We start from the raw sequence: 57671 nt of genomic DNA on the forward strand, positions 1-57671 counted from the left end.
CGGCGCCTGGCCCCGCAGCACCCCGCGCGGGTTCGCACCACCTGCGTGCGTAAGACCGCTTCACAGACAGCGCCGTCACGCCTGCCCTCGGGTGGACCTGGGGCGCCGCACCGCGGCGGGAGCTTTCGTGATGGCCGAAGAGTGTCGATCATGCTGTGCTCAGGGGTGAGTTTCCGGGCTGATGACGTGGCGGGTTGCCCAGCTGAACCAGCGGTCGGTCAGCGCTAGACCGGCCACTCCTGATGCGGTGCCAGCTTGGACACAGACGGACGAACGAGGCTGGCGAAGGACAACCCGGTAATGCCCTCGGTTTCTCGGCCATGTGCAGTGCGGATCGTGCCGTTGCGATGGCGTTCGGTGCCAGCCGGTAGTACCGGCGTCGGGGCGTTGCGGTTGGATCAGCACGGAGTCGTCGCCTCAACGGCGTCCGTGCTGATCTGACCTGGCCCCAGGCGTGCGGGTCACACGCCCCGCAGCGGCGGGTAGGGGTCGCCCGCCCGGTGCTGGGACTTGTTGGCGTCCCTGGCTTCCTGGAGCTGGTCCTCCAGGGTCACGATGCGGCAGGCCGCGTCCAGTCCGGTGCCCTGGTCCACCAGTTCCCGGACGCGGGCGGCCAAGCGCAGTTGGTAGCGGGAGTACCGCCGATGTCCACCGGTCGAGCGCTGCGGCTCGATCAGCTTCGCTTCACCGAGGCTGCGCAGGAACCCGGCGGAGGTGTTGAGCATCTCCGCCGCTCGGCCCATGGTGTAGGCCGGGTAGTGGTCGTCGTCGAACCTGTCGGTCGCGGCCGTCTGCTCCGGGACCTGGTCTTCACCGTTTTCTTCTGGGGTCATCGAACCTCCGCATCACGAGGGGCCCCGGCGCAGTAGCGCCGGGGCCCCGGGGTTGTTGGGTTTCACTGTCCACCTAGCCGACCGTGAGATCGGCTTCCTCTGTCCGCGTGACCCGCACTAGAAGCGGGCACTGCGGGGATCGCGTGTGCGTAACCGAAGACCACCTTCCAATCCGATGGAACCGCGGCACCTGCTCGGCGGAGTTCAGCCGAAAACAGGCGATCCGATGGCGTGCAACCCTTCCCTTCTCCTCTGATCACCAATTCGTGCATTCTCACGCGACGGTCGGCACCGGTCCTGATGCACATGCCGGAATCACCTCACCGACCATCCTTGACCACCTGCCTGGAGCCCCTTCGACCGATCGGCTCCGGCACACCTGGCCGTCCTGCGCCAACTGTCGTTCACCTGCGGTCGTGCGCTTGCTGTTCCACTCGGCCGCCGGCGCTACTCCCGCCGGCAACCCCTGGTCCACTGCCGCGAAGCCCCTTCTCTGCCTGGCTCCAGCATGTCCGACCGTCTTGCCTTGACCTCACGGGTAGTTCGTCATCTCCCGTGCCACTGACTTTCTCTCTTCTAACGAGGAGAACACTACACACAGCCGCCAGTGAATGTCTACCTCCGCCAGCGCAGATTTACCCGTTCGAGTGGCGCAGCAGTTCTCACCTGCGGCGATGCGGGCGCTCGGCTCGTCGCGTCATGACGCCGACCGCGAGGTCGCGGTCGGCGGCGGGTCAGCCGCTGTCGTTGTGCAACCTTCATCGGGGTGCAGTTCCGAACTGGCTGATCGACCCGACATCGAACCTCGCGCGATCGTTGACCCGACATGGCCGGCCAGTGGTGCGGATCGACGACCGGCCGGGTAGCTGGGTGTGCCGGGTTCGACAACATGAGCCCGGTAGGGCCCGAACGTGGCCTGGTCAGGCTCGACGTTCGCGTTGAACAGCCAGCGCTGGCGGTCGGTCTGATTACTGGTAGAAGGGCGTGGTGCGAGCCCATATGGGCACCGCGGGTCCGCAGGGCTCGCACCACCGCTCGCCACCCGAGGGCCGGCGCGGTGCCGCACCCGATCCAACCTCGCACCTGCCGGCGCGCAATGCCCGCCAGTACGCCGAACGGGGCTAGTGGCCCGTCTCGGAGGGTTCACCCGGTAATCGATCGGTTGGGCTGATCGGCGAGGCTGGTCCCGCATGTCGCGTGCGGGAGGTGGCTGTGGCTCGTCGTCCGAGCGTGTTCGTCAGGCCGTCATCGATGGAAGAGGGTCGGAAACTGCAGCGGATCACCAGATGGAGCGGCGGGCGGAGTCGGATGATCGTTGAGGCGATCCGTGCGCGGATCTGCATGATCGCCCGGGCTAAGCCCGCCGACTGGGGCATCAGCGCGTTCTCCACCTGGTCACTGGCGAAGCTGCGCGACCATCTGCTCGACCGCGGCACCGTCGCCGCGGTCAGTCGGGAAACGCTGCGCCGCATCCTGCGCGACGCCGGTGTCTCCTGGCAGGTCACCACCATCTGGAAAGCGTCCACCGACCCGGACTTCCTCGTGAAGATGCACCGCATTCTCGACCTCTACGATCATCCGCCCTGCGACGGGCGGGTGATCTGCGTCGACGGGTTCGTGCGCCACGAGGCGCTGAGTGACCGAGCGAGGTGAAGGGACCTCGCTGCTGGGCTGTCGCAGCAGCCTGGGCGAAGCTGAGGGCAGCCTGATCCAGGGGACGCTGGTGAGGGTGGGAAGCAGCCCTGACAACGACGGGACGAGTTGGAACCGCCAGACGGCTCGGGTCCGGCAAGCAAGACAAGTAAGGTGTAACGAGAGTGAACCAGTGCTAAAGCCTTGTCATCGACGCACCGGCTCCAACCTGGTGGATGCGGGCCGGGACGCAGCGCATGACCGCCATGGATGGTCAACTCCGGAGCCAGTTGAATTCGCTGGTGAGGAGGCCACGTCGAATGTCTGCGGCGTAGATGTGGCGATGCTGCCGGGGCACCAGACTGGACACCTCCCTTGTCGATCGGTCACACAGTGAGCGTGGGAACCGCTCGCGGTCGCCCTTCCGACTGGCCTGCCAGGTCAGTCACGGGCAGACAACACCCGACGGCGCCACTCCCGCCTCGGCCAGCGGTCCCCGATCGACTACAAGAAAAGCCTGCTGCCAACACCGCTAGGCGACCCACGCCGCATAACCCCGCGTCCAGCAGCCGAGGTGAAGTCCCGCTCCGGGCTACCCCCTCGAACGGATCCGGATGACTTCAGCCTGCGGGTCTCCGAGCTTGTTGTACAGCGTGAGCGCGGCACGCCAGTGCTCGGTGGCCGCTTCCGCGTGGCCGGTGTGGTCGAGGACGGCTCCGAGGCGCTCGTGGGCTATCGCTTCGCCGTGCCAGTACTCGACGGTGCGGTGGATGGCGAGTGCCTCCTCGGCATATGCGATCGCTTGGTCAAACTGGCCGAGGCTGTCGTGGACCAAGCTGAGGTCGTTCAGCGTGTTGCCGACGTTTCGCTGGTCCCCGTGGTCACGGCGGATCTCGAGTGCTCGGTGCAGCTTGGGCAGCGCCTGGTCGAACTCGCCGAGACTGTGGTGCGCCCGCGCCAGCAGGTTCAAAGCCGTCGCTTCACCCCAGGCGTCGCTTTCCTCGAGGTGGATCGTCAGGGATTCATGGAGCGTGGCGACGGCTTCGGCATTCCGGCCAAGTAGGTTGTAGACACCGCCGATGTCGCGCAGGGCCCATGCTTCGCCCCATCGAACCCCGGTCTCGCGCCAACCGGCGAGCGCCAATTGGAAGTACTTCAGTGCGGTCTCGTACTGCCGCAGTTCGCGGTGGGCGAGCGCGATGCTGTTCTGCAGCCACGCCTCGGCAAGCCGATCGTCGTCGTGCCGCGCCGACGCCAAGCCGACTTGATGGGTGGTCACCCAGTCGGCCAGTGGCCTGCGGACAAGGCAGAACGCGAACAGCGCGACAGGCATCTGCCAGGCGAGGGTGTGCTCGCCCATTTCGGCTGCCTGGCGGATCGCGGCCACCAGGTTCGCCTGCTCGGAGCCACACCAGTGGAGGGCCGTCAGCCGGTCGGGAAAGGCTGGCGCGGGAGCGATGGGCTCGGGAATGCTGATCGGGATACGAGAGAAATGCGGAGTGATGACCTGGGCTGCGGCCTCGCTGGAGTACGCATACCAGGTGAAAAGGCGATGCAACGCGGCCTGGTGGTCTGTTTCGGACTCTTCGTACTCGGCGCACTGCGCGGCGTAGACACGCAACAGGTCATGAAAACGAAAGCGGTACGGGCCGTTGACCTGCAGTAGATGTGCGCCCACCAACTTGTCTAACAGCCGCCGGGCTTTCAGCGCCGTGACCCCGGCCAGCACAGCTGCGGCGGCACTACTGATGTCCGGGCCGCTGACCAGGCCCAGCAACCGGAACATACGCGCGGCATCCGGCTGGAGTGAATGGTAGGACCAGGAGAACACGGCGCGCACATTCGTGAACTCGTCGTCCCCTGTGTCAAGCGCGTTAAGTCGCTCACGCTCTTCAGCGAGCTCTTCGACAAGGTCGGCGACCGTGAGATGAGGGCTTGCCACTAGGCGTTCCGCCGCAACCCGCAAGGCCAGTGGCAGGTGGTCGCAGTATCCGGCCAGCTTGGCGGTGCTGGTGGGATCGTCGCGGACACGGTCACCGACGACCTGTTCGAGCAGTTCGATCGCACGTTCCGGCGACAGGATGTCCAACGGCATGCGGTGTGCTCCTTCTTTGATCATCAGCCCAGTCAGGTGGCTGCGACTGGTGACCACTACTCGACAGGTCGGCGAGCCAGGCAACAACGGACGAATCTGCTCGGCCGTCGCGGCATTGTCCAGTACTACCAGGATCCGCCGGCCATGCAGCATGGAGCGGTAGAGGGCAGCCTTGGCGTCCAGTGCAACCGGAAGCCGCTCCCCGGCCACACCGAGCGCGCGCAGCACATGGTCGAGCCCTTCGGAAGCGCTGAGCGAACGTTCCACGTGGTAGCCCCGCAGGTCGAGGTAAAGGTCGCCGTCCGGAAACCGTTCCCGCACCTGATGCGCCCAATGCGCCGCGAGTGTCGTCTTGCCCACCCCGCCAGTCCCCGCGATCACTTCAGCCGGTGCCGCGCGGTCATGTGGCGTGTCAAGCCAGACATGCAAACGCGCTATGTGTTTCTCCCGATCGACGAAGTGCCTGACATCAGGCGGCAACTGTCTCGGAACCGGCAGCTCACTACCAGCAATGTGATGTATGTGCAAGCCGCCAGTGATGTCACGAGCCTGCACGACATTGGTGGCAGAACCGGGTAACTCGTTGTGCGTATCGCCCTTGCCCACATTGGCCTTCCTGGTCAACATCAGGAAACAAAGAAGGTGCAACCTCCAAACCTACCGACCCCCAAACATCCCTGTCACCAACTTGGCGAAGAAGCCCTCCAGTTACCTCATACGTCCACCCCGCTACTCCAAACGCCGGACCAGAAGGCCGAGGAACATAAGAAAATGACGAGATGAGGACTACGCTGGTCGAGCAAACGTAACCACGCCGGTTGATGCAACAACCGCAAAGTAGAATGTAGACGCCGGCCATGCACCACATGGGTCAATACCACTAACTTAAGTGATGTTTTCGCAGGTCAATGCCGATATTGCATGTTGAAAGGTTGCTGGCAGACCGGCTGCCGGTCCGCCAGTTGCACCCACATGACCTGGGCGTTCATCCAGCGCTAGCCAACGCGGTCCTACTTGGACGATCCGGTTACGGTAGTTTGCGGCACATCGCCTGCTGTGACTGACGTGTCTGACCAGTAAGATCAGTAAAACTGCAGTCCAGAGGGATGGTTGATCTTTACTTGCCCCTGGCGGCACAGATGGGCTGCCCGTACGAGAGCAAAGCGCCAGTCCAAGTGTCATCCTTTCGGTTGGTCGTCGCAGATGTGCGGAGACGTCGACCTGCTGCTCGTTACAGTCGAGCGGATGACCAAGCACGCGGTGGTGGCGGCCTTGATCGCTGCGGTCGTCACGTCGGGGCTCGCGATCGCCGTCAACCTCGCCACGGACCTCAAGGACAGCGCGTGGGCCTGGGTCGCGGTCGGCTTGCTCACGGTGCTCAGCGCAGTGGCGACGCTCCGCCTCACCTCGTCCTCCGGTGAGCCGGCCCGGATCGACCTCGACCGTGTGGCACACGACCTCGCCGAGCGTTCGAAGGACGCGTGGGACCGAGCGCTGCGCCACCGCGGTGTGCGGCGCGACCGGCTGATCGAGGTGCCCTGGGACACGATCTCGGTGAATCGGCGGCTCGAGGAGACGCTCCTGCCCTGGGGTGGCTCGGACGAAGACGTGGCGGGCGTGGCCGCGGTGCTGCTGAGGCGACGGGCGTGCCTGCTCGTCGCAGGGCCTGCCGGTGCGGGCAAGTCGTCGCTGGCCCGGCGGCTCGCGATCGCCTGCGTCACGCAACGCGATGAGCGCGACCCGGTGCCAATCCTGGTGCTCGTTCCGACCTGGACGCTGGGGGAGTCGATCCCGCGGTGGCTGGAGCGGCAGCTGGTCGCCGCCGACCCCGGCCTCGCCCGACGGAGATCCACCGCACGGGATCTGGTCGAGCAGCACCGCGTCTTCCCGGTGCTTGACGGCCTCGACGAGCTGCCGGCGCGATCCAGGGCGGTCTTCGTCGAAGCACTGGCCGACTGGCTGCCAGACGACGCGCCCCTCGTGGTGACGTGCCGGGCGGACGACGCGGACCAGCCGCACGACGCGGACGACCTCCCGATCGACGCGGTGCTCGTGCTGCGCCCGATCGATCGGGACGAGATGGCAGGGGTGGTGGCGAGGTCGTCTCGGACCGGGTGCGCCGCCGCGTGGACCACGTTGTTGGACACCCCGCACGTGGCGGAGGCGCTCTCCCGACCACTCATGCTTTCCTTGGCGGTCGAGGGGTACCGCGACCGCGATCCCGCCGAGCTGGGACGGCTGCCTGACCGGGCGGCGGTGGAAGACCGCCTCCTCGGCGCGTTCCTGCGCACCGTGGCGCGCAGGCGCGGCAACGTGCCGGACCCGACCGTGCGTGACCACTCCGCTGACCGCACGTCGCGTCGGCTTACCTTCCTGGCGCGGCACCTCGACCGGCTCGGCACGACCGACCTGCGCTGGTGGGAACTGAGGTCTGCGGTGCCGCGCGGTCGCTTCATGATCGCCGTGTTCGTCGCGGTCGGACTCGTGGTGGCGGCGGTGGCAACCGCCTGGGTGGGACCCGGTCAGGCCGCGTTGATGGGCTTGGCAGGCGGTGGGCTGGCGTGGCTGGAACTCGATCGTCTCCGCCCGCCGCTGCTGCCCCAACGGCTCGGGCGGGTGGACCTCCGCGACGCGGCCCGGTCGCTTCGACCGGGCCTGTGGCGGCGGTTCGCGACAGGCGCACTCATCGGGGCGTCGCTGCCCTGGCCGTTGGGCGCGGCCACGTGGCTGACGTGGCAGCTCTCACCGGGGTTCACCCGTCAAGCGCTCGGTGGTGGCGGCATTTTCCCGAACCTGCTCGTTGCCGATCCGATCTTCCTGCTGGTGTCCATGAGCACGGTTCTCGGTGTCGCCGTGGGTGGGTTCTTCGCCTTCCGACTGGCCGAGGACCCCGAACTCCTGCTGTTCAAGGAGAACGTGCTCGGCAGGGTGGAGCCCCTGACCTCGCCGAACCAGCCGGTGGAACTCGGCCTGGGAGCGGGCCCGCGGCACACGCTGGGGCAGGATCGGGCCTGGTCGCTGCTGCTCCTCGGCACAGCGGTGGCGGTGCCGACCCTCCTCGTCCTGATCATGACCGCCGCTCCCGCGAACGCCCGCGAGGGGTTCGGGCCCATTGGGTGGGTGCAGGACAACCCGCAGTCGTCGACCCTGTTGTTGATCACCGCCTACGCGCTGGACGTGTGCTACCGCTCCGAGTGGGTGTGGTTCGTCGGTGCACGCGCCGTGCTCGCCATCCGCGGCGAGATGCCGTTCCGGTTCGTGCGCTTCCTGGACGAGATGGAATCGTGGGACGTGCTGCGCAGGGAGAGCGACGCGCACCGGTTCCGACACGACCTCCTGCGGACCTGGTTGCTCAAGCAGGCAGCGAAGGACCGCTTCCGCACGCTCGACCCGCGCCCGCAGCGCCTTCTGCGCTTGCTCGCACAGCACCCCGGCTCCGACTTCGACACGAAACTCGCCGCCACCCTGGCCGGCATAACACCGGCCAGGGTGGCCAAGGATCTCGCCCCGGCCCGCCAGGCCCACCTGCTGCTGGCCGGTGACGCCCGTTATCAGTGGACCTCCGGCAGCCGCGCGGCAGTACTCGAACTCGCGGACCCGTGCCGGGACACCGTCACCGCGCGTCGCGTCCGCGACCACTACCGGGATCTGCTCGTGCCGAACCCGCGCGAGGAACCGGTCTCCGGGCGACTCGCGCTGCGCCTCGACGAACAGGGGCAGGCGGCCCTCCGGTTGGAGGTGGACAACGTCTTGGCGTGCGTCCGCGACGCTGCCGCTGACGGGGACTTCGCGTACGTGGCCGAAGTGTCCGTGCTCGTCCTGCCTTACCTGGCCGAGTGGAACCTGGCCTCGGCCGGGCTCCACCTGCTCGACGACGTCCTGGCGCGCGATCTCCCGGAAGCGGTCGAACTCCCGCTACGCCTGATGTCTGCCTCGTTCGACCTGCGGTCGGACGAGGTGGACCGCGTGCTCGCGCTCGCCCGGCGGCTCGGCCACCGCGACCACGAGGCCGCCGCGCTGTGTCTGGCTGCCACGCTGGAACCCGGCGGCAGCCACCTGGAGCGGGCTCTCCACCTGGCACAGGGGACAGGCCTCCACGCCACCGTCGTGCTCGCGCAAGCCGGTGCGGCGTACGGAGCGGACGACCCGGCCGCAGCGCGGAAGCTCTATGCCCGTGCCAGGATCCTCGCGCTGCGCGGCGGCGGGCGTGCCGAGCTGGCCGCTGCATTGAAGGGTGGCGGCTGGTGTGTCCTGGTGTTGGGTGATCCGCGCCGAGCCCTGTCCTACCTGAGACCGGCGCTCCGCGTCCAAGCCGGCCTCGGTGCCACCCTGTCGATGGCATCGACGGCCTTCGCCGCGGCCGACGCCTGCTGGCAGTTGGCCCGCTACCGCACCATGGAGTTCTACGGGGGCAAGGCGCACCGCGCCGCCGAATCGATCGCCGAACCAACGCTGGCGGGTGCCGGCCGTTATGCGCAGGGAAAAGCGGTTCTGGCACAAGGCAGGGCTATGGACGCGGTGACCCACCTGCTCGAAGCGCACCGGTACCGCACCGTCAAAGGCGCGGTCGTCTCAGCCGCCGTCGTACTCCTCGACCTTGTTAAGGCGCTCGTCCAGGTCGGGCATGACCTGGCAGCGCAGGGGAAGGACGGCAGATGGGCGTTGGACGAGGCCCGGAAGCGGCTCATCGAGGCCAAGGACGTGTTCGCTGAAGCGGGTGACACCGAGCAGGAGGAGATCGCCGCCCAGGAGTTGGCTGTGCTGATGGACGAGGTAGGCCTGTGGGCGTGACGCACTACTCTGCCTCGCAGCCGCGTGGTATTCCGGCTGGTGGGCAATAAGATCGTCGATGAACTCGGGCGATACCTGCCACACGACGATCTTGAGACCCTGTGCCGCTCGAGAAAATCATCGCTACTGGTCAAGTGGCATATCTGTACTCGTTGACGAGTCCGCCCAGGATGCGGGTACAGAACAGTCTGTGGGTGTCGCGGTGGGGTCGCGCAGCGGGGTGCTGTTGGGCATCGGGTGGTAGTTGGTCGCGGGCCTCTACTGCTTGCCCGGTAGGGCGATCGGCAGGCGTGGGTTACCCCGGCCTTGACGAGTTCGGTCAGCATCGGGTCGAGTGCGCTTATGGCGAGGGGCAGGTGGCCTTCGCCTGCGAGAAGATGGACCCTGGCTCTGAGAACGGTGTGGGTCAGTCCTTCGCTGTGGATGAAGGGGATGAATCGGTCTTCGCTGCCGCGCCAGACGCTGGCTCGACTGCATTCCGCGAGCCAACCACTAGCTCGTCCGTCGAGTCTGATGTGTCCACCCTGTATTGCATCGAGGCCTCGGTGAATGCTGCCAATGGAACTGGTTCGGTGGGTAGTATAGAATTTGTATGCGAAATTGCCCACGATGACAGCATTGGTCGTTGGGACCTGCGACGGCTTCAGGTAGATGATCGTATGGTTTTTCCGGAAAGTTGAGCGCAAGTGAAGAGATCCAGTGTGAAATTGGTGTCGCTGTGTCAGTGAGGTCAATATTGAACATGCAAAGAACGACCGGCGCAGGGATCTGTGAGATTTGTAGACAGGCTGTAGTCGATGTGAATCGAGTCGCTTGGCTGGATCTGGATTATTTGAATGCCTCGCTGAGGTTATCTTGCTCGGTAGGTTGGTTGACCATGTGGCGTAGTCTGCAGTATCATTTATCCCATGGACACCCGCTCTATGCAGGTATGCCACGTTAGAGCAGACGAGTCCCCCCTCGGTCACTCAAACGCGGGACGTATCCCGTATATCATGCAGTCTCGTACAGCCTCACCTCGTGAGCGGGCGGTACCTCGGAGTACGGGACGCATCCCGTGATGTGACCGTCCGATCCGGGCGGTCACGTACGTGAGCACTCACATCATTCCGGGAATCGCCCTCGCGGCATCCCCGCTTCCGCGCGATCCCGAGAATCGTTCCCGCCCCGATTCCGGGAATTCCCCGACCACCGCGTCCCCGCGACGTCGGGAATTGGATCTCCGTCGCACCGAGGCACCGGAGTTCGGCGAACTGCCCGCCGTCCGCCGGCGTCACCTGCGCCGCTACGGCATCGCCGTGTTCGACGGCGACGGCCGCATCACCGACCAGCCACTGTTCGCCCTACTCGGGTTCACCGCGGGCCTGCGCGTGGAGATCGGCATCACCGACGGGCACGCCCTGGTCGTGCGCGCCAATCCCGAGGGCGGATCGGTGCTCACCCGGCGGAGCATGGTGCTGGTGCCCGCGAAGGTGCGCCGCTGGTGCGGTTTCGGACCCCGCGAACAAGTCCTCCTCGTCGCCGTCCCCCACGAGTCGGCGTTGATCATCCACGGGCTGGAGAAACTCGACCACGCCCTGCCCCGGCCTCGAGCGCTGGTCGCGGCGATGCATCCGCTGGGCGGGGCCGTCCCGAGTGCGCAGTCTGCGGCGGGCCGGGGAGCGGGCGGGGGAGCGCGCGGTGTGGCAGGGCGCACCGGGGGAGCGGACGCCGGGCCGGGACATGGGGGTGTCCGGTGAGCGGGAACGGGCCGAATCCGGGCGACGTGGCGATCGTGCTGCGGATGATGGAGACCTTCGACCTGCGCCTCGAGGACCTCGTGGCGGGCGCGGTGGCGCGGGTTGTGCCGACGTTTGCGGAGGTGGATCCGCTGGTGCGGGAGTGGGTGCCGGGCCCGTCGCGGCGGATCTACGGCACCTACTGGGACCGGATCGTCACGTGGTGGGGGGAGCGGCGGCTGGACGAGCCGACGGTGGTGGAGGTGCAGGAGTTGATCGAGCACGTGCGGGAGACCGCGGTGGTGCGGCGGTCGAGCAACGGCGGCAAGGGCGCGGCGCTGCACGCCTATTACGCGTTGGCGTGCGTGTATCGCTACGCCGTGGAGGTGGACATCCTCACGGCACGGCAGACCCTCCGACGATGCCACCAGGCCCAGTGACACCACCCCCCCGGATCATGGGTTCGACTGGGGGCGTCAGTCATGCCGGACCTGGCGACCACGACTCCTTGTCAGGAGCCACGAAAACGGTAACGGGGGCCGAGGTTCACCGCCCGCCCGTCGACCCGCACGGTCACCTCGCCGAGCAGACCGAACTTCACCCCCATGGCCGACTCCCTACCCATCCATGGATAGCGGTTTGACCTGCGTGATGCAGGAATCTGGCAACCAGTTCACACGATCGGCCGTCCACTCTTCTCATCGAGGCGGGAAGCACGACCACCCGCTTGTCACATCGGATCCAAGGGCGTAATGCCTGAGTTCCAACGGGAAGGCGGTAGGACGAGGACCAAGACTGGCAGGCTGCGCCTGCGGCGACGTCATTCGACGTCGTGGCTGCGGCCTGCACCTACGAGGCCGTCCGGAACTCCGTCGTCAGAAGCTGCTCGGCACACAGCACCCGGTGGTGCCGACCAAGACCACGGGTCAGTACATGACCGGACCGGCCCCTGCGGGCTGGTTCACCTGGACCAACTCAACGGGGCCGCGTCAGGGTCACCGCTGTCGGCGCGGCCATGTTCGTGATCACCAACGCTGCAAGCTACGTACCACCACCGAAAAAATCGGTGGGTCGAAAGGCCTGACAGTGGTCAGCGAACATCATTCACCATTATCTCATCTTCACGAGGGGTGCTCTGGTGAATCGATCTTCAGTCGATCACCAATAAGATCATTTTAGTCAAGTTTTTGGTGTTAATAATTCAGTAGCTATGGCGACTTTTAAGTTTTCCGATGAGCGCAGCGCTGATGCTGACGCCAGCCGAAGTGAAGAACCGTCAACTCGCACATGCTCGCGGGGCTGATCAATTACCTGAATGATCAGTGCCGGGTAAACTCGGCTGATCGCCTGGTGTTTCCGGTAAGAATCGACGGGCACCCGTCGGGGTGTCTCCATATAGTTTCCAGGGAGCCTATGATGAATGGATCAAGGAAAAACCGCACATGGAGTGCATTTGCCCTGATCGTGGCGCTTGGCGCGGCGCTGCTCGCCGGTGCTCCGGCATGGGCAACGGGCATGACTTCGCCGGAGATCGCCATGTCCCACAACGGAGTGGGGCAGTCAAGCGGCCCATTCGCCGCTCCGAGGAGTTTCGTCGCGGGGTTGGGCTGGAACGCCTGCTCACCCGGAGAATTGTGTCTGTTCGTAGAAGTCGACGGTGGAGGAGGGGGGTTCGCCTGGGCTGCCAACGGGGCCACCAGTGACTTCCGGACTCTTGTGTGCCGATCCGGTCAAGGCTGCTATCCTGGAACCTTCGACAACGAGGCAAGTTCGTGGTGGAACCGTACTGGCCAGACCTTCTGCGTCTCGGATGGCTACAACGGCGGAAATCCCGACAACACCATGCCGCCCGGCACTCGGGGCAACTTCACCACCACCGGCTGGAACGACCGTCCGTCGTCGCTCGGATACCTGGGTTGCCCCTAGGTCCAATACCAGTGACTTAAGGGTTGCTGTCCGTTCGTCTGACGGACGCGGGTACAGGAGTCGACGGCGCGATCGGCAAGGATCAATCCCGAAAGCCAGGGGTCTCGGTGCATCACGCACCGAGACCCCTTCGTGATGAGGAGGCGATTTCGCTGACCTCCCTCGAAGACTGCGAAACGTGAGCACGAAGCCCCAGTCGGTCTAACCCGAGGGGCAGGCAGCGGAGATGCTGGCGGCCGGGTCCACTGCGCCTGGTATCGAGATCGAGCCGTTACTCCGGTCATCCGCCACCATCGAGATCGACACCCGGAAACTACTCGCCGAAGTGATGGACCAACCGGCGGCGCTCGCCGGTCCACCGCCATCCCGTCGCTGGCCGTTCAGATCACGCTATGCGGCTGTCGTACCAGTAGGGCTTTGTTAGGTTCGCCGCCCAGTTCCTTCGCGACGCCGAGGAGAACGGCGACTAGTTCGACCCAGACGAGGCCCGTCGCAAGGCCGTGCGCCTGCTCAGCGAAATGGTCGGCGCACTGATGCTCTCCCGAGCCGTGCACCACGTCGAGCCCGAACTCTCCGACGAGATCCTGCGGGCCAGCCACAGCAACGCTGTCGACTGAGCACTCGGGAGTAGCCGCAGGACCTCTGCGTCCAGGGCGTGGGTGAGCTTCTGTCGTGCTTGCCTGGTCGTGATCGCAAAATCCACGTCGTCGGGTACGGCGCAAAATCCACGTCGTCGGGTACGGCGGCGTCACGACAGCGGTTCCGGTCCTGTGAGGTTGTCCCCGAAGTCCAGACACCAGACTTATGACACGAGGGCGAGACCTCGACGATGGCCAACGCGGACTTCGTGCGGGGTGCGGTAGTCGAGTGTCGAATGTAGACGGTCGTGGTTGTAGTAACCAAGGTAGGCGAAAACGTCCCGCCGGGCGTCCTCCGGGGTGTCCCAAACGGTTGTGCCGATCTCGAGATCTGGCCGCGTGGCGGCGCGCGAGCAGGTTTCGGTGCCAGCGCAGCACCGTTTCCGGACGTACTGGCAGTTGAAGCTGACGATGGGCTGTCAGGGGGAGCCGGTGCAGCAGTGCCGCGAGGAACATTCGATCGGCGGGGAAGAGCCGTAGTTGAGTCTTGCCCAGTTGGCGTTCCAGGACGGTGATCTGGTGCCGTAGCACCAGGATCTCCACGTCCTTGTCGCGGTCGCTCATGTGCAGCAGGCGCAGTAGGGCGAACGCGTTGGTCACGTTCAGGTAGGCCAGCCGAAGCAGCATGGCTGGTCATCATGCCTGCTTATCGGCAGCAGCGTGATCACGACTGCATCCGCGCATGGGTCTCTGTGAACCCTCTGCCACCTGCATGGATGAGGTTTTCAGCAGGTACAACGCTGGGGAGGGGCGCGATTCCTGGCCTTGGCGATGTGCGCGGGGTTGCACCTTCCGCAGCGGCATGTGGTCCAGTGGACCCACATCCCGATCCTCCAAGGAAAGGTCCCCGCTCGTGCACCCGTCCTTCATGCCACCCCGCCAGGTCAAGATCGGTGACGCGGCGGCCTTCGCCGGCAGCACGCCGCGGGCGATTCGCCACTACCACGAGATCGGCCTGCTCCCCGAGCCCGAGCGGGGCGGTGACGACCGCCGCCGCTACGGGTACGAGGACATGATCCGCCTGCTCTGGATTCGCAAGATGGCCGACGCCGGGATCGCCCTGGGCGACATCCGTGACGCCTTCACCACCGGCACGGCTCCCGACGGCGCGGACAGCGAAGACGGCATCACGGGAACCCTGAAGCGGTTGGAGGAAAACCTCGCCGAGCAGGAGGCGGAAGTGCGGCGGCAACGGACCGCCGTGCGGCGGATGCGCGCCGAAGGCAGCCGGATGGGCCTGCTCTCCGACTTCGTCACCCAACGCCTCACCGGCCTGCCCGAAGGCTCCCTGCGCCAAGCGGACCTGGACACCCTGCTGGTCACCGAGCGGATGCTCGGCCCGCTCGGCGCGGCCTTCCAAGCCACCCGCTTCATCGCCCTTGCCACGCATCCCGCTCTGCGGGCGGAATCCGACCGCATCGACGGCGCCGAGGCGGCACTCGACGACAGCGTCGCCGTCGACGATCCACGGGTGGCTCACGTGGCCGCCGAGCGGCACGCCTTCGAGAACACCCTGATGGCCGTCATCGAGGAGACCGGCCTGGACAAGGACGACGATGCCCTCCTCGACGCCTGGGACACCCTGCACCCCGCTACCGCCGATGATGAGGCGGACCTCGGCTCTTGCAGGCGGGAAGCTGGTTCCATGAGCTTGGCCGAAGCCAATAGCAAGATGCCCTACGACTTCTCTCCGGCCCGCCAGCGCTGCGTGGAACTGTACTTCGAGCTGCTCGCCCAAGACTCACTCACTACCTAAAACACAGTCTGAGCTTGTCGTTCAAGCAGTTCAGCGTGGTTTGGCGCCCTTCTTGTGATTGGCCGGTCGTGTGTGGGCCTGCTCGGTGGCCAGGACGAGTCCGGCGTCGAAGCCTTGCGCGACAACACGATTCCTCGAACCGAGTGGGCGACCTGGTCCAGTCGGATGGGTTTTGGTGTCGTTGTCAGACGTGCGGTCTTCGTGTGGATGTTGCGGAACCCGCGCCGGCCTCGTGCCGGGGTCAACCTGGCCGGTTCGGTGGGGCGTTCCCACGGACGTGGCGTTGACACCGGAGCACCACAACCAGACCGGTTTGTTCACCCTGCCGCTGGGCAGGTGTCCGACCCGCAGCAGGAGAACGGTGCCCTCGATGATCGGCAGTGGTCCCGCGTGGTTGGCCCAGGCACAGCGGCTGGTCAGTCTGGGGTGCGGGCGGTTCCAGGCCTGGACGGTCGCCGTCCCGTAGCGGCGGGTATCGGTGCTGGTCACTACGTGTTCCTCGCCCCAGGTGGCGGGGTCGCCGAAGGCGGACGGCCACCGTGTTCGACCACGACGCGCGCAAGCGCGCCACCCCGGTGCAGTTGGTCGACGACTACCACGGCGGCCAGTACCTGGTCTACGACTGCGACCGTTTGCTGCGCATCAGGGTAGGCTACATCCGCGGCGACAACGCCGTGCTCAGTGGACTGTTCTTCGACCCAACCGGTCGCTAGCTGGAGAATTGACCTGTGCGTCGTGGCCAGGGCAGCGGAATTCGCCTTGGTGAAGGTGCACAACTCCCTGGAGATTGTTGAGACATCCTGGCCAAGCTGGCGGCCAATCGCGCTCTCTGAGAGCTCAAGCGCACAGCAGCGCGCTGTCCTCACAGTCGACGCCTCCGACTGCTCTCTGGCAGCCTCGACGACCTCATGTCGCTGAGAACGTGGCTCACGGGGGCCGCCGAAGCGCTCAAGGTCTCCGCGTGTTCGAGTCTGCGTGGAGCAGTCCCTCGACGAACAATATCAAGGTATTGAATGATAGGGTCGTCTCACATATCGACTTGCGGGAGGCGACCTTGCTGTCCGACACTCACCCCAACGCCGTGTGGCTGGCCGACATGTACCGAGGCGGCGCGGTGATCACTGCCGACTCAAGCCTCGGCGAGGACGAGCGGGTCCGGCTGCTGAACGAGCACACGGCCGAGGTGATGAAGAAGATGTCTCCGGACCTGGTGATCCACACTGGTGGCGTGCGCTTGGCGGCGACCGGTGGGATGGAGTTCCTGCGCAGGTACATGAAGCGGCGGGCGAGTCTCGCCGATGCCAGTGTCGAGCCCGTCCAGTTCGACCAGATCCTCGCGGATGACTACTACGGCATAGTCCACGGCACGTTCCGCACGTCGCGCGGTGACTGGACGTGGACTCGTGTCGGCATGGGGGCGTGGCGCTTCAAGGACGGCCTGGCCGTTGAGCACTGGGAGCTCTCGGACGGCCCGACGTGGGACGAGTTCTTCCTCGCTGGTGATCCGGAGTCGTTCACGGGTTCAGCGCAGGAGTTCTGGACAAGCGGGTCCTGAACCGCCCGGCACCTGCTGGGACGCCTTGCGGTCGGACATCGGGAAGACTACGGTCGGTTAGTGATAGATGTGTCTCATTTGAGAATGAGGTTCTGCTGTGTACATAGTCGCACCGACCGACAGGGTGTCCATCGCGCCGAGTTGGCCTCGAACGCCGGCGGCGGAGATCCGTCGGCTGGGAGAAGTGGCGGCCGCGAACGTCGGCGACGCGTTGCAGCGGATGACGGTGATGGACGGCGGTATCCGGCTGCTCGCCGGGCGCGCCCCGCTGCTGGGCAACGCTCTCACGGTCGACGTCCGATCAGGGGACAACCTGGCCATTCATCGTGCGCTCGACGACGCCGCGCCTGGTGACGTCCTGGTCGTCAACGGACACGGTGACCTGACCCGTGCGCTCGTCGGCGACCTGATCGGCGAGATCATGGTGAATGGTGGTGTTGTCGGCGCTGTGATCGACGGCGCGGTTCGCGACGTTCAGTCGCTCTCGGAGATGGGGCTGGTCGTATACGCGCGGGCGGTCACCCCCGCGGGTCCCTTCAAGGATGGTCCCGGCTCCATCGGTGGGCCGGTTGCGGTCGGCGGCGTCGTGGTGGAAGCGGGCGACGTGCTCGTCGGCGACGCGGACGGCGTCGTGGTCGTCCCGCGGCATCGGGTGCGGGAGGTCGTCGACGCGGTCGACGGGATCGGCGAGAAGGAAAGGGTGCTCCGGCAACGCATCCTCGCTGCCCGCACAGACGCCGCCGAGGTGACTCGATGATCGCTGCGGCGCCGGCCCTTCGCATTGACGAACTGCTCTGCTCCTCGCGGCGCCCCACGCTCACACCTGCTCCGCCAGGCACCATCTCCCTGGCGATGGGCGAGCCGGACTTCCCTACGGCGCCGGAAGTGGTCGAGGCCGCGGTCGCGGCTCTGCGTGCCGGAGACACCCACTACGCAGACCAGAAAGGCTTGCCGGAACTGCGGGCCGCGGTCGCGCTCCGGTTGCCCGAGCGCCCCGGCAGGGCATGGGGCCCGGACGACATTCTGGTCACCCACGGTGCTACCGGGGCCTTGACGGCCGTTGTGCTCGCGATGATCGGTCCCGGTGACCGCGTGGTCATCCCGGAACCGGCCTACTCGTTGTACGCGGACCTGGTCGTCCTGGCCGGGGGCACCGTGGACTTCGTCCCGCTCGGCCCGGACCTGCACTGGGACCTCGACGTGCTGGCGGCCGCGCTGCCCGGTGCCAAGATGATGATCTTCTCGAACCCGTCGAACCCCACTGGCGTCGTGCATGACGCGCATGAGCTCAAGGCCCTCGGAGACCTCCTCGACGGCTCGAACGTCCTGGTCGTCAGCGACGAGGCGTACCACCGCCTCGTCTATCCGGGATACGAGGCGATCTCGGCCCTTGCGATCGAGTCGTTGCGAGATCGGACGGTCCACGTGCAGACCTTCTCCAAGACGTATGCGATGACAGGCTGGAGAGTGGGTTACCTGACGGGCCCGCGGGACGTGGTCGACGCGGCGGCTCACGCGCACCGCACCCTCAACGGATCCGTGAACACGGCGGTCCAACGAGCTGCCGTTGCGGCACTCGACCTTCCGGACGGCATCGTCGGCGCCATGGTCGACACGTACCGGCGGCGCCGTGAGCTGGTGGTCTCACGCTTGTCGGGCGTTCCCGGCCTGCACCTGGTTCCGCCGGAGGGCGCGTTCTACGGGTTCCTGCGGTACGACGCCGCACGTCCGTCCGAAGAGGTCGTCCGTGAACTCGCCGAGCAGAAGGTGTTGGTCCGGGCCGGCGCGGAATACGGCCCCTCCGGGGAGGGGCACATCAGGATTTCGTTCGCGGCCTCCGAGGACGACCTGCTGGCCGGACTGGATCGCATCGTCGCCCACCTCGGCGGCGCGAGTTCCTGACGGGGAGGAATCGTGCGCCGTCGCACCGCGCATCTCCGAGCGGTGACATGCGCCGTGATCAGAGACGGTACCCTTGGCCTGCAGTTCTACGAGGTAGGGGAGGCCCGTGTCCGATCAGCAGCCCGCCTCGCGTGGGGGGCGCAAGTTGCGCAGTGACACTCGCCGCAACCTCCGCCGTCTCCTCGAAGCCGTCGGTGAGCTCGCCAGGGAGGCGCCCGACGAGCTCACCATGCAGGCGGTCGCCTCTCGTGCGGAGATCGGCCCGGCCACCGCCTACCGCTACTTCTCCTCGATGGAGGACGTGCTCGCGGCGTACGTGCTCAGTGTCGTCGAAGAGCTCAGCGACTTCACCGCGGAGTCGACCGCGCAGGGCAGGCCGCTCTTCGACGCCGTCGTGGACAAGTGGGTGGATCTTCTCGCGCGGCACGGCCCGGCACTGGTCCGACTCCGGTCGCGGCGGGGCTACCTGGAGCGGCTGCACGACGGCAACGAGATCATCGCCGCCATGCGGGACGCTTGGAGCGAGCCCGTTCGGGGTCTGCTGGATGACATCGGTCTTCCGCACGATCTGCTCGAGGACGCGTTGTTCCTCAACAACATGATCTTCGATCCGCGTGAGATCCAGGACCTGCTGCAGGCGAGGGGCCTGTCCCGACGTGAGGTCATCATCCGGCTGACCGAGGCGTACTGCGGTGCGCTACGCGGATGGGCGCGCGTCGGCTGATCCAGTGATGTTCGTGCCGGGCAGCGACTTCGTCGTTCTCCTGGAAGAGCTTTGAGCGCGAACTCTCCTGTCTGATGTAGACGGTCGAGGTCGTGGCGGCTGCCTGTGCGGTCGCCCGTCAACTTGTTCTGTGAACACCTCATGTCCGCTCGTCCTTGATGTCGACCCGCGGGTGGGTCGTCCTAACGTGGCGGTAATATGATAGAGTCATCTCAAATCATACAAGAGTGTCATTCAAGAGAGGAGTTGAGGTGGCACTGAGAGAGGAAGAGCCGAAACCGCCTCTGGCAAGGCGACCGCTCCGGCTTGGTTGTGATGGCTGACCCCGCCCGCGAGGTCGCGACGCGGATGGCGGAGGCAGCCGAGGCTTGGCTCGGGTCTTTGGATCCCGTGCAGCGCGCGGTGGCCATCGGGCCGGCACCGGGTGTCGGCGACGAGGGCGAACGGACCCGCTGGTTCTACACGCCCACCGACCACGGCGGTCTGACCTTCCACCAGCAGAACCCCGCCCAGCACCGGTTGGTGATGCGAGTCGTCGCGAGTGGACTGTCCGAAGCGGGCTACAACACCGTGGCCACCGTGCTCGGCTTGGAGAACGTGCTCGACCGCGTCGAGGGCTTCTCGGTCGACTGGGAACGAGAACGCACCCGTGACCCTGGTATGTACTACCTGCGGGTCTTCGGTGAACCCGGTGACCGGCAGCCTTGGGGCTGGCGGTTCGGCGGCCACCACGTGTCACTCAACAACCTCGTGGTGGACGGGCGGGTCGTCTCCACCACGCCGTGTTTCCTCGGTGCCGACCCGGCCAGCTCACCGCTCCTGGGCTTCGCGGCACTGCGCCCGTTGGGAACCGCGGAGGACTTGGCACGCGACCTGGTCCGCTCCCTGACGCCCGGCCTCGCCGGCCGCGCGGTACTGCTGTCCCGTTCCCCCAACGACGTCGTGGCAGGTAACAGCACGAAGGTCGAGGACCGCGTGGTGAAGCGCAGCGAGCTGTGGCGCCGTGGTCCGTATGTCCCGGAACGGGCCGACCAGCCGGCCACCGGTCTTGACGGTGCGGACCGGCGCGCACTCGCTCTCACCCCGGCCCCTCGTGGAGTACCGGGCGGTGAGCTCGACTTCGCCCAGCGGGAACTGTTGAAGGCCTTGCTGAGCACCTATCTCGACCGCGTACCGGAGGGGGTGTCCCCGCTCGCCCGGTACGACGACCCGGCTGCGCTGGACGCCGTGCACTTCGCCTGGGCAGGCTCGACCACGGCGGGCGAACCGCACTACTACCGCCTGCAAGGCCCGCGACTGCTGGTCGAGTGGACCAACGTCCACCGCGGTGCCAACCACGCGCACGCCGTGTGGCGGGACCCGGAGACGGATTTCGGCGGCGACGTCCTGGCCGCTCACCACGCTGCGCACCACGTACGAAGTGCCCTTTGAACGGAGTTCCACGTACATGGCCGGCTCACGACCCCTAACGACCGACGCTCCGCCACACACCACGCGTCCTACGCTCCGCGGATCTTTCGGCATGTGTGCGTCGACGCACTGGCTGGCTTCCGCGACGGCCCAGTCCGTCCTGGAACGAGGCGGCAACGCGTTCGACGCCGCCACGGCAGGCGCCTTCGTGCTGCACGTCGCCGAACCCCACCTCAACGGACCCGGCGGGGATCTCGTCGCCGTGCTCGCCACCGCGGCGGACACGTCACCGTTCGTGCTGGCTGGGCAGGGACACGCTCCGCGAGGTGCCACGATCGAGCACTTCCTGGGTGAAGGGCTCGACCACGTTCCGGGTGCCGGTGCCCTGGCCGCCGCTGTTCCCGGTGCGGTCGACTCCTGGCTGTGGCTGCTCGCCGAGCTGGGCACCTGGGAGCTCTCGGACGTCCTCGCCTACGCGATCGGCTACGCGGAGCGCGGAGTCCCGGTCGCGCCCCAGTTGGCACGAGTCCTGGCCACGGTCGAGGGCCTCTTCCGCGAGCACTGGCCGACGTCCTACGCGCTGTGGATGCCGGAAGGCCGCGTTCCGCAGCCGTACACCACCCTGGTGAACGCCACCTACGCCCGGACCCTGCACAGGCTGGCCGCTGCCGGAACCGGCGCCACGCGGACGGCACGGATCCACTCCGCGCGCGATACCTGGAGAACGGGGTTCGTCGCTGCGGCGGTAGCCGAGTTCGCGGCGGTACCGCACCGGCACTCCTCCGGTGGCGACCACGCCGGGGTGATCACCGCGGCCGACTTCGCGGACTTCGCCCCGGTGCTGGAGCCCGCGGTCACCGCGCAGTTCCGGCGGACGACGGTGGCCAAAGCGGGCCTGTGGTCCCAAGGCCCCGTTCTGCTGCAAGCCCTCACCTTGCTCGACCACTTCGACGACGAGCAGATCAACCCGTCGACAGCGCTCGGAATCCACACGATCACCGAGGCCGTGAAGCTCGCCATGGCGGACAGGGAGGCTTACTACGGACACCTGGCTCCGGAAGACGCGGAGTCCGTTGTGCGCCGCCTGCTGTCACCCCGGTACAGCAAGGAGCGCGCACATCTGATCGGTGAAGTCGCGTCGACCGAGTTCAGGCCTGGCGACATCGGCATCGCGCCGTACACACCTCCACTTCTTCCCCGGCGACCGGCCCACCAGGCGGCCGGTGTCGGGGAACCCACTGTGCAGCAGACGGGGGAGACCAGAGGCGACACGTGCCACATCGACGTCGTCGACCGATGGGGGAACATCATCTCGGCCACCCCGTCGGGAGGATGGCTCCAGTCGTCCCCCGCTGTGCCGGAGCTCGGTTTCTCGCTGGGCACCCGACTCCAGATGGCTTGGCTCGACCCCGCGGCTCCGTCACGCCTGGCGCCGGGGAAAAGGCCTCGCACGACGCTCAGCCCGACCTTGCTGCTGCGCGACGGCACTCCGGTGGCGGCACTGGGGACACCGGGTGGCGACCAGCAGGACCAGTGGCAACTGCAGTACCTGGTGCGCACGCTCGCGTTGGGTCTCGCTCCGCAGGAAGCGATCGACGCCCCTGCGTTCCACACCACCGCGGTGGTGAGCTCCTTCTGGCCACGCACCTGGGCGCCGGGCGGACTGGTCGTCGAGGACCGAGTGGGCGACGCGGTCATCGCCGAACTGGCGGAACGAGGCCACGAGGTAACCGTCTCAGGACCGTGGAGCCAGGGGCGGCTGTCGGTCGTCACGCGTGATCCCGGCACCGGTGTCCTCCAAGCGGCGGCGAACCCACGCGGTGCCCAGGGATACGCGGTGGGACGATGACGGGCGTCGTGAGCGCCGCCGGTCGACGCGTGCGATGGCGTTCGACTCCGGTGCACCTCCTGCTCGCCCTCACCTTCGCGACGGGTGTCGTCGACGCCGTCGGTTACCTACGCCTGGACCAGGTGTTCGCGGGCAACATGACGGGCAACGTGGTCATCCTCGGCATGGCTGCCGTGGGAGGCGCTGGCCTGCCAGTGCTCGGTCCGGCGGTGGCGCTGCTGTCGTTCCTCATCGGAGCCGCCGTAGCCGGACGGGTGCTGCGGCGGACCGCCGCGCCGGGGTGGAACCACCTGCACACCGGCCTGTTGGCCGGCGTCGGCCTGCTTCTGGCCACCACCGCGCTCGGCATGGCGGCCACAGGGATCGGCACCACCACCTTCCGCACGGTGATGGCCTTGTCGCTCGCACTGGCCATGGGAGTGCAAGCAGCAACGGCCCGTCACCTCGCCGTGAAGGACATCACCACCGTCGTCGTCACCTCCACGCTGACCGGCCTCGCGGCGGACTCCCGGCTCGGATCCGCCCGCGGCCAGGGGGCGAAGCGGCGCATCGCGGTCGTCGTGCTCATCGTCGCCGGCGCGGTCGCCGGTGCCGCGTTGTGCCAGGTCCACGAAGGACTCGCCGTCGCGATCGCGGCGTTCACCGTGCTGACCGTGACTGCTGTTGGCCACAAACAGGTCCACAACACCCCGCACGAGTAGCGGCACGCAGCACCTTGCACACGTACCGGCGCACTTCGCGTACGGCCGGTACATCACCTGACGAGCAACACAAAGGACTGCCATGACCACAGCTGTGCCCCCTCCGGTCACCGTCGGAAGAACCGCCTTGGGAGCGCTGGGGCTGCTCGCGCTCGCCACTGGCGCTCTGGAGTCGGTGGTGACGCCGACTCTGCCCCTCCTGCAGCGCGAACTCGGCATGAGCCCGTCCGAAGGCGCGCTGCTCAGCATCGTCCTCCTCATCACGGGCGCACTCGTCACCCCGATCGCAGGCAAGTTCGGCGATCGCTATGGCGGAAAACCGGTTCTGATCAAGCTGATGTCCGTCGTCTCCGTCGGCGGCCTGGTGTCCGCCCTCGCTCCCAACCTGCCCGTGCTGCTCTTCGGACAGGTGCTGCAGGGCGCGATGGTGGGGGCGCTGCCGCTGTCGTTCATCATCGTGCGCAAGCACCTGACCGAAGGCGAGTCGAAGGTCGCCATCGGAGTCGTCAGCGGGCTGTTCGTCGGCGGTGGGATGGTGGGGACGCTGTCCGCCGGGCCCGTGGCCGAACAGCTATCGCGGCACTGGATGTTCGCGCTGCCCACGATCGTCGTCATCGGTGCGACCGTGGCGACGAACCGGCTGATGCCGCACGACCCCCCTGGCCGCGCGGACGACAACGGCGGAGTCGACTGGCCCGGCTTCGCCCTGCTGAGCGGCACGCTGGTCACGTTGATGCTCGTGCTCATGCTGGCACCGGACCTCGCCTCCGAGCCGCTCGCGCTCGTCGCCCTGGTCCTTCTCCTGGTCGCCCTCGCGGCGGGCTGGGTGTTCGTCGAACGCCGGGCAACCTCGCCGATGGTCGACCTGCGCATGCTCGCTCTGCCCGCGATGTGGAAGTCGTGCCTGCTGACGTTCGTGATCTGCGTCGGGACCGCCGGTGCGGTCTACCTGGTACCGCAACTGTTCGCGGCATCCGGTGACGGGTACGGGTTCGGAGCGGGCGCCACCCTGATCGGGCTCTACCTGCTTCCCGGTGCTGTGGCCGCGTCGCTGGCCGGGCCGATCGGCGGTCTCGGTGCTCGGCGTTTCGGCTCGCGTGCCGTCGTCACCACCGGTGTGGTCTTGATGGCGGTCTCCCTGCTCGCCGTGGCCGCCGTGCACACCGAGGTCTGGCACCTCGTCGTCGGCAAAGCGGTGATCGCGCTCGCCAACGGTCTGTGCGTGACCGCGATGGTGACCAGCACCGCGACCTCCGTCGACCAAGGTGACACCGGCATCGCCACCGGTCTGGTCCTCGTCACGCGCGTGCTCGGCTTCGCCGTGGGTGTGCAGGTCAGCGGTGCGATCCTCACCGCGGGAATCCCCGCCGGCTCGGACGTTCCGGCCGAATCGGCCTTCATCACCGGTTTCGTCGTCGCCGGCGTCGTCACGGCGCTGGCCCTGCTGGTCACCCGCACCATGCGCAAAGGAGTCACGGAATGACCCGCACGAATCGAGCGGCCTCTCCCGCTGCCGGCAGGCGCAAGGTCCTGATCTCCGGCGCCAGCGTCGCAGGTCCGGTCCTCGCGTTCTGGCTCCACCGCTACGGCTACGAGGTCACGGTGGTCGAGAAGGCCGGCGCGCCACGCAACGGCGGCTATCCCATCGACATCCGCGGCACCGCACTCGAAGTCGTGCGCAGGATGGGAATCCTGCCCCGGCTGAAGGACGCGCACATCGAACTGCGCCGATTGACCTTCCTCCAAGGCGGCGGCGACGAGGTGGCTTCGCTGCATCCCCACGCCATCACCGGCGGTGTGGAAGGGCGTGATCTGGAGGTGCGCCGCGGAGATCTCACGGCGGCGCTGTACTCGACCGTCCGGGACGACGTGGAGTTCGTCTTCGACGACTCGATCAGCACGATGGACCAACACGAATACGGGGTCGACATAACGTTCCACGGCGGCGAAGCCCGTTCGTTCGACGTGGTGCTCGGTGCGGACGGCACGCACTCGCGAACCAGGGAGATGGTGTTCGGTCCGGAAGAGCGGTTCCGCCACTACCTGGGCTACTGCTTCGCCGTCTTCACCATGCGCAACACCTTGGGGCTGTCCCACGAGACCGTCATGTGGAACAGCCCGGGTCGGGCCGCGGCGCTCTACGCCGTCGGGGAAGACGACGAGGTGCACGCGTTCCTGAACGTCGCACTGCCGGATCCGCCGGACCGCGCGTTCGGCGACATCGAGGCTCAGCGAACCCTGCTCACCACCGCTTTTCGCGATGTCGGCTGGGAAGTCCCCACGATGCTCGCCGCGCTGCGGGAGTCGGACGACCTGTACTTCGACGCCGTGAGCCAGATCCGCATGCCAAGGTGGTCAAGCGGAAGAGTCGCACTGGCCGGCGACGCCGCGTACGCGCCCTCGTTCCTGACCGGCCAGGGCACCAGCCTCGCACTCGTCGGCGCCTACATGCTCGCCGGCTCCCTCAAAGGCCGTTACCACAACGAAGGCTTCGCCGCCTACGAGCACGACACCCGCAACTTCGTTGACCTGAACCAAGGACTCGTCGGTACTGGGGGCGCCACTCTCTTCCCCGTCACCGCCGAGGCACTGGAGCAGCGCAACACCAGGCTGCGCAACCTCACCGCCATGCCTGCGAGGGAAGGCCGACCTGCGCACTCGGCGCTCACGCTGCCCGAGTTCTCGCTCGCGACCTGACCCGCGGGTCGTCCGTGTCCCCCACGAGGTTCGCCAAGGTGAACCGAATCCATGATGGAGTGAAGTTGGACCAGGAAGAGCTCGCGCTCAAGTGGATCGAGGCCTACAACGCGCACGACTTCGCGCAACAGGCCGCTCTGATGACCGAGGACGGTGAGGTGATGATTCCCGCCATGAACATCGTCCAGGGACCGGCCTGGGACCAGACGGGCCAGAGCTCAGCCCGCCTGGTCGATGATCGCACCATCGAAGTCCTGCGGATGATCTCCTCCGGTGACGCGGTCGCCATCGAGATGCTGTGGCACGGCACCAGCAAGGGCGGTCCGGGGATGGCGCCCGCCGGGGAGCGGGTCGAGTTGCAGAACTGCATCGTCCTGACGTTCCGGGACAGCCTCATCAGCCGCTACGTCGAATACATCGGCTGGTGTCAGGGCATCGATCTGCACGTGGTGAGGAGCCGGATACTGGAAAGCGGTCGACCGACCGGCTAGGTGCTCGTCGAAACCGAGACGTTCTCGCCGGCCTGCGCCACGGGCCGGCGAGAACGCAAGCCGACACGCGCTCGTCACGGCAATGACGGCCAACGCGAGGAAGCTGAGGAATGGTCACCCACGATCGAGCACGCGTCCGGTCGTCCCAGTCGAGGTGGCAGCACGATGAGCCGTCGCAGTCTGTCGTCGCGCTGGTTCAAATCCCCGGCGGTGACGGGGAAGAGTGTTGGGCAGACATGGCCGGCCAGCTCCTGGTGCAGGGTCACGAACTCACGGGTTCTGGCTTCGTAGGCGGCGAAGCCTTCGACGTGGCTGGGGCCAGCGAGGGCGCCGGCGAGCAAGTAGACCCCGACGAGCGCGATGCTGGCGCCTTGTCCGGTGAGGAACGACGGTGCGTGCGCGGCGTCGCCTGCGAGCGCGACCCTTCTGGCCGACCAGCGGGGCATTCGGATCTGGCTGGCCGTGCCGAAGAACAAGTCGTTCGTGTGCTGCATGGCGGTCAGCATGTCGGGGATCCGCCATCCGGCGTCGGCGAAGACCATGGTGAGCAGGTCAGGGGCGCGATGACGTCCCGGGAACTCGCGGAACGGTGGTCGTGGCAAGGCGCAGTTCAGGAACGCGTGCACCTCGTCGTCGTCTCCGGCCGCGTACAGGGCGGCGGCCTTGCCTGGGGCGTTCCACATGACGGCCTCGTGGGAAAGCTCCAGCATGTTGGGCATGGTGAAGACGGCGAAGTAGTAGCCAGGTAGTGATGGAACGGGTCGTCCGGACCGAACACCATCTCACGAATGCGCGAATGCATCCCGTCAGCGCCGAGAACCAGGTCGAACGATCGGCTGCCGTTCCGGCGGAAGGTGATGTCGACACCGTTGCCGTGGTCGTGGAGGGTATCGATCGAGTCGGCGAAGATGAACTCTACGTCGTCGCGGATCACCGCGAACAACGCTGTGCTTGCCGAAAACTACATCCGTGCTGGTCAGACTGCGTGGTGGTATTCGTTGAGGATGCCGCCCAACCGTTGTAGTCGGCGGACGTCAAAGTCGCTGATCTGGGCATGATCGGTACTCGGTGGTGGCAGCGGGTGCAGGGTCGGGCGTTGGCGATGCCATGGTGGGGTCGGTGAGTGTTGTGGAACTGCTCGTATTCGCGCAGGGCGTGTAGCAGGTGTCGTTGGTTCCAGATGAGTGTGTGGTCGAGGAGTTCGTGGCGGCAGCTCTGGATCCAGCGTTCCATGATCGAGTTCATCTGCGGGATGCGGACACCGCTCAGGACGATCTGGATGCCAACATCGGCGAGGATGACATCGAACAGGGTGAGGAACTTCCGGTCGCGGTCGCGGTTCAGGAATCGTGCGGAGTTGCCTGCGTCATGGAGGTCCATCACGAGGTTCTTCGAGGCCTGGGCGACCCACGCTGCGGTCGAGTGCGCCGTGGCGCCCAGGACGCGGATCCGGCGGCTGCTGTGTTTGATGACCGCGAGCACGTATAGGTGGGTGCCGCTCAAGGTCGGGACTTTGAAGAAGTCGCAGGCCAGCAGGGCTTTGGCCCGAGAGCGGAGGAAGTCCGCCCAAGTGGTGGACGTGCGATCGGATGCCGGGTCGATTCCGGTGTTTTTGAGGGTCTGCCACATCGTGGACGCGGCGGCGTTGATGCCGAGTGCGAGTAGTTCGCCGTGGATGAGGCGGTAGCCCCAGGTGGGGTTTCCCGTGCCGGGCGGAGCACCAGGAGTTGGATTGACCGTACTGTCCGCAGTCGTCCGGGGCGTTTGGGCCGAGGCGTGGCCGCGTGGCGGCGGGCGAGCAGATCCCGGTGCCAGCGCAGCACCGTTTCCGGGAATACCGGTAGCTGGAACTGACGAAGCATCTCAGCGGGAGCCAGTGCAGCAGCGCCACGAGGAACGCCCGATCGGCGGGGAAGTACCGCAGTCGAGTTGTGCCCAATTGACGTTCCAGGACGGTGATCTGGTGCCGTAGCACCAGGATCTCCATGTCCTTGTCCCGGTTGCTCATGGGCAGCAGGCGTAGCAGGGCGAACGCGTTGGTCACGCTGAGGTAGGCCAGCCGAAGCAGCATGGCTGGTCATCATGCCGTGCTCGTCGACAACAGCGCGAGATCACGACCGCGTTCACCCAGGGGCTTTGCAGGTCTCTTCACCTGCATGGATGAGGTTTTCGGCAGGCGCAGGGCTCGCAGGACCTCGCGATGTGATTGGGCGCCGAGCACGGTCATGAGTGCTTGGTGCATGACGCTGCCCGGATCGACCGGCCCGTTGGCCTAGGGTAACCAGATCTGGATGTCATGGCGTCGGAACAGCGAGGCCATGCGCTGAAACTGGTCGGCGGCGAAAGCACGCTCGTATTCCCCGACCACGATCGCATCGAAGCCCCGGTCCGAATCCGCCAACGCGGCCAGGAGTTCCGCTGCTTGCGGTCGGTGGCGCCAGGGGAGACGTCGCGAACTGCCGACGTCGAAGTACGACGCCACGATCCGACCGTGTCCGGCGACCAGATGCTCGGCGGCTTCGCGTTGCCAGCCCTCGGAGGTTGCCGGGTCTTGGTGCTCGACGGTGGAGGCCCGGCCGTAGAAGGCGAACCGAAGACCTTCCGGTGCACGGCGACTCGTACCCTTGCGTGCCTTGGGTGTGTCACGTCCGATCCACGTGCTGAACGCGTCGTAGTCGTGCAAGGCCGTGATCATGATGCTCGCTTTCGCTGCGGGATCGTCACGGTCACGCGGCCAAGTCGTGCCCAGAGTCTCAGAGGGCATGACAGCGGATTTGGCACAACACGCTCCATGCGGCATGAGCGGATGTCCGTTTGGTAACGAAACGGGGTGAGTGCAATTGTGATGGGTGGCGGGAGTCGGTTGTGGTGAGTCGGCAGGGATGAATGTGGCGATCGGTCAATATCGCCTTGTGCGGCGTTGACGTGCGGTAGGCCAAGGCCATCGCCTCCGACCACGAACTGGTCGACGCCTACCGCGCGGAGTCGTCGATCGCCGATTGCCTGCCGCAGGGTTCGCCCGCGCCCGCGCTGTGGTGGGCCGTGGAACGGGACGGGTGGGTGCTCAGCGCGTTCGACGACATCGAGGGCCGTCACCCGAGCCTCGCGCCGGGCTCGGCGGACCTGCCCGCGGTGCTCGACGCGGTGGCCGCGTTGGGCGAGACGTTGACCCCGTGCCCGTACGAGGCCGCCCGGAGTGCGGCCGCCGAGCTCGGCCCGTTGTTCGGCGGCTGGGCCACGCTGGCGGCCGACCCGCCGGCGGATCTGGACGACTGGTCACTGCGGCACCTCGACGCCCTGGCCGCGCACGAATCGTCCTGTCTGGACGCGATGGACGGGGACACGTTGCTGCACACCGACTTGCGCGAGGACAACCTGATGATCGACACGCGGTCGGGCCGGGTGCTCGTGATCGACTGGGCGTGGCCCGCGCGCGGCGCGGCGTGGGTGGACATCGCGTTCCTCGTGCCCCAGTTCATCCGCGCCGGGCACCATCCGGCCGGGGCGGAGGCGCTGCTGGCCGAGGTCGCCGGGTGGAAGCAGGCCGCCCCGGAGGCGGTCACGTCCTACGCGGTGGCGTTGAGCGGGCTGTGGGAGCGGGACTCGCGGACCACCACGAGCGCGGGCCTGCGGGCCTACCGCGCGGCGGCTGCGGCGGCGGGGCGCCGGTGGGTGGCCCACCGCACCGGGTGGCGGTGACCTGCCGGACTCCCCTCCTCCCCGTGGAACTGGAGGAACTGCGCATCGGGAGCCAGCGTCACGGCCTGGTCGCTGCGGCACGGTCAGCCACGCGGCGACGCTGCCTAGGCTGTGGCGATGAACGACAAGGACCAGGCGTGGACGGTCCGCTTGGAGAAGATGTTCCCAACTATCGAGCAGTGGGGCGCTCGTATCCGTTCCGCGAACGTGACGGTGCCGGCCCCCGACAGCAGTCTCGCTCGTGACGACCGGTTCTACCCGGCGATGCCGGCATCGCAGCTCGCCTACGGGGCGCTGGCCACGGCTGTCGAGCACCCGGACTTCTTCCGTGTCGCGTTCCAGGGCACCCAGACGCTGTACCCGACCGCGTACTTCACCGTGCTGCGCTCCGCGCTGATGGGTGGGGCTCAAGCGGTCTGGGTACTCAAGCCGCCCCGTGTGGCGCGGTTGGAGAACGCGCTGCGCCTGGCGCGTGACGACATCAAGCAGCGCAGCGCGCTGCTGAGCGACGACGTTCCGACGGCTCTCGGGTTCGCCGAGCAGATCGCGACCGCCCGGCAGGCGCTGCGACAAGAACTCGGTGACGTCCAGGCGGCTGCCGCCACACTCGAACTGGATCCCGTCCAGGTGCGGGACTGGCGACTGAACATGACCAACGTGATCAAGTCCGTGGCCGGCATGATCCGCGGAGAAGACGGGGAAGATCCCGCTCTGGAGACGGGTTCGGGGCTGCCTGCGGGTTTCCGGGGGCCGGACGGGCTCTACCGGTAGCGAGGCAAGGCCGCGACGGCTTCATCCCGGCCAGGCTTGGGTCAGGCTCTCACGCAACTCCGCCAGCGTCCCGGTTCCCAGTCGGCTGGCAAGGTCCTGTTCCAAGTCGCGCAGGATTCCCGACGCGATGTCACGCCGCCGACGTCCCGCGGCGGTGAGTTCGATCAGGGAACTGCGGGGGAATCCCGGCCCCGGCGTGTTGGTCAGCAGTCCCTCGTCGACGAGTTGGGCGACGGCCCGGTGCATGGTCTGGCGGGCGACACCGGCTCGGCGGGCCAGTTCGACGATGCTCAGCGCCTCCTCGTCGTCCAGGTGCGCCAGCACGGCCGCGTGCGCAGGCGTGATGGGGTCGACGCCCGCGGCGGCGAGGCGTTCGACCAACTCGTCGGAGAACCAGCGCACACCTCGTTGCAGGATCGTCATCAGCGGCGGGCGCGCGTTCGAATGGTTCTCGTCGATCATGACCGGGTTCCTCGCTCCTCTTGGTGTACCGTTCTGTGTCAGCATTGCTGACACAGAGGGAGTGGTCGTGACCAACTATGACGTTGACGTCCTCGTCGCAGGGGCGGGCCCCGTCGGACTCGCGGCGGCGTTGCAGCTCGCCCGCTGGGGTGTCTCGGTTCGGCTGGTCGACGCGGCGGCCGGCCCGGCCACGACGAGCCGGGCGTTGGGCACCCACGCCCGCAGTCTGGAGATCTACGACCAGCTCGGGATCCTGGCCGACATCGCTCCGCACGGAACCAGGGTCAACGCGTTCATCCGACACCAGGGAACCCCGGCGGCACGGGTCGACTTCGACTTCGGCGACCTGACGACCCGGTTCCCGTACATGTTCAACATCGACCAGGTGATAACCGAACGAGTGCTCCGCGGACATGCCGTGTCGGCCGGGATCGCCGTGGAGTGGAACACCGGGCTGGAGTCCTTCCACCACGACCAGGACGCCGTCACGGTCTCTCTGCGCACCAACTCCGGTGGGCGGGAGACCGTTCGCGCGCGGTACCTCTGGGGATGCGACGGCGGGCACTCGACCGTCCGCAAGGCGCTCCAACTCCCCCTGGTGGGCGACTCCGCGCACACGTGGCTGATCGCCGACGCGGTCGTGCACACCGATCTGGACCGCGACGGCGTGCACTGGCTGTTCCCGGGAGGCGGCGCACTGATGCTGTTCCCGTTCCCCGAACCGGGCAAGTGGCGGCTGTTGGACACGACCGGCGAAGGCGAACCCGAACACCTCGACCGGATCGCCCGGCAGTTCGGCACGAAGCTGTCGCAGGCCCTGGGGCGTGACACCGTCGTGGACAACCCGAGCTGGGTCTCGAAGTTCACCATCCAGCAGCGCGCGGTCCCGGCGATGCACGTCGGGCGGTGCTTCATCTCCGGGGACGCCGCCCACATCCATTCCCCAGCGTCCGGGCAGGGGCTCAACACCGGCATCCAGGACGCGTGCAACCTCGCGTGGAAGCTGGCGATGGTCGTGCACGGCCACGCCGATGCCGCGCTGCTCGAAACCTACGACGCCGAGCGCGTTCCCATCGGCCAGGCGCTGCTCGCCTCCACCGGCGAGGTCATGGACACGGCCATGGTCGAGTCCACCACCACGGTCACGCGGGACGCCGATCACGGCTTCATGCTCCAGCTCATCCGAACCATGTCGGGTCTGGGCATCAGCTACTCCGACAGCCCGCTCACCGTGGCGGACGACTCGGGTGAAGGTCCACGACCTGGCCAGCGACTCACCCGGATCTCCGCGGCCGATGCGCAATCACCCGGCTGGACCGCGCTCCGCGCGTTGCTGAGGACCTCGGCCTGGCACCTGCTCGTCTTCGCCGGGAACGGACACGCCACCGGTCCGGACCAGATCACCTCACGACTGCCGTGGCTGGACACGGTGACGATCAGCAGGTCCCGCCTCGCCGGGGACGGCCACGAGGTGTGGGATCCCGACGGCCGCGTCCACGACACGCTGGCCGCGACCGAGGGGCACTGGATCCTGGTCCGCCCCGACGGTCACGTCAGCGCTCGCGGCACCGGGAACACCGGCTTCCGCGATGCCCTGGACCGGTTGACCGTCCTGCGCGGTCGGGAGTCGGCACATGCCTGATCAACCGAGTCCGGCCGGCTCCGATGCCATCGCCGGTGACTGTGACAACCGTGGGCGGTGGCCGGACGACCGAGGCCGCGGAACACTGCACTACATCACCGCTGAAGTGGCCGCGCGAGCTGCCGCCGAAGTACGTCACGGCGAAGTCGTGTCCCTTGCCCGGCCGGTGCACCCGATCCCCTTGACCGGCGGCCCGCACGCGGCCGCGATGGTCGCCGTCCCCGCCGCGGTAGGGCACGCGCTGCTCTACACGGGGGTTCCCACCACAGGCGATCACAGACCTGCTCACGATCAACACCCACCACCACACGCTGACCCATCTCGACGCCCTCGGCCACATCACCACGGGCGACACGGTGTACCCCGGCGTCCCGTTGACCGAAGCCATCCACGAGGGCCGGCTGGCGACCAGCGACGTCACCGCCCTGGGCCCGGCGATCTTCACCCGCGGCGTGCTGCTCGACTTCGTCACCGCGAACCCACTGGCGAAGCGGCATCCCATCAGCGGAGAGGACCTCGACCACCTCGCACGTCGCCAGGGAGTGACGCTCAAATCCGGCGACGCACTTGTCGTGCGGGCCGATCCGACTTCCGAAGCCGGCATCGCCGCATCAGCGGTGCGCTGGATGCACCACCATCAGATCAGCGTCTACCTGGGTGACGTCTCCGACCTGTTCCCACCCCCGCGCCTCGGGCCACTGGCGCTGCCACTGCACCAGATCGGACTCGCACGGATGGGCTTGCCCATCGTCGACGGCGCACACCTCGATCCCCTGGCCACCGCGTGCGTGGACCACGCCCGTCACACCTTCGCCCTAGCTATGGGACCGCTCCCCATCCACGGCGCGACCGGAAGCCCGGTGACGCCACTCGCACTGTTTTGATCGAGACCCTTTGCGCACGTGATGGCGAGTGACATCGCGTGGGCAGTTCCCACGTCGTGCCGCGGCCCCTGGGGCTTACCGGACTCGACGAGCATCCGCTTATTCCGACTGGGGCCACCGGACGCGCGTGAACCGGGTGGCCGCCGCATTCGCCTACGACGGCCACCCGCGTCGAACGGCTCGGGGTGCGGCTCTTCGGCCCGGCGTTGAGGACCGCACCCCGCTGCTGGCCGAACTGCTCAAGCAGAAGATCGGCGGCTTCCAGGCGCCGAAGTAGGGCGCGCTGGCCGAGATGCGGCGGGTACAGGCGATGTCGAGAACACCCATCCCTGACAACGCGCGCTCGTCGGCATGACAGCGCGTTGGCGGGTCATCCACACGGCGGCATGAGAGCGCGTTGCGAGATGACGCCTCACATCGGATTTCCTTGGCGTGTAACAGACGTCGTCCTGAGCGTCCTCGGGCGTCATCCATCGATCATCGCCTGAATGCAGGTCATCTCGGCGGCGTCCCCCTGCCCTGCCGCGCGATCGGCGGGGTGTCGAAATCGGCTGGTGCGCAGGGAACGGGGGCACTAGCTTGCGCGTGTGAACCGTGAACCGGGGAAGACCGTTCCCACCGCGACCGTTCCACTCGATGTCGAACTTCAGGTCGCTTACGACGCCTTCATGGTGGAGGAGCCGGAGTTGGCGCGGATGAGCCTCGAGATGCTGCCGGGGATCCGTGCGGAGGTCGACGCCGCGGTGGCCATGCTCGACGACCTCGGCCGCGGCGGGCGCTTCACCGTCTCCCAGCCCTCGGTACCCGGTCCGGAAGGCGACTCCGAGATCCCGCTGCTGATCTGCACACCCGCGGGCGCGCCCGAGTCGCGGCCGGTGCTCTACTACCTGCATGGCGGCGGTTTCTTCTGCAACGACCACCGCACCGGGCTCGACCAGTTCCTCGACACGGCCGAGCGGTTCGGAGCCACCCTGATCTCGGTCGGGTACCGGCTCGCGCCCGAACACCCCTATCCCGCCCAGATCGACGACGCCTACGCCGGCCTGCTGTGGGTCGCCGACCACGCGGACGAACTCGGCATCGACCCCGAGCGCATCGTCGTCACCGGCCCCAGCGCCGGCGGCGGCCTGAGCGCCGCGCTCGCCCTGACCGTGCGCGACAAGGGCGGTCCTCGCCTGCTCGGCCAACTGCTGATGGCCCCCATGCTCGATGACCGCAACGACAGCGCCTCGGCCATGCAGATGGACGGAATCGAATTCTGGAACCGCAGCCACAACCTGTTTGGCTGGCACTCGCTGCTGGGAGCCCTCAAGGACGGAACGGACGTACCGCAGTACGCCGCGCCCGCCCGCGCCACCGACCTGACAGGCCTGCCGCCCGCGTTCCTCGACGTCGGCTCCGCGGAATGCCTGCGTGACGAGGTCATCGACTACGCCAGCAGGATCTGGCAGGCGGGTGGCCGGGCCGAACTGCACGTGTGGCCCGGCGGATTCCACGCCTTCGATCGGGAGGTTCCCGACGCGCGGATCAGCAAGGCCGCTATCGCCGCGCGCCGCGACTGGCTAGAGCGCCTTTTGGTCACCGACTGACGATCCCGTTCGACAGGGATGGGTGGCGTGTTTGAGGTCCACGTCCGAGACGTACCTTCCGAGCTTGACGTCTCCGGGAACGACGAGACGAGGACGCGCCAACAGTGTGCGGTCCTCCTCGTAGGCCAGCGGCACCTTGGTGCCAGCAACCTCGGCGTCGATTTCACCCCGCGACACGACGGATCGGGCCGCAGGGGGATTCGCGCTCGGCGATGAGCAGGACGGAGTCATGGCCCGGTTGTTGCGGGTGACGCGGAGTAGTGGCTGACCTGCGCCGGCCCTCTCGCCGTCGGACGTCGTGCTGCGTTGAGGCGCGGTGTTTAGCAACCGACCGAGGCAGTTTTGCAATCGACCCAGTGGAGCTTCCTGTCGCCTCCGGCGGGCAGGTACTGCAGATGCTGTTGTGGGTCGTCAGGAGGGGACTCGATCGTGAAAGGCTTGCCGTGGTCGTCGATTGTCGTGGTGAACTTGCCGTCCAGGGTGAAGTACTCGACTGCGAACCGCCACGAGCAGACCTGGTGCGAGACCGACCCGACGTTGATGGCGAGATCTCCCGCAGTGATGCCCTGTCCTAGGTCGATCTTGTGATGGGCGAAGTAGTCGATGTTGACCGCCCACCCGTCGTTGCTCTCGATCGCAGGAGTTCCGGGTGGGTCGGCCAAAGAAAAGTAGATCGCGCCGACATGTCCTTCCCCCTGGGGTGGTAGGAGAATGGCGCTGGCGGCGGTCGACGGTCTGCAGACCACATCGGTGGTCGTGATGCTGGTGACGGTGACAGCGCTGACGTGATCGCTGGTGAGGTGCAAGCGGTAGCTGTCGCTTTTGCCGTATCGGGAGCGTTGCGATTCCATCCGTTCGCTGACCATTTGTAGATCTGGGTCCCTGGTGTCGATGGCGATCTTTGGTCGGCCAGGGCCTTCTGGGAGTAGACGCGCTCCCAACGGGCGCAGTTGGGCTGCTATCCGGTCGAAATCCATCGGGTCGAACCGGGTGAGGTCAGTGAATTCCTCGGATGTGATGGGGCGATCCAGAACGAACCCCCACGTCGCCGGGCGGCGTGTGTCCGGGCCTTTCATCATCCAGGTGAACGGGGCTGTGCGGCGATCGACGTCTTGCTGGGCGCGACGGTTGGATTCGGCGATGCTGGCGGCGGTGGTGTTCTCGTACCAGCGCTGGCCGACGATGGTGGCGGCGATGAGGATCATGGTCGCCGTCATGATCAGGATGATGCGGGCGGGGGTGGGTTTGCGGCCGGGACCGCTGCCAGGCGCGTGGTAGTTGTGGGTCTCGGTCTTCCGGATATCACCGCCGGCCATCTCGGCGCGGCTCTTGTAGTGTGCCTTGGCGTGTTGGCTCGGGCGGTGGGGTTGTGCCGGGGCCTGCTGTACGCCGGGTGAGGCGGGGGTGCCGTCTTTCGCTATGGTCCCGCCAGCCATCAGGACTTCGCTGCGGTCGGTTGCGTACGCGCTCTGCTGGTACCTGACGTTGCCGGTGCCAGGGACGGGTTTCTCCCGAGAGCCCCACCACACCAGAGGGCCGGCCACCGCCGTACCGACGAATGCGGCGATCGACATCGAGGCCAGCCAGCGGCCGGTATCTGCCTGCGGGCCCCACTCGAACCGGACGGCCATCAACATGACCGCGGTGAACACCCCTAGCAGCAGCACCACGACGATCAGCCACCGTAACAAGCGTTTCATCGGCACCCCTTGTCGAGTTTGCTCTTGCCAGTTGTACCGAAGCAGGAGTGATCAAACACGGTGGTCCCAAAGATTGGGGCGTTGTTGCCGGTTCGGATCCAATCTGAGTCCGCAAGAATGCGGGCTGAATCGCGGCAGGGTCTGGTGCGACGCGGTCAATCGGTCTGAGGAAAACGTCGGCGAGGGCAGGTCGGTATTGGATTACTTGAGTCGATTGCGGGTGATGCGGGTAATGACGTCGATGGTTCCGGCGGCGAGGTTGGCCATGCCGTTTTTGATGATCGACCAGATCATCGTCGTCAACCGCACCTACAACCTGCTCGACAGTCGCACTTCTTCCGCAGGCCGTCCCGACACCGTCGTCTCCGACCACGGTGTCCAGGGCACATCAAGTCCCCGGTCGAAGCCGGGTCGGTTCAGCCTCGTTGCTCCGACAACACGATGTCGTCATCGTTTGAGGGCTTGGGGAAACTGCCGGTGTGCCCGGTCGATGACCTTGCTGATCGGCGCCTCGTCGCGGCGGTCCCGGCGCCAGGTCAGGTAGGTCACGACGGTGGGCTGGGGGTCGAGCAGGGCGCGCAGCAGGATTCGCTCGCCGTGGGGTGAGGCGAAGTGGCTGTGGTCGTGCCAGGAGGCGGGCACGAACGAGCAGTGCGCACCGTCGGACAGCAGCATCAGCAGGCCGTCCTCGACCGCAGCGTTGATCCGGTCCACCAGCGGCAGCATCTCCAGGTACGGGTGGAGGGAGTCCGGGAAGGTCCAGGGGTCGATGTTGGTGGCCAGGCGCAGGCCGACGACGTCGGCGGGACCGACCCGGTCGAGGCGGTGGAACCGCGGCGTGTCCGGGACCGCGACCACGAAGCGCTCCTCCAGCAACGGGAGTTGGTCGAGTTCCCCGTCCTCGGGCAGCGGGGTCCACAACAGACCCAGTTCGAGGTCACGGGAGCGCAGTGAGTCGATCTGCTGGTGCGAGTCCAGCGGTCGGAGCGACAGGGACGACCGGCCGACGGCGGACCGGATGGTCTGATCCACCAGTGATTCGCGGAACTCCGTCGGCAACGAGCGCACGCCGACGCGGACGGGGGGCGTGTGTGCGGTGCGGAACATCGTCTCGACGAGGTCGAACTCGGCGACGATGGACCGCGCGCGGGGGAACAGGGCCTCGCCCGCCGCGGTCAGGGTCGACGGGCGCGTCGAGCGGTCGAAGAGGCTGACTCCCAGTTCGGACTCCAACTCCCGGATGCGCTCGCTGATCCGAGACGGCGCGAGGCGCAGGTCGTGGGCCGCCAGGGTGACGCTGCCCGACCGCGCCAAGGCCAGGAAGACCTGCATGTGAGCGAGTTGGGGCTTCATGCCGGGCCTGCCCGCCGAGCTGAGTGAGGTGTTGTCGACACAACTTTCGACAATACCGAAACTGTCCGGCTCTTTTCGGCTCTACCGTCGACTTGTCGGAGAGTCGAGAGGAACTACGCATGTTGATGAGACGTCCGCGCCGCATCCGGGCGGCTTGGGAGGCGGGAGGAGTGGCCTACGGGGTCGCGGTCCAGTTGCCCAGCCCCGACGTGGTGGAGGTCGTGGGGCAGGCCGGGTTCGACTACACGTGGATCGACGCCGAGCACGGCTCGTTGTCGCTGGCGGAGATCCGCGAGCTGATCCGCGGCGCCGACGCCGTCGGGATCGACGCGATCGTGCGGGTGGCCGATCACGACCCGTCGTTCATCCAGCGCGTCCTCGACCTCGGCGCGGCCGGGATCATGGCCGCGCACGTGTGCACGGTGGAGCAGACGACCGCGCTCGTGGCGGCGGCCCGCTACGCCCCAGCGGGACGGCGGGGGGCTTGCCCGGCGGTGCGGTCGGTCGGGCACGTCACGACCGACTGGGCGAGTGACCGGCGGCAGGCCGATGAGGACGTGCTGGTCTTCGGGCTCGTCGAGGACCCCGAGGGCGTCGAGAACGTGGAGGCCATCGCGTCGCGGCCGGGTCTTGACGGGCTCGTCTTCGGTCCCTTCGACCTGAGCATGGCGTGGGGGCTCGACGGTGACGTCGCCCAGGCCGAGATCCACGAGGCGCACGATCGCGTCGTCCGGGCCTGTCGTGACGGCGGGATCGAGTACGTGGTCGCGAACGCGGCGTGGGAACCGGAGGACGTGGTGTCACGGACCGTCACCTTGGCCGGTGACCGGGGTGTGCTGTTCGACGGGCTGCGCGCGCTGCTGGCGGCGCGGCGATGAGCGGGCGGGGCACGGACCTGACCGAGGGCGAGGTGATCGAGTTCTTCACCTCGTTGTCCAACTGGGGCCGGTGGGGTGAGGACGATCGCTTGGGCACGCTGAACACCATCACCGACGAGGTCCGGGTGGCGGCCGCCGCGTCGATCCGCTTCGGGCGCGCCGTGTCGCTGTCGCGGGACATCGACCCCCGTGCGCCGGATCCGTTGGCGTCCGGCAACTTCGCGGTGCAGCGGTTCACCGGGACCAACGAGGTCGAGGAGCACTTCGGGCGGCCGTTGCGGTTCGACGCGGTGACGGAGTTCGTCGGCATCGCCGCGCACGGTTCGAACACCCACGTCGACGGCCTGGCCCACTACTCGTGGGACGGGCACAACTACAACGGCTTCCCCGCTTCCGACACGACCTCGTTGGGCGGTGCGCGCCGGCTTTCGGTGCACCACGCCGTGCACGGCTTCCTCACCAGGGGAGTGCTGCTGGACATCGCGGCGCTGTACGGCGTCGCCTGGCTGGAGCGCGGTCACCCGGTCACCCCTGACGAGCTGACCGCGGCGGAACGGCGGCAGGGTGTCGTGGTGCGTCCGGGTGACGCGCTGCTGGTGCACACCGGCAACGTGGCCAGGATCCTGCACGAGGGCCCCGACGCCGTCGGTCCGGCCGCGCGGCAGGCCGGATTGCACGCGAGTTGCTTGCCGTTCTTGCGCGAGCGCGACGTCGCCGTGCTGGGCAACGACGGCGTGCAGGACGTGCAGCCCTCCGGCTACGGCCCGGACCTGACCAGACCGGTGCACGCGGTGGGCCTGGTCGCCCTCGGTCTCTGGCTGATCGACAACGTGGAACTCACCGAACTCGCCGCGGTGTGCCGGGAGGAAGGCCGGTGGGAGTTCTTCTTCGCCGCGTTGCCCTGGCGCCTGGTCGGCGCCACCTCCAGCGCGAGCAACCCCGTGGCGATCTTCTGACCACCCACCCGAACGCTGACAACCTGACACGGCCTGACGTTGGCCGGCACCGATCTGCTCAGCGCGATGTCATGCCTCTTGGCGGCCGGCGATCACGTTCCAGCGGCAGTCGACTCCTTTTTCTGCTTCCTCACTCGCAGAAACAGAAGGGATGCACACCTATGTCCACAACGGCGGTTCTCGTCATCGACATGCAGAACGGCTTCCTGCACCCGGAAGGGTCGCTGGCCCGAGCGGGGATGGGGCTCTCCGACACCGAACCTGTCGTCCGGGCGGCAGAGAACCTGGTCGCTGCCTCACGGGCGGCGTCCGTGCCCGTGCTCTACACCCGTCAGGTCATCAGTGAGGGTGGTCCGGAAATGTCCGCCGCATGGCGCGAGGCGGCAGCGCCGATCCTCGCGATCGAGCCGCGAATGCTGAGCCATGGCAGTTGGGACGCTGAGATCCTTGATCGCCTTGCTCCGGTGGCCGGGGAAAAGGTTGTCGACAAGGATCGCTACGACGCCTTCCTGCACACCGATCTGGAAGAAACCTTGCGAGGACTGGGTGTCGAACGTCTGGTGGTCGCCGGGGTGCTGACCAACGTGTGCGTCGAGTCCACTGTGCGGTCTGGGCTGGAGCGGCATTTCGACGTCGCGGTGGCATCCGATGCCACCGCTGCCTACGACGGGTTCCTGGCGCCGTCGCTCGCCGCGATGCGTGCGCTGTTCGCGACCGTGGCGCCCTGGGCGGAAATCCTGTCCCGCGGTGGTGGAGAGCGGATCGTGACCGCGACTCGCTGAAGCCGTTGCGAGACCGGCAACTAGCACACTCGAACATCGATCCCGAAGGACACTTGAATGATTGAGGACAAGGTCGTGGTCATCACCGGGGCGAGCGGTGGAATCGGGCGGGCCACCGCTGTGGGCTTGGCCGCGCGGGGCGCGAAGCTGGTGCTCGGGGGTCGTACCGACAAGGCGCTCGACGGGGTAGCGCGGGAAATCCGGGCCGCGGGTGGTCAGGCGGTGGCGGTGGTGACCGACGTGACCCGGCGGCAGGACGTCCAGGCGTTGCTGGCGGCGGCAGTGGCGGAGTTCGGGCGGGTGGACGTGATGGTGAACAACGCCGGGATCGGGCCGGTGTCCGCGCTGGACGAGTTGAAGGTCGAGGAGTGGGATCGGATGGTGGACGTGAACCTGAAGGGGGTGTTGCACGGGATCGGTGCCGCGTTGCCGGTGTTCCGGCGTCAGGGTGGGGGGCAGTTCGTGACGGTGGGGTCGGTCGCGGGGATGGCGCCGACGCCGACGATGGCGGTGTACGGGGCCACCAAGACCGCGGTTCGGGTGTTGTGCGACGGGTTGCGCGTTGAGTCGGGGCCAGACGTGCGGGTGACCCTGGTCAGTCCTGGTTTCGTGGCCACTGACTTCGTGGCCACGGTGTCGGACGCGGATGTTCGGGCCGCGTTGGAGAAGTCGCGTGACGCGATGGCGATCTCGCCGGACGCGATCGCCAGGGCGATCGTGTTCGCGGTCGACCAGCCCGCGGACGTCGACGTCAACGAGATCGTCGTACGCCCCACCGCACAAGCCTGACAACGCCTGTTCGATGAGGCCGCATGACACCCATGACAGCCAGGCTGTGGTGCGACACCACTGGCCAGCGTACTTCGTGGAGCTTGGCGTGGTGACCGGGTCAGGCGTGTGGGTCGAGGATTTCCGCCAGGAGGCCGCGTACTCGGCGGTCGATGTCGTCGCGGATCGGTCGGACGGCGTCGACGCCTTGGCCCGCGGGGTCGTCGAGGGCCCAGTCGAGGTAGCGCTTGCCGGGGAAGACGGGGCAGGTGTCGCCGCAGCCCATGGTGATCACGACGTCGGAGGCTTCGACGTCGGCGTAGGAGAGCTTGGTGGGGATCTCGGCGGTGATGTCGAGTCCTAGTTCCGCTAGTGCTTCGGCCGCGGCGGGGTTGACCTTGTCGGCGGGCTCGGAGCCCGCGGAGCGGACGGAGACCCTGCCGAGTGCGTAGTGCTGGAGCAGGGCTGCGGCCATCTGGGACCGGCCCGCGTTGTGGACGCAGACGAACAGCACTTCCGGGGTCTTGCTCACCGTTGTTCTCCTCGTGGCGGCTCTGCGGTTGGTTCGTTGATCTCCGGTCCGGGCGAACGGAAGATGGTGGCCCGCTGTTCACCTGGTCGGTCAGTCCTCGGCCGGTTCGGGCCTTCGGCCTTCGGCAGGGGAGAGCACATCAGGTTGAATCGACTTATGTCAATCCAAGCCCTAGGCTCGCCCACATGATGAGCCAACGACAGCGCCCGGCGGACCGGTCTTCGGCTTCCGACCAGGCCGCGGATCGGCGGGTGAAGGTCGCTGAGTCCGCCGTCGTGAAAAGTCTGTCCTTTCTGGACAGGTTCCTGCCGGTGTGGATCGGCGTGGCCATGGTCGCTGGTCTCGCCCTCGGGCGGTTCCTGCCCGGTCTCCAAGGCGTTCTGGACGCGGTGAAGGTCGATGGCGTCTCGTTGCCGATCGCGCTCGGTCTGCTGCTGATGATGTACCCGGTGCTGGCGAAGGTCCGCTACGACAAGCTCGACACCGTCACCCGCGACAAGCGCACGATGGTCCTGTCCCTGGTGTTGAACTGGGTTCTCGGCCCGGCGCTGATGTTCGCCCTGGCGTGGATCTTCCTGGCGGACCTGCCCGAGTACCGCACCGGTCTGATCATCGTCGGGCTTGCCCGCTGCATCGCGATGGTCATCATCTGGAACGACCTCGCCTGCGGCGACCGCGAAGCCGCCGCCGTGCTGGTCGCGCTCAACTCGGTGTTCCAGGTGATCATGTTCGGCGTGCTCGGCTGGTTCTACCTCGACGGCTGCTGCACGCCGTCGCGGTCGCGAGCAAACCGGTCACGGTGGGGGAGTTGACCGAACAACTCGGCATCAGCCAGTCGACCTGCTCCCACCACGTCCGCAAACTCGCCGAGGTCGGCTTCGTCAGCCTGCGCAAGCAGGGCACCACCACGCTCGTCAGCGTCAACCCGTCCTGCTGCACCGGCCTGCCGCACGCCGCCGACGTTGTCATGGGCATGCTCGCGCCCGCGCCGTGCTGTCCCACCGACATCCCGAACGACGTCGCGATTCGTGAACTTCGGCCCGAGGACTGGACGGCCGTGCGGCGCGTCTACGCCGAAGGGATCGCCACGGGTGACGCCACCTTCGAGACCGAGACGCCCGGCCGTGCCACCCTGGAGGCGAAGTGGCTGCCGGATCACCGCTGGGTCGCCGAAGTCGACGGGCAGGTCGCGGGCTGGGCCGCCTCGACCGCGGTGTCGGCCCGTGACTGCTACGCCGGAGTAGCCGAGACGTCGGTCTACGTCGGCGCCGACTTCCGCGGCCGAGGTGTCGGCAAAGCGTTGCTGCGCAAGCAAGTCACCGCCGCCGACGCGGCCGGCCTGTGGACCTTGCAGACGTCGATCTTCCCCGAGAACCGCGCCAGCCTCGCCCTGCACCACAGCGCCGGTTATCGCACCCTCGGCGTCCGTGACCGCATCGCCCAGCACCACGGCCGCTGGCGCGACACCGTGTTCCTCGAACGTCGCCGCCAAGTTGATCCAACGCCCTCGGTGTGATGGACGTGCGGCCGCGATCCCCGCGTCGGATCGGTATCTTGCCCTCGGCGGTGACGCCCAAGGTCCTCCACATCGAGCGTGGGGACGGAGTCAAGCTCGTGGTTCGGTGGTGGCGTTAGAGGTGGTCGCCAGGTAGTCGAGCAGGGTGTGCACGAACCATTCGGGCGCTTCCTCGGCGACGAAGTGGCCGGTGGGGGCGACGAGGCCGGTGAGGTCGTTGGCGTGCGGCCGAAGGGCTTCCGTGGTGTGCTCCGCGACGGAGTCCCGGCCGCCGATCGACAGGATCGGCGTGGTCAAGCGGCCCGTGGCGAGGGCGGCCTGGTTCTCCTGGCCGTCGTCGAGCAGGGTGCGGTAGTGCTCGAAACCGCCGCGAAGTCGATCACGGCCGTCGTAGGCCTTGGCGTAGTAGGCGATGTCTTCGTCGCTGAACGTCGACGGCGTGCTCCTGGCGTCGAACGCGGACCGGAAGAACTCGACCTGGTGGCCGTCGAACAGCATCTCCGGGATGGCGGGGGCCATGAAGAACCCGAAGTGCCACGAGCCGCCGGTGACGACGTTCATCGCCTCCTCCAGATCGATCCCCGGCAGGAACGAGTCGAGCAACACCACCGCGGCGACGTTGTCGGGCCTGTGCAGCGCCCAGGCGAACGCGACCATGCTGCCGATGTCGTGGCCCACGACGACCACCGGGCCGGACAGGTCGAGAGCGGTGAGCAGGCCGCGCATGTCGTCGGCCTGGTTGGATTTGGCGTAGCCGTCGACGGGGCGTTCGCTGCCCCCGGTGCCACGCAGGTCGGGGACCACGAGCGTGTGGTGCTCGGCCAGTGCGGGCACGACCTTCGCCCACGCCCGCCCTGTCTGGGGCCAGCCGTGCAGCAGAACCATCAACGGTCCTCGTCCGCCCACAGCCGCGGACAGCCTGACGCCGTTCACGTCGGCAGTGCGGATGTCGAAGCCGGCGGGCGGCCAGGAGTGGTCGGGCACGGTGTTCTCCTCGTGGTCGGGGACATTTTCTGGGTTGTTCTGTCCAGAATCATAGGGTGAAGTTATGGACAGGACAACCCACTTTTCACCGATGTCGAGATCCACGTGCTTGCGTCGACTTTTCGACGGTCGGTGGAAGGTTCCCGGGTGGCTCAACCGGTCAGGCGGCACGACGGGAGCGGGCCAGGACCAACCCTCCGAGCACCACCGCGACTAGCCCGACCACCACGGCGGCGAAGCCTCCGACGATGCCGTAGCCGGTACCTGGCCCGCCTTCGGCGGCTACCACGACCAACCCGCCGACGACCGCACCCACCAGACCGGCCGTCAAGGCCACGACACCACCCCGCCTCCCGGATCCGGTGCCGGTTCGGCCAGCAGAGCGGGCCAGGGCCAGCCCGCCGACGACCACTCCGGCCAACCCCAGCAGCGCGCCCACCAAGGACCAGAGGCGTCCGGACGTCAAGGTGTAGGCGCTCGTGGTCGGTTGGACCAAGGTTTGCAGGACCGTCGACGCGGTGGACATGAGGTGCTCCTTCTCTTGGTGCGACTGGACTTCGCCGATCATGTCGGCCGATGCGCCGTCGGTCGTCGTGCCGGCGTGGGCACTTCGCGCTGCCGCCGCTGCCGCAGCCGACTACAGCGAACGTCGTAGGGACTACAGAAGTACCGCGTGCGCGGTAGTCGAACGGTCATCCGCGCGTGGGAGTCGTCCTCGCTGACTTCTCATTACTGTGCAGGCATGAGCAGGGTGCGGATCCGTGTCGGGGACTGGGTGATCGCCGTCGGTGTCGCGGCGGCCCTGCTGTTCGCTGGGCTGTCCGGACCACACGTCTCCACGGTCCTCGACCCGCTGGGCTACGCGTTGTTGGCCGCGGGAGGCCTGGCGTTGGTCGCACGTCGGAGGGTGCCGGTCGTCGTGCTGGGGGTGACCGGGCTGTGCGCGTTGGGATATCAGGCGATCGGGTTCGACGTTCCCTTTGTCGCGTACCTGTTCGCGGTGTACGCCGTGGTGCGCGCGGGTCATCGTGTTGTCGCGGTGGTGGGGTCGGTGGTCCTGTTGGTCGCCGTGCCGCTCGCGATCCTGGTCTCCCCGCACGACTGGCCGGTGGGGGAGGCGGTCACGCAGGCGCGGGACGTCCTCCAGATCGCGTGGTTGATCGCGGCCGGTGCGGCGGGTGAGGCGTTGCGGCAGGCCGAGCGGCGTGCTGAGGAGGCCGAGCGCACCCGTGAGGAAACCGCCCGGCGGCGCGCCGATGAGGAGCGGCTGCACATCGCGCGGGAGTTGCACGATTCGCTGACCCACCAGATCTCCGTGATCAAGGTGCAGTCCGAGGTGGCCGTGCACCTGGCCCTCAAGCGAGGGGAGGAGGTGCCGGAGTCGCTGTTGGCGATCCGGGAGGCCGGTCGGGAGGCGGCGCGGGAGCTGCGCGCGACCCTGGAGGCGTTGCGCGATGACGACAAGACCCCGCCGCACGGGCTCGACCACATCCCGGACCTGGTGCAGCGAGCCCGGACCTCCGGCCTGGACGCGACGTTGACGATCGAGGGGGAACGCGACGACATGCCTGCCGCGGTGGACCGGACCGCGTACCGGATCGTGCAGGAGTCGCTGACCAACATCACCCGCCACGCCGGAGCCGCCACCGCGTCGGTCCGGATCGACTACCGGCCCGACGTCCTCGCAATTCGGGTCGACGACGACGGCACGGCCACGCCGGACACCGTGACGGTGCCCGGCGTCGGGTTGTCGGGGATGCGCGAACGGGTCACCGCCCTCGGTGGACACCTGCGCGCGGAACCCCGCGGCGGGGGTGGGTTCACGGTTCATGCGGAACTCCCCGTGGACCGGTCGTCGTGATTCGCGTCCTGCTGGTCGACGACCAGCCGTTGCTGCGCAGCGGTTTCCGGGCGTTGCTCGATGTGGAGGACGACATCGAGGTGGTCGCCGAAGCCGGTGACGGGGAGCAGGGTTTGGCCTTGGCCAAGGAACATCTGCCCGACATCGCGTTCCTCGACATCCGGATGCCCGTCATGGACGGGATCGAGGCGACCCGGCGCATCGCCGCGGACCCGGCCCTGGCCGGGGTGCGCGTGGTCATCCTGACCAACTACGGCTTGGACGAGTACGTGCTTGAAGCGCTGCGCGCTGGTGCGGCCGGGTTCCTCGTCAAGGACATCGTGCCGGAGGACTTCCTGCACGCGGTTCGCGTCGCCGCGCGCGGCGACGCGCTGCTGGCACCGTCGATCACCCGCAAGCTGATCAGCCGGTACGTGGCGCAACCGCCGGACACCGCCGTTGGCACGGAGTTGGCGGAATTGACCAACCGTGAACGTGAGGCTGTGGTGCTGGTCGCGCAGGGCTTGTCCAACGACCAGATCGCCGCCTGCATGGTGATCAGCCCGTTGACCGCCAAGACCCACGTCAACCGGGCCATGACGAAGCTCCACGCGCGTGACCGCGCTCAACTCGTGGTGTTCGCCTACGAATCCGGCCTCGTGAACGCACGCAAGTCCTGACCTCGCCGTACCAGCCAGAGCAGAGCACCCGCGGCTAGGACGAGGCAGTCGAGCAGGCCTGTCGCAGGCACGATCCTTGGTGGGCGGCCCTCGTCGGCGCGCAGTGTCCACGCGGAGGCGTTGGCTATCGCGTAGTAGACCAACACCGCGAAGGAGGAGAACCCGATGGCTCCGCGCAGATCCACCACGGCAGCGAGCACCGCGACGGTGCCACCGACGGTGGCCTCGGCGTGGTGGGGCACGTGGTGGCGGGGGTGGACCGCGGTGAACGCCACGGTCGCTGGGTTGTCGCGAAGCGGATGCCGCGCTCATGGTTGAGTTTGCAGGATTCGGTCCAAGTGGTAGTCCAGAGTGCGCCGCACGTCTGCTCGAGTGCGGCGCTGGTGCAGCAGGTCAAGGCCGAGCCCGGTGACCCCGGCGACGAGCAGGTCGGCCTCACGGGCCGCGTCGATCGAGCGTCGGGTCCCGGCCGCCGAGATCAGGGCCGTGACCATGTCTTCCAAAGGACTCTCGTCGTGCAGGAAGACCGATGCCAGCGCGGGATCGGTCAGGCTCCGCGTGTAGTAGGCGGTCATCACCCGCAGGCTGGTGCGGCGCTGATCGTCGAGCGGGAGCAGTTCCTCGAGCGTGGCACGCAGCAGCACCCTGGGATTTGACGCGTCGCGCAGTGCGGCGATCCGGTCTCGAGCCCGACGCTCGTTGTCGCGGTGCAGCAACCGCAGCGCGATGACCAGCAGGTCGTGCTTGCCCTTGAAGTGGTACTGCACCACCCGCGCCGACACGCCCGCCTCGACGGCGATCTCCCGGACGGTGGCCATGTCCAGGCCGCGCTCGGCGGCGATGCGCCAGACCGCCTCGACGATCAGGCGCTGACGCGCGGTCGGCTCGTCGACGACTACCGAGACCGGCGGGTTCTTGCGCGATCGGTACGCCCGAGCCTGGCAGGCGCGGGAGCAGTAGACCGGGCGACGGCCGCGCGAAGCAGGCCGCACCGGGCCACGGCAGACGCGGCAGCTCGTTTCGTCACGCACGTCCTCACGATACTTGACGTCAATACCGTGACGTATTGACTCATTGTGCCTTGATATAGCCAATAACAAGTGATGGAGTTGATACGTTCGTATCCCAATGGAGGTGGCTCGTGGACGACGGCTGGCACCGGCTGGCAATGCTTCTCACGCTGATGGTGGGAGTCTGGGAAGGGCCGATCGCCATCATCTTTCGGGCCTTCACCGACAAGGGCCCGAACGCGCTCGTGGCGGCCAACTACCTCCCCGCACCGTGGTGCTACGCCACCGCCGTAGCTGCGGGAGCCGTCGCCTTCGCGGTGATCGCCGTCCTGGAGACCTCACGCAAGCACGCCATGAAGGAAACCACGTAGGTGAGCAGTCCGGAGCTGTTCGGCTGACGGCGTGAGTCCGGTCGACACGAACGTTGCGGGAGGGCGTCGTCACGCCGGAGGGCTAAGAACATCTGCTGGCCGTGGCCCGAGAGGTGATGTCAGTTGGACGGGCATCGGCAGGGCAGGAGGGGCCGCCCGCGGACATCCGCGAAGCGGTGCACCATCTCGGACAAACATGGCCCATCGCAGCACGCGCCGCACCGGCCAATCGACCGCCGCTCACAGTCGAGCTGAAGGTGTCCGACCGCCGACCTGATGCAGCGGCCAGCGCGGAGCCCGCGATGGCGGCGATCTGATCCGGTCGACGTGCTGCGCACCGAGGTCGATCTGCTTGTGCGGCTGCTCGACACGTTCACCGACGGCCCGATGGCCGAGGCGTGGCATGATCACCGGGAGACCATCACCGGATACGAAGCGTTGATGCGATCAGATCACCGCGACAGGGATTCGACGTCGTGACTATTGCCGACAACCGCGCTCCGACCTGGTGGAGCCTGACGCCCTTGGTGTTCGGCGCGTTCGTCGTCGCCGCTGAAGGCACCATCCTCACCGGCGTCCTGCCTCAGCTCAGCCGCGACCTGCACGCCGATCCTGCCGCCGTGGGCGCGGGTCTGGCGCTCTACCCGCTGGTCTACGTGTTCGGCGCGCCGACCCTCGCCGTTCTGGCCGGAGGACGGTCCCAACGGCTGATCTGCGCGCTCGGCCTCGTCACGTTCGCGCTGGGCAACCTGATCGCCGCCAGCGCTGGCACGCTTGCGATCCTCATGGTCGGCAGATTGGTCGCCGCCCTGGGGGCTTGCGCCTACATCCCCAACGCCGGCGCTCGCGCGCTCAGCCTGGGCGCGGATCGCCGTGGCCGGGTTCTGTCGATCGTGGCGTCGGGGTTCACCGCCGCCACCCTGGTCGGCGCGCCGGTGGGCATCTACCTCGCCTCGCTGTCGAGTTGGCGCTACGTCCTGGTCCTGATAGCGGCCGGAGCACTCGCCGTCGTGATCGCCCAGTGGTTCAGCCGACTCCGCGACAACCCGGTCAGCACCATGAGCATGCGCGAGTGGCTCGCGTTCGTCACCCAACGGCGAATGCTGGCGATCCTGCTGCTCACGTTCACGGTCGTGCTGGGCGAGTTCGTCGTCTACGCCTACATCTCCCTGGTCGCCCAGCACAACGTCCACGCCACACCCGCTCAGACCGCCACCGTCGTCCTGGTCTTCGGCATCGGCTCCACCACCGGCACCCTGCTCGGCGGATTCCTGGTCGACCGCTACGGCTGGCACCGCGTGCTGTGGACAGCCCTGACCGTCATCGCGACCGTCCTGCTGCTGCTTCCGTTCGCCACCCATCCCATCGCCTTCGGCGCGGCCCTGGTCGTGTGGGGCCTGTTCGGCTGGATGCTCACCCCGGCCCAGACCAACCGCCTCCTGCACGCCTACCCCGACAACGGAGCCGTCCTGATCACCCTCAACGCCTCGGCCGTCCAACTCGGCGTCGCCACCGGCGGCCTCGCCGGAGCCGCCGTGACGAGCACTCTCGGCCCAGCCGCGCTCGCCACCACCGGAGCGGTGATCGTCTGGATCGCCCTTGCCGCTGCGGCACTGACCCGCTCAACCAGACAACCGAACTCCTGACTCAACTCGGTCGGAACGTCGGCGACCTCATTTCCCATCAGGCGACCAAAAGGAGATGAAACCCTGTAGAGGCAACACTTTTGACGAGATCGACGCGAACTCCACGGCGGATACCGTGCCGGAGAACGGAATCGTGGTAGCCACCTTCCAGGACAGCGCGTCGCATCCGGTGCTGGAGGCTCGTTGTGCGGAGGCGTTCTCAGGGGGGGATCTGGATTCCGACTCGGTGGCGCAGGTAGTCGTCGGATGAGGTGCGGGCGATCCGGATGGCCTGGGTCACCAGGTGGTGCATGTCATCGGGGTACCGCTCGGGATTCAGCGACAGGCCCGGCAGGATGCATCGACGCATGTCGAGGTCATCGACGGTGACGAAACGACGTAGCGCGGTGTGGCGGTACTGCTGCCGCAGATCCTTGAGGTCCTCGCGCTCGGTGTCATCGTCCGGTTCCGGTGTGCGGAAGCGGCGCCACTCGTAACTCAGACGTGCCTGTGTCCAGTACCAGGCACGGGCCGCGCCCGCGATGTCGGCTGGAACGTCGGCGTCCAGCAGGGCGATGAGGGCGCGTTGGACGCGGCGACGGCCGAACGCGATGATCGCGGGTTCGACGAGTTGCCGGGTGAGGCTGGGGTCCGGCTCGTGCACCATCGCGCGGACGAACGGCTCGAACCACGTCTCGGGCACGGGACCGGTATCCGCGTGGTCGGCAAGCGCTTTGCCCAGCCCTCTGCGGGTGTGATGGCGCCACGCCGAGCGGATGCTCTTGTCGTCTGTCGTCGGACTTGTGGTGCCGACCAGGTCGAGCAGGTCTCGGAGCAGAGCCTCGTAGGCGGCTGAACGATCGACCGTGGGCTGGGGCAACGGTTGGAAGAGCTGGGAGGCGTCGTCCTTCGATGTCACAAGCAGCAGGTTATTCGGTCAGGTGGCACGGGCTGATCGAGGAGGACGTGCTGGCACAAGGGCGGTTCGCGGCATGTGCGGACGTTAGATCTGGTGGCGCTCCACCGGTCGGTGCATGCTGGTTGCATGCCTGAGCGGTTCGATGTGCATAACGTCGTCAGCGGCGAAGTGACGGGGACTGTTGTACAGGCCGGAGAGGTCGTCATAGGACGTGTGCGGCCGCGGCCGCCGCCCCGGCAGTTGCCCGCCTCGCCGTCATGCTTTGTGGGCAGGACTGGAGACTTGGCTGGTCTGGCTAGCAGTCCTGGGGTTCACGCGATAGTTGGAATCGGCGGTATAGGCAAGACGTGGCTGGTGGTGCACTGGGCACATGCCAACCGACACCGATTTCCGGATGGTCAACTGTTTGTCGACTTGCGTGGGTTTTCCCCGGATCAGCCGATGGTTCCCGCTGTCGCAGTACGAGGGTTCCTCGACGCTCTCGGCGCCGTTGACCTACCACCTGACCCACATGCCCAGGTTGGGCTCTATCGAAGCCTGACCGCAGACAAGCGGCTGCTGGTCGTACTCGACAATGCTGCCGACGCGGCCCAAGTGGAGTCGCTGTTGCCCGGTGGGTCTTCCTGCACGGTACTGGTGACCAGCCGTCGTCAGCTCACCTCGCTGATCACTCGGCACGGCACTGTGCACGTACGGCTCGGCCTGCTCCGTGACGTCGAGTCCCACCATCTATTCGTTGCGCGACTTGGGTCCGTCCGGGTCAACTCTGATCCTTTGGCTGTGCGGCGGATTGTGGAGCACTGTGCTGGACTGCCGCTCGCTCTGGCGATCGTGGCCAGTCGCGGCCAGATGTATCCCGAGATGCCGCTTGCACGGATCGCTGACGAGTTGGGGCAGCTCGATGATGAGGACCCGAGCAACAGTGTGCCTGCGGTGCTGTGGTGGTCGTTGCGCGCGTTGACCGAGACGCAGTCGCGTGCCCTCGGTTTGCTCGCCGCCGCACCGGGACCGGACATTGGACTCGCCGCCGTGGTCAGCCTCACGGGATCGGTGTCCGAACTGCCAGCTTTGGAGCGCCTGTGCCTGCTGGACAGGGTGCCTAGTGGGCGTTATCGCATGCATGACTTAATTCGCGCCCATGTCCGTGTCGAGGATGTCGACGCCTTGCGGCGGGTAACCGACCACTACCTGTACACCGCCCATGAGGCAGATCGCCGCCTCCAGCCCCACGGTGCACCTGCGGTCCTGCCGCCGATGTCACGGGGATGCCAACCGGAAACGCCTGTAGACGTCGATGCGGCGCTGGCCTGGTTCGATGCGGAGCACCAGTGCCTGCTCGCTGCTGTCGACATCGCCGCGAAGCATGGGTGGCACGACGTTGTCTGGCACCTGGCGCGAACCCTGACCACCTACCACCACCGACGGGATCAGCCTGACGCCGACATCCGCACCTGGGGCCTCACGCTGCGCGCACAGCCGCCAAGTTCGGCCCTGGTCACCTCCCAACGACGACTTGGCGAAGCTCTCGCTCGCGCTCACCGGGACTCCGAGGCTTTGACACACTTGCGGGAAGCACGCGTTCTCGCCGAGCACTTGGGGGACCTGCACCAGCTCTCTCACACCCATCGCGCCCTGGCGTGGGCACTCGGCCGCAAAGGCGACGACTCCGACGCCCTGCACCACGCCGAGGAAAACTTGCGTCTGTCACGAGAACTCCACGACACCATAAGCGAAGCCCACGCCCTGAACGCAGTCGCGTGGTTCACTGCCCGACTCGGCGACCTCGACCGGGCTCGCACGTTCGGTGAGGCTGCACTGGCCGCGTACCCCAATCCAGAAGGCGAGGCGTCCTGTCGGGAAACGCTCGGCTACATCGAATACCGTGCCCGCCGACCAACCAAGTCGATCGAGCACTACCAGCGAGCTCTCACCTTGCGCCGCACTCATGGCTACCTCAGGCATGTAGCCAATACCTTGCAGAGGATGGTTGCCCCACTGCGCGCTTTGGGGCGGGACGAGGAAGCTGACGCCAGATCACTGGAAGCAAGGGAACTGTTTACCCGACTTCAGGAATGACCCGCTACACGTCCATGGGTAGGTTTCTACGACGTCTCTGGGCGACGTAGAGGTGCAGCAACAGTCCCGCTTCCGCTCATGGGCGCGGGTGGGCGTCACCAGCGAACGCCCCTCGACAGCACCGTCGTTACGTACGCTCATCAGCACGACAGTGCATCCGTGACAGGCCCTGACAGCGGCATGCGAGGACGCGTTGCCCTTGCGAAAACCATTGGTGACCGACTTGCTCCGCTGATGTACTGATGGCCACCGTGAGCTTGCCGCGTGACGGAGGTAGTAGATGTGAGCAGCTACAACGCGCTCGCCGAGGTGTACGAGTGGCTCATCTCGGATGCAAAGCTGGCTCCGGCCGAGTTCGCTGCATCGTTCGATGACGTCCTCAGTCTTCTGCCGTCGAACGCTCACGTCCTCGATTGTTCTTGCGGGACCGGACAGTTGGCGGTCGGTCTCGCTGGTCTTGGCATGCACGTTGTCGCGACTGACGCCAGCGAAGCGATGGTTCGTCGGACTGCTGAGTTGTCTGAGGAGTTCAGGGCATCTGTCCGGACAGTGCGGGCGGACTGGCAGGAGTTGCCCGACCATTTCGATGACGACACCTTCGACATGGTGTTCTGCGTTGGCAACTCGCTGCACCATGCCGAGGGCGCGCGAGGCAGGGTTGCTGCTCTGGAGTCGATGTCACGGCTTCTGCGCCGTGGCGGGCGCTTGGTACTCACCTCCCGCACGTGGGAACTCGTGAGGGCCAGAGGTTCCCGGCTGGACATCGGTGACCGACTCGTCCGCCGGAACGGTCGCGATGCCGTCGTGGTCTACCGCTGGGACATTGCGCCGAACTGGGAGGACGAGCACCACATCGAGATTGCGATCGCGCAAGTGGATACGGCTGGGTCGGTTCTTGCCCGCTCGGAACTGCTGTCGAGCTGGCCCTACCGATACGAAGAGCTCGAAGTCGAGTTGCACCGGGTCGGACTCCAGACGGAAATGAGCACGTTCAACCCTGAGGCCGAGAACTACATGGTGGTGGCGAGCAAGGTATAGCCAACGGGCTGTCAGTCCGTGGCCGGACCGCGCGGTTGCGACCAGGAGGCTTGCGTCCTCTCGTCGGCAGAGTTGAACTTGGTGATCTCTGCTGGAAGTCGATGCTCGCAGGGGCACGCAACACCATGCCCGAGTCCAGTGCTTGGCCCTGCCACCTGGGTCGGTCGACCGGGAACGAGGCCCGTCGTTCGGGGAACGACGGGCCTTTCGACCCACTACCAGCGCTGGTACGCGCTGTTGTTGCGCCCGAACGTCCGCAGCCCGAAGTCCCAGCTATGGTCGATCACGCGGCGGGTCTGCTGGTTCTCCAGCGTGACCGTGCCGTCGGCCCACTGCGTCACGTACCAGCTCTGGTAGGTGTTGGCGTAGCACGGAACCGTGCGGAACCCGTACTCGAAGCTGTCGTCCAGGCAGCGCCCGGTCACCACGTTCCTGATCTCGAACGTGTTGTCCGCCCACCGGTGGACGTTCCACAACTGGTGGTCGTTGTTGTAGTTGGGCAGCGCGCGCAGCCCGTACTCCCAGCTATCGTCGAGGTACTGGCCGGTGGCCTGGTTGCGGTACCGGTCGAAGAAGTCGAGCGCGGTGACGTCCTGCGTGCTGATCCCGTAACCGCTGCGCCCGCTCCCCTCGGCGCCCGCAGGAAGGGTGAACGCCGCCATCGACAGCAGCACGAGCACTGCGGCGAGCACCCTCGCGATCATGATCCTCATGTATGGAACCCCCTGTACGAACTTCGGATCCTCGTTGGATCACGACCAGCTTCACGGTGTGACGTACAGGTCGTGCACAGATCGCGCACACAGCGTGCCGTCGAGGATCGCGCGGTGGATCCGGCGCAGGGCGTGGCCGGGTTCGACGCCGAGTTCGGCCACGCAGAACGCGCGTGCCCTGCGGTAGGCGGTGAGGGCTTCGGCCTGTCTGCCCGCGGCGTGCAGGCCGCGCATAAGTTGGGCCCAGAAGGCTTCGCGCTGCGGGTGCTCGGCGACGAGCCGGTACAGGTCTCCCACGGTGTCGGCGTGCCCGCCCGCGAGCAGCCGCGTCTCGACGGAGCGTTCGACGGTGGCGAGCCGTCGTTCCTCGATCGCCGTGGCTTCCGCGAGCAGCGCGGGGCCGGTGAGGCGCAGACCGTCGAGGACGTTGCCACGCCACAGTGCCAGCGCGTGTCCGTAGTGGCCCGCCGCGGTGGCGTAGTCGTGATCGCGCTCGGCGCGCAGGCCGTGTCGTCGTGACTGCTCGAAGACCGCCAGGTCGAAGTCTTCGGGGCGCACGCGGAGTTCGTAACCGTCGGGGTGGCTCACGATGGCGCTTCCCAGCGCGCGGCGCAGTCCGGCCACGTAGGTGCGCAGGTTCGCGCGCAGCGAGGCGGGCGGCAGTTCCCACACGGCGCGGGCCAGGTAGTCCACGGTGGCGACGCGGCCCGCCCGGATCAGCAGCGCGGCCAGCACCGCGCGTTGGCGGGGACCGCCCAACGGCACCTGCGCCCCGTCGCGACGCACCTCGAGCGTTCCCAGCATCCGGTATTTCATCCGACCCCCCGGTCTCTTGTCTGATGGATCTATCGTGCTGGTGGGGGGTTCGAGGTCGATCAAGGCAGGGGCCGCCGGAACGAGCTGGTGGGCCGGTGGGGGCCGGGTCGACTGCGGGTTCGGTACGGGAGGGGGGAGTTGCCGTATGGGCCATGAGGGGTTGGGCGAGGTCGTAGCCGCGCGCAGGCGGGCCGCGGTGATCACGCAGCGGGAGTTGGCCGAACGGGCGGGGCTGAGCGTGGGGGCGGTGCGGGACATCGAGCAGGGCCGCACGCGGTCGCCGAGGCCTGCCGCCATCCGCAGCCTGGGTGCGGTGCTCGGGCTGACGGCCGAGGAGTTGGCGCCGCACATCGGCAGCCCGCTGCGGTTGAGCGTGCTCGGGCCGCTGGAGGTGTCGGTGCGTGCCCAGCCGGTCGACCTCGGTTCGGTGAAGCAACGCGCGGTGCTCGCCGTGCTCGCGTTGTCCCCCAACACTGCGGTGCACCGGGACGCGATCGTGGAGGCGGTGTGGGGCGGTAGCACGCCCGACGGGTCAGCGGGCTTGATCTCGACGTACGTGAGCCAGCTACGGCGGGCACTGCGGGTGGAGCGGCCCGTTCGGCGGCGTGAGCTGCTGGTGTCCGAGGGCAGGCGGTACCGGCTGGTCGTCGGCGACGACGAGCACGACCTGCTGGAGTTCCGGTCGCTGGTGCGGCGGGCGGAGGACTCCGGCGACCCGGAGGTCGAGCTGGACCTGCTCGCGCGGGCGGCTCGGCTGTTCCGGGGCGAGCCGCTGGCCGACTTCGAGGACCTCCGGTCGCTGCCCGAGATCGCCGCGATCCGGTTCGAGCGGGTCGAGTCCGTGCTCGCGCTCGCCGACGTCGGGTTGGCGCTGGGCAGACCGGAGGTCGTGCTGCCGCGGCTGCGTCGAGTCGCGGACGCCGAGCCGCTGCACAGCGGGGTCCAGGCCAGGCTGATGCTCGTGCTGGCGGCCGACGGGCAGGCGGCCGCCGCGCTGCGGGTGTTCGAGACTGCCCGGCAGGGGCTGGCCGACGAGCTGGGGCTGGACCCGGACGGCGTGCTGCTGGCCGCGCGGCAGCGCGTGCTGCGCCAGGAGCTGTCCGCGGCGTCGGCACCGCCGGTGGCGGTGCCCGCGCAACTGCCGCCGGACACCCCCGACTTCACCGGCCGCCGGGTCGAGATCACGCGGCTGTGCGGACTGCTCACCGCTCCCCGCCGGACGACCGCCGTGTGCGCGATCACCGGCGCGGGCGGCATGGGCAAGACCACACTCGCCACGCACGTCGGCCACCGGGTGCGGCACCTGTTCCCGGACGGCCAGCTACACCTCGACCTGCGCGGTACCAGCC

52 protein-coding genes and 3 pseudogenes (1 of these 55 running past the window's edge) are annotated in these 57671 nt (G+C 67.3%); 38 read left to right on the forward strand and 17 right to left on the reverse strand.

Annotated elements, in window-relative coordinates; genetic code table 11:
• Window positions 1-461 precede the first annotated feature (461 nt).
• Window positions 462-833, reverse strand: coding sequence for a helix-turn-helix domain-containing protein (locus NZH93_RS43290; protein ID WP_259629161.1), 372 nt, complete (start codon window positions 831-833; stop codon window positions 462-464).
• 1308 nt (window positions 834-2141) lie between these two features.
• Here NZH93_RS43290 and NZH93_RS43295 point away from each other — a divergent pair.
• Window positions 2142-2486 carry a hypothetical protein gene (locus NZH93_RS43295; RefSeq protein ID WP_259629162.1) on the forward strand — a complete coding sequence of 115 codons (345 nt, stop codon included), beginning with the start codon at window positions 2142-2144 and terminating at the stop codon, window positions 2484-2486.
• Window positions 2487-3057: 571 nt separating this feature from the next.
• Here NZH93_RS43295 and NZH93_RS43300 read toward each other — a convergent pair.
• Window positions 3058-5187, reverse strand: coding sequence for an ATP-binding protein (locus NZH93_RS43300; protein ID WP_259629163.1), 2130 nt, complete (start codon window positions 5185-5187; stop codon window positions 3058-3060).
• Between the two features lie 618 nt (window positions 5188-5805).
• On the opposite strand from NZH93_RS43300, the gene NZH93_RS43305 reads away from it, so the two are divergent.
• The 17 genes from NZH93_RS43305 to NZH93_RS43385 all read left to right on the forward strand — a co-directional run bounded on the left by NZH93_RS43305 (window position 5806) and on the right by NZH93_RS43385 (window position 26718).
• On the forward strand, window positions 5806-9351 hold the full coding sequence (locus NZH93_RS43305; protein ID WP_259629164.1) for an NACHT domain-containing protein: 3546 nt from the start codon (window positions 5806-5808) through the stop codon (window positions 9349-9351).
• Window positions 9352-9641: 290 nt separating this feature from the next.
• Entirely contained in the window at window positions 9642-10031 is a 390-nt protein-coding gene (locus NZH93_RS43310; protein WP_259629165.1) for a hypothetical protein, read from the forward strand.
• Between the two features lie 534 nt (window positions 10032-10565).
• A complete protein-coding gene (locus NZH93_RS43315) occupies window positions 10566-11090 on the forward strand; it encodes a hypothetical protein (protein ID WP_259629166.1) in 525 nt (174 codons plus the stop codon).
• Window positions 11087-11509, forward strand: coding sequence for a hypothetical protein (locus NZH93_RS43320; protein WP_259629167.1), 423 nt, complete (start codon window positions 11087-11089; stop codon window positions 11507-11509). The genes NZH93_RS43315 and NZH93_RS43320 overlap by 4 nt, the downstream gene beginning before the upstream one ends.
• A 976-nt stretch (window positions 11510-12485) precedes the next feature.
• Window positions 12486-12995, forward strand: a complete 510-nt coding sequence (locus NZH93_RS43325) for a peptidase inhibitor family I36 protein (RefSeq protein ID WP_259629168.1) — start codon at window positions 12486-12488, stop codon at window positions 12993-12995.
• A gap of 1491 nt (window positions 12996-14486) precedes the next feature.
• The gene (locus NZH93_RS43330; protein ID WP_259629169.1) at window positions 14487-15389 is read left to right on the forward strand and encodes a MerR family transcriptional regulator; all 903 of its coding nucleotides are present in this window, start codon (window positions 14487-14489) and stop codon (window positions 15387-15389) included.
• Between the two features lie 539 nt (window positions 15390-15928).
• Window positions 15929-16102, forward strand: a complete 174-nt coding sequence (locus NZH93_RS43335) for a hypothetical protein (RefSeq protein ID WP_259629170.1) — start codon at window positions 15929-15931, stop codon at window positions 16100-16102.
• A gap of 248 nt (window positions 16103-16350) precedes the next feature.
• Window positions 16351-16944, forward strand: a complete 594-nt coding sequence (locus NZH93_RS43340; RefSeq protein ID WP_259629171.1) for a hypothetical protein — start codon at window positions 16351-16353, stop codon at window positions 16942-16944.
• Between the two features lie 97 nt (window positions 16945-17041).
• A complete protein-coding gene (locus NZH93_RS43345) occupies window positions 17042-17701 on the forward strand; it encodes an RraA family protein (RefSeq protein ID WP_259629172.1) in 660 nt (219 codons plus the stop codon).
• Window positions 17698-18846, forward strand: coding sequence for a pyridoxal phosphate-dependent aminotransferase (locus tag NZH93_RS43350; RefSeq protein ID WP_259629173.1), 1149 nt, complete (start codon window positions 17698-17700; stop codon window positions 18844-18846). Before NZH93_RS43345 ends, NZH93_RS43350 begins: the two co-directional genes overlap by 4 nt.
• Before the next feature lie 145 nt (window positions 18847-18991).
• Window positions 18992-19570 (forward strand): TetR/AcrR family transcriptional regulator, encoded by a 579-nt coding sequence (locus NZH93_RS43355; protein WP_259629174.1) that lies wholly within the window; start codon window positions 18992-18994, stop codon window positions 19568-19570.
• 315 nt (window positions 19571-19885) lie between these two features.
• On the forward strand, window positions 19886-21001 hold the full coding sequence (locus NZH93_RS43360) for a DUF3500 domain-containing protein (RefSeq protein ID WP_259629175.1): 1116 nt from the start codon (window positions 19886-19888) through the stop codon (window positions 20999-21001).
• A gap of 91 nt (window positions 21002-21092) precedes the next feature.
• The gene (locus tag NZH93_RS43365) at window positions 21093-22829 is read left to right on the forward strand and encodes a gamma-glutamyltransferase family protein (protein ID WP_259629176.1); all 1737 of its coding nucleotides are present in this window, start codon (window positions 21093-21095) and stop codon (window positions 22827-22829) included.
• A complete protein-coding gene (locus tag NZH93_RS43370; RefSeq protein ID WP_259629177.1) occupies window positions 22826-23530 on the forward strand; it encodes a YoaK family protein in 705 nt (234 codons plus the stop codon). The genes NZH93_RS43365 and NZH93_RS43370 overlap by 4 nt, the downstream gene beginning before the upstream one ends.
• A gap of 82 nt (window positions 23531-23612) precedes the next feature.
• Window positions 23613-25013 (forward strand): MFS transporter, encoded by a 1401-nt coding sequence (locus NZH93_RS43375; protein WP_259629178.1) that lies wholly within the window; start codon window positions 23613-23615, stop codon window positions 25011-25013.
• The gene (locus NZH93_RS43380; protein WP_259629179.1) at window positions 25010-26227 is read left to right on the forward strand and encodes an FAD-dependent monooxygenase; all 1218 of its coding nucleotides are present in this window, start codon (window positions 25010-25012) and stop codon (window positions 26225-26227) included. The genes NZH93_RS43375 and NZH93_RS43380 overlap by 4 nt, the downstream gene beginning before the upstream one ends.
• A 65-nt stretch (window positions 26228-26292) precedes the next feature.
• Complete coding sequence (locus NZH93_RS43385) at window positions 26293-26718, forward strand: nuclear transport factor 2 family protein (protein ID WP_259629180.1); 426 nt, start codon at window positions 26293-26295, stop codon at window positions 26716-26718.
• A 74-nt stretch (window positions 26719-26792) separates the two neighbouring features.
• Here the strand turns inward: NZH93_RS43385 and NZH93_RS43390 are convergent, their stop codons facing one another.
• From NZH93_RS43390 to NZH93_RS43405, 4 genes are all read right to left on the reverse strand, one after another.
• The gene (locus NZH93_RS43390; RefSeq protein WP_259629181.1) at window positions 26793-27428 is read right to left on the reverse strand and encodes a Rossmann-fold NAD(P)-binding domain-containing protein; all 636 of its coding nucleotides are present in this window, start codon (window positions 27426-27428) and stop codon (window positions 26793-26795) included.
• A 220-nt stretch (window positions 27429-27648) separates the two neighbouring features.
• Window positions 27649-28347: an integrase core domain-containing protein gene (locus tag NZH93_RS43395; protein ID WP_259629182.1), complete on the reverse strand. Its 699-nt coding sequence runs from the start codon at window positions 28345-28347 to the stop codon at window positions 27649-27651.
• Between the two features lie 451 nt (window positions 28348-28798).
• Window positions 28799-28945: a hypothetical protein gene (locus NZH93_RS43400; protein ID WP_259629183.1), complete on the reverse strand. Its 147-nt coding sequence runs from the start codon at window positions 28943-28945 to the stop codon at window positions 28799-28801.
• 45 nt (window positions 28946-28990) lie between these two features.
• The gene (locus NZH93_RS43405) at window positions 28991-29401 is read right to left on the reverse strand and encodes a recombinase family protein (protein WP_259629184.1); all 411 of its coding nucleotides are present in this window, start codon (window positions 29399-29401) and stop codon (window positions 28991-28993) included.
• Window positions 29402-29721: 320 nt separating this feature from the next.
• Here NZH93_RS43405 and NZH93_RS43410 point away from each other — a divergent pair, with 320 nt between their 5' ends.
• Together NZH93_RS43410 and NZH93_RS43415 are read left to right on the forward strand one after the other, a co-directional pair.
• A complete protein-coding gene (locus NZH93_RS43410) occupies window positions 29722-30417 on the forward strand; it encodes a phosphotransferase (protein ID WP_259629214.1) in 696 nt (231 codons plus the stop codon).
• 117 nt (window positions 30418-30534) lie between these two features.
• Window positions 30535-31188: a hypothetical protein gene (locus tag NZH93_RS43415; RefSeq protein ID WP_259629185.1), complete on the forward strand. Its 654-nt coding sequence runs from the start codon at window positions 30535-30537 to the stop codon at window positions 31186-31188.
• A gap of 21 nt (window positions 31189-31209) precedes the next feature.
• Here the strand turns inward: NZH93_RS43415 and NZH93_RS43420 are convergent, their stop codons facing one another.
• Entirely contained in the window at window positions 31210-31650 is a 441-nt protein-coding gene (locus tag NZH93_RS43420; RefSeq protein ID WP_259629186.1) for a MarR family winged helix-turn-helix transcriptional regulator, read from the reverse strand.
• A gap of 67 nt (window positions 31651-31717) precedes the next feature.
• Here NZH93_RS43420 and NZH93_RS43425 point away from each other — a divergent pair, with 67 nt between their 5' ends.
• The 4 genes from NZH93_RS43425 (at window position 31718) to NZH93_RS43440 (ending at window position 35765) form a co-directional block, all read left to right on the forward strand.
• Window positions 31718-33292 (forward strand): FAD-dependent oxidoreductase, encoded by a 1575-nt coding sequence (locus NZH93_RS43425; RefSeq protein WP_259629187.1) that lies wholly within the window; start codon window positions 31718-31720, stop codon window positions 33290-33292.
• A gap of 290 nt (window positions 33293-33582) precedes the next feature.
• A complete protein-coding gene (locus NZH93_RS43430; RefSeq protein ID WP_259629215.1) occupies window positions 33583-34176 on the forward strand; it encodes a cyclase family protein in 594 nt (197 codons plus the stop codon).
• 127 nt (window positions 34177-34303) lie between these two features.
• Complete coding sequence (locus NZH93_RS43435) at window positions 34304-34453, forward strand: hypothetical protein (protein WP_259629188.1); 150 nt, start codon at window positions 34304-34306, stop codon at window positions 34451-34453.
• A 310-nt stretch (window positions 34454-34763) separates the two neighbouring features.
• Window positions 34764-35765, forward strand: a complete 1002-nt coding sequence (locus tag NZH93_RS43440; RefSeq protein ID WP_259629189.1) for an alpha/beta hydrolase — start codon at window positions 34764-34766, stop codon at window positions 35763-35765.
• A 320-nt stretch (window positions 35766-36085) separates the two neighbouring features.
• Here NZH93_RS43440 and NZH93_RS43445 read toward each other — a convergent pair whose 3' ends face one another.
• Window positions 36086-37465, reverse strand: coding sequence for a hypothetical protein (locus NZH93_RS43445; RefSeq protein ID WP_259629190.1), 1380 nt, complete (start codon window positions 37463-37465; stop codon window positions 36086-36088).
• 447 nt (window positions 37466-37912) lie between these two features.
• Entirely contained in the window at window positions 37913-38818 is a 906-nt protein-coding gene (locus NZH93_RS43450) for a LysR family transcriptional regulator (protein WP_259629191.1), read from the reverse strand.
• A gap of 119 nt (window positions 38819-38937) precedes the next feature.
• Here NZH93_RS43450 and NZH93_RS43455 point away from each other — a divergent pair, with 119 nt between their 5' ends.
• The 4 genes from NZH93_RS43455 to NZH93_RS43470 all read left to right on the forward strand — a co-directional run bounded on the left by NZH93_RS43455 (window position 38938) and on the right by NZH93_RS43470 (window position 42223).
• Window positions 38938-39696, forward strand: coding sequence for an HpcH/HpaI aldolase family protein (locus NZH93_RS43455; RefSeq protein WP_259629192.1), 759 nt, complete (start codon window positions 38938-38940; stop codon window positions 39694-39696).
• Complete coding sequence (locus tag NZH93_RS43460) at window positions 39693-40652, forward strand: cyclase family protein (RefSeq protein WP_259629193.1); 960 nt, start codon at window positions 39693-39695, stop codon at window positions 40650-40652. The genes NZH93_RS43455 and NZH93_RS43460 overlap by 4 nt, the downstream gene beginning before the upstream one ends.
• Window positions 40653-40813: 161 nt before the next feature.
• Complete coding sequence (locus tag NZH93_RS43465) at window positions 40814-41434, forward strand: cysteine hydrolase family protein (protein WP_259629194.1); 621 nt, start codon at window positions 40814-40816, stop codon at window positions 41432-41434.
• Between the two features lie 57 nt (window positions 41435-41491).
• Window positions 41492-42223 (forward strand): SDR family oxidoreductase, encoded by a 732-nt coding sequence (locus NZH93_RS43470; protein WP_259629195.1) that lies wholly within the window; start codon window positions 41492-41494, stop codon window positions 42221-42223.
• 100 nt (window positions 42224-42323) lie between these two features.
• Here the strand turns inward: NZH93_RS43470 and NZH93_RS43475 are convergent, their stop codons facing one another.
• Window positions 42324-42734: an arsenate-mycothiol transferase ArsC gene (locus tag NZH93_RS43475; protein ID WP_259629196.1), complete on the reverse strand. Its 411-nt coding sequence runs from the start codon at window positions 42732-42734 to the stop codon at window positions 42324-42326.
• Window positions 42735-42922: 188 nt separating this feature from the next.
• Between NZH93_RS43475 and NZH93_RS43480 the strand changes: the two are divergent.
• Both NZH93_RS43480 and NZH93_RS43485 read left to right on the forward strand, forming a co-directional pair.
• Window positions 42923-43492: pseudogene (locus tag NZH93_RS43480) on the forward strand (arsenic resistance protein); the annotation flags it as partial.
• Window positions 43492-44250: pseudogene (locus NZH93_RS43485) on the forward strand (GNAT family N-acetyltransferase); the annotation flags it as partial. The pseudogenes NZH93_RS43480 and NZH93_RS43485, both read left to right, overlap by 1 nt.
• A gap of 90 nt (window positions 44251-44340) precedes the next feature.
• Here NZH93_RS43485 and NZH93_RS43490 read toward each other — a convergent pair.
• Together NZH93_RS43490 and NZH93_RS43495 are read right to left on the reverse strand one after the other, a co-directional pair.
• A complete protein-coding gene (locus tag NZH93_RS43490; protein WP_259629197.1) occupies window positions 44341-45234 on the reverse strand; it encodes an alpha/beta fold hydrolase in 894 nt (297 codons plus the stop codon).
• A gap of 160 nt (window positions 45235-45394) precedes the next feature.
• Complete coding sequence (locus tag NZH93_RS43495; protein WP_259629198.1) at window positions 45395-45760, reverse strand: DUF6223 family protein; 366 nt, start codon at window positions 45758-45760, stop codon at window positions 45395-45397.
• A 216-nt stretch (window positions 45761-45976) separates the two neighbouring features.
• Between NZH93_RS43495 and NZH93_RS43500 the strand changes: the two genes are divergently transcribed.
• Both NZH93_RS43500 and NZH93_RS43505 read left to right on the forward strand, forming a co-directional pair.
• On the forward strand, window positions 45977-47095 hold the full coding sequence (locus tag NZH93_RS43500) for a sensor histidine kinase (protein WP_259629199.1): 1119 nt from the start codon (window positions 45977-45979) through the stop codon (window positions 47093-47095).
• Window positions 47092-47754, forward strand: coding sequence for a response regulator (locus NZH93_RS43505; RefSeq protein ID WP_259629200.1), 663 nt, complete (start codon window positions 47092-47094; stop codon window positions 47752-47754). Before NZH93_RS43500 ends, NZH93_RS43505 begins: the two co-directional genes overlap by 4 nt.
• Here the strand turns inward: NZH93_RS43505 and NZH93_RS43510 are convergent.
• Together NZH93_RS43510 and NZH93_RS43515 are read right to left on the reverse strand one after the other, a co-directional pair.
• Window positions 47718-48047: pseudogene (locus NZH93_RS43510) on the reverse strand (hypothetical protein); the annotation flags it as partial. The gene NZH93_RS43505 and the pseudogene NZH93_RS43510 overlap by 37 nt on opposite strands.
• A gap of 15 nt (window positions 48048-48062) precedes the next feature.
• A complete protein-coding gene (locus NZH93_RS43515; protein WP_259629201.1) occupies window positions 48063-48785 on the reverse strand; it encodes a TetR/AcrR family transcriptional regulator in 723 nt (240 codons plus the stop codon).
• Between the two features lie 110 nt (window positions 48786-48895).
• Between NZH93_RS43515 and NZH93_RS43520 the strand changes: the two genes are divergently transcribed.
• The 3 genes from NZH93_RS43520 (at window position 48896) to NZH93_RS43530 (ending at window position 50781) form a co-directional block, all read left to right on the forward strand.
• Window positions 48896-49135, forward strand: a complete 240-nt coding sequence (locus NZH93_RS43520; protein WP_259629202.1) for a hypothetical protein — start codon at window positions 48896-48898, stop codon at window positions 49133-49135.
• A 327-nt stretch (window positions 49136-49462) separates the two neighbouring features.
• Window positions 49463-49615, forward strand: coding sequence for a hypothetical protein (locus tag NZH93_RS43525; protein WP_259629203.1), 153 nt, complete (start codon window positions 49463-49465; stop codon window positions 49613-49615).
• Window positions 49612-50781 (forward strand): MFS transporter, encoded by a 1170-nt coding sequence (locus NZH93_RS43530; protein WP_259629204.1) that lies wholly within the window; start codon window positions 49612-49614, stop codon window positions 50779-50781. Before NZH93_RS43525 ends, NZH93_RS43530 begins: the two co-directional genes overlap by 4 nt.
• A 199-nt stretch (window positions 50782-50980) precedes the next feature.
• Here NZH93_RS43530 and NZH93_RS43535 read toward each other — a convergent pair whose 3' ends face one another.
• Window positions 50981-51679: a hypothetical protein gene (locus tag NZH93_RS43535; RefSeq protein ID WP_259629205.1), complete on the reverse strand. Its 699-nt coding sequence runs from the start codon at window positions 51677-51679 to the stop codon at window positions 50981-50983.
• 354 nt (window positions 51680-52033) lie between these two features.
• Between NZH93_RS43535 and NZH93_RS43540 the strand changes: the two genes are divergently transcribed.
• Together NZH93_RS43540 and NZH93_RS43545 are read left to right on the forward strand one after the other, a co-directional pair.
• On the forward strand, window positions 52034-53755 hold the full coding sequence (locus NZH93_RS43540) for a tetratricopeptide repeat protein (protein ID WP_505011385.1): 1722 nt from the start codon (window positions 52034-52036) through the stop codon (window positions 53753-53755).
• Between the two features lie 282 nt (window positions 53756-54037).
• The gene (locus NZH93_RS43545; protein ID WP_259629207.1) at window positions 54038-54793 is read left to right on the forward strand and encodes a class I SAM-dependent methyltransferase; all 756 of its coding nucleotides are present in this window, start codon (window positions 54038-54040) and stop codon (window positions 54791-54793) included.
• Window positions 54794-55008: 215 nt separating this feature from the next.
• Here NZH93_RS43545 and NZH93_RS43550 read toward each other — a convergent pair whose 3' ends face one another.
• Both NZH93_RS43550 and NZH93_RS43555 read right to left on the reverse strand, forming a co-directional pair.
• On the reverse strand, window positions 55009-55506 hold the full coding sequence (locus NZH93_RS43550; RefSeq protein ID WP_259629208.1) for an RICIN domain-containing protein: 498 nt from the start codon (window positions 55504-55506) through the stop codon (window positions 55009-55011).
• A gap of 51 nt (window positions 55507-55557) precedes the next feature.
• On the reverse strand, window positions 55558-56310 hold the full coding sequence (locus tag NZH93_RS43555; protein WP_259629209.1) for an AfsR/SARP family transcriptional regulator: 753 nt from the start codon (window positions 56308-56310) through the stop codon (window positions 55558-55560).
• A 157-nt stretch (window positions 56311-56467) separates the two neighbouring features.
• Between NZH93_RS43555 and NZH93_RS43560 the strand changes: the two genes are divergently transcribed.
• On the forward strand, window positions 56468-57671 hold the 5' end (the start) of the coding sequence (locus NZH93_RS43560) for a BTAD domain-containing putative transcriptional regulator (protein WP_259629210.1). It continues 1820 nt past the right edge of the window; the window shows 1204 of its 3024 coding nt (coding positions 1-1204); the start codon lies at window positions 56468-56470; its stop codon lies beyond the right edge, outside the window.

The sequence above is a fragment of the Umezawaea endophytica genome (assembly GCF_025061645.1).
GTDB classification, from domain to species: domain Bacteria; phylum Actinomycetota; class Actinomycetes; order Mycobacteriales; family Pseudonocardiaceae; genus Umezawaea; species Umezawaea endophytica.

What these genes read in the sequence shown, in the direction of transcription:
- NZH93_RS43290 (WP_259629161.1), bottom strand. Translation starts at nt 833, where the DNA reads ATGACCCCAGAAGAAAACGGTGAAGACCAGGTCCCGGAGCAGACGGCC.
- NZH93_RS43295 (WP_259629162.1), top strand. Translation starts at nt 2,142, where the DNA reads ATGATCGTTGAGGCGATCCGTGCGCGGATCTGCATGATCGCCCGGGCT.
- NZH93_RS43300 (WP_259629163.1), bottom strand. Translation starts at nt 5,187, where the DNA reads ATGTTGACCAGGAAGGCCAATGTGGGCAAGGGCGATACGCACAACGAG.
- NZH93_RS43305 (WP_259629164.1), top strand. Translation starts at nt 5,806, where the DNA reads ATGACCAAGCACGCGGTGGTGGCGGCCTTGATCGCTGCGGTCGTCACG.
- NZH93_RS43325 (WP_259629168.1), top strand. Translation starts at nt 12,486, where the DNA reads ATGAATGGATCAAGGAAAAACCGCACATGGAGTGCATTTGCCCTGATC.
- NZH93_RS43350 (WP_259629173.1), top strand. Translation starts at nt 17,698, where the DNA reads ATGATCGCTGCGGCGCCGGCCCTTCGCATTGACGAACTGCTCTGCTCC.
- NZH93_RS43360 (WP_259629175.1), top strand. Translation starts at nt 19,886, where the DNA reads ATGGCTGACCCCGCCCGCGAGGTCGCGACGCGGATGGCGGAGGCAGCC.
- NZH93_RS43365 (WP_259629176.1), top strand. Translation starts at nt 21,093, where the DNA reads ATGTGTGCGTCGACGCACTGGCTGGCTTCCGCGACGGCCCAGTCCGTC.
- NZH93_RS43370 (WP_259629177.1), top strand. Translation starts at nt 22,826, where the DNA reads ATGACGGGCGTCGTGAGCGCCGCCGGTCGACGCGTGCGATGGCGTTCG.
- NZH93_RS43375 (WP_259629178.1), top strand. Translation starts at nt 23,613, where the DNA reads ATGACCACAGCTGTGCCCCCTCCGGTCACCGTCGGAAGAACCGCCTTG.
- NZH93_RS43380 (WP_259629179.1), top strand. Translation starts at nt 25,010, where the DNA reads ATGACCCGCACGAATCGAGCGGCCTCTCCCGCTGCCGGCAGGCGCAAG.
- NZH93_RS43390 (WP_259629181.1), bottom strand. Translation starts at nt 27,428, where the DNA reads ATGCTGGAGCTTTCCCACGAGGCCGTCATGTGGAACGCCCCAGGCAAG.
- NZH93_RS43395 (WP_259629182.1), bottom strand. Translation starts at nt 28,347, where the DNA reads ATGTGGCAGACCCTCAAAAACACCGGAATCGACCCGGCATCCGATCGC.
- NZH93_RS43400 (WP_259629183.1), bottom strand. Translation starts at nt 28,945, where the DNA reads ATGACCGTGCTCGGCGCCCAATCACATCGCGAGGTCCTGCGAGCCCTG.
- NZH93_RS43415 (WP_259629185.1), top strand. Translation starts at nt 30,535, where the DNA reads ATGAACGACAAGGACCAGGCGTGGACGGTCCGCTTGGAGAAGATGTTC.
- NZH93_RS43420 (WP_259629186.1), bottom strand. Translation starts at nt 31,650, where the DNA reads ATGATCGACGAGAACCATTCGAACGCGCGCCCGCCGCTGATGACGATC.
- NZH93_RS43445 (WP_259629190.1), bottom strand. Translation starts at nt 37,465, where the DNA reads ATGAAACGCTTGTTACGGTGGCTGATCGTCGTGGTGCTGCTGCTAGGG.
- NZH93_RS43450 (WP_259629191.1), bottom strand. Translation starts at nt 38,818, where the DNA reads ATGAAGCCCCAACTCGCTCACATGCAGGTCTTCCTGGCCTTGGCGCGG.
- NZH93_RS43455 (WP_259629192.1), top strand. Translation starts at nt 38,938, where the DNA reads ATGTTGATGAGACGTCCGCGCCGCATCCGGGCGGCTTGGGAGGCGGGA.
- NZH93_RS43460 (WP_259629193.1), top strand. Translation starts at nt 39,693, where the DNA reads ATGAGCGGGCGGGGCACGGACCTGACCGAGGGCGAGGTGATCGAGTTC.
- NZH93_RS43465 (WP_259629194.1), top strand. Translation starts at nt 40,814, where the DNA reads ATGTCCACAACGGCGGTTCTCGTCATCGACATGCAGAACGGCTTCCTG.
- NZH93_RS43470 (WP_259629195.1), top strand. Translation starts at nt 41,492, where the DNA reads ATGATTGAGGACAAGGTCGTGGTCATCACCGGGGCGAGCGGTGGAATC.
- NZH93_RS43495 (WP_259629198.1), bottom strand. Translation starts at nt 45,760, where the DNA reads ATGTCCACCGCGTCGACGGTCCTGCAAACCTTGGTCCAACCGACCACG.
- NZH93_RS43500 (WP_259629199.1), top strand. Translation starts at nt 45,977, where the DNA reads ATGAGCAGGGTGCGGATCCGTGTCGGGGACTGGGTGATCGCCGTCGGT.
- NZH93_RS43550 (WP_259629208.1), bottom strand. Translation starts at nt 55,506, where the DNA reads ATGAGGATCATGATCGCGAGGGTGCTCGCCGCAGTGCTCGTGCTGCTG.
- NZH93_RS43555 (WP_259629209.1), bottom strand. Translation starts at nt 56,310, where the DNA reads ATGCTGGGAACGCTCGAGGTGCGTCGCGACGGGGCGCAGGTGCCGTTG.